General features: G+C 65.2%; 57 protein-coding genes (1 of these 57 only partly in view). 30 read left to right on the top strand and 27 right to left on the bottom strand.

What is annotated here, in order from left to right:
- Positions 1–21: 21 nt before the first annotated feature.
- Entirely contained in the window at positions 22–411 is a 390-nt protein-coding gene (locus IEX78_RS00395) for a DUF4822 domain-containing protein (protein ID WP_188826700.1), read from the bottom strand.
- On the opposite strand from IEX78_RS00395, the gene IEX78_RS00400 reads away from it, so the two are divergent.
- Complete coding sequence (locus tag IEX78_RS00400) at positions 410–655, top strand: hypothetical protein (protein WP_188826701.1); 246 nt, start codon at positions 410–412, stop codon at positions 653–655. The genes IEX78_RS00395 and IEX78_RS00400 overlap by 2 nt on opposite strands.
- Positions 656–703: 48 nt before the next feature.
- Here the strand turns inward: IEX78_RS00400 and IEX78_RS00405 are convergent, their stop codons facing one another.
- The 8 genes from IEX78_RS00405 to IEX78_RS00440 all read right to left on the bottom strand — a co-directional run bounded on the left by IEX78_RS00405 (position 704) and on the right by IEX78_RS00440 (position 8,791).
- Positions 704–1,471 (bottom strand): enoyl-CoA hydratase, encoded by a 768-nt coding sequence (locus IEX78_RS00405; RefSeq protein WP_188826702.1) that lies wholly within the window; start codon positions 1,469–1,471, stop codon positions 704–706.
- Between the two features lie 300 nt (positions 1,472–1,771).
- Positions 1,772–2,956, bottom strand: coding sequence for a peptide synthetase (locus IEX78_RS00410; RefSeq protein WP_188826703.1), 1,185 nt, complete (start codon positions 2,954–2,956; stop codon positions 1,772–1,774).
- A 147-nt stretch (positions 2,957–3,103) separates the two neighbouring features.
- Positions 3,104–4,144: an NAD-dependent epimerase/dehydratase family protein gene (locus IEX78_RS00415; protein WP_188826704.1), complete on the bottom strand. Its 1,041-nt coding sequence runs from the start codon at positions 4,142–4,144 to the stop codon at positions 3,104–3,106.
- Entirely contained in the window at positions 4,141–5,784 is a 1,644-nt protein-coding gene (locus IEX78_RS00420) for a fatty acid CoA ligase family protein (protein WP_188826705.1), read from the bottom strand. The genes IEX78_RS00415 and IEX78_RS00420 overlap by 4 nt, the downstream gene beginning before the upstream one ends.
- A complete protein-coding gene (locus IEX78_RS00425) occupies positions 5,781–6,671 on the bottom strand; it encodes a beta-ketoacyl-[acyl-carrier-protein] synthase family protein (RefSeq protein ID WP_188826706.1) in 891 nt (296 codons plus the stop codon). Before IEX78_RS00425 ends, IEX78_RS00420 begins: the two co-directional genes overlap by 4 nt.
- Before the next feature lie 5 nt (positions 6,672–6,676).
- Positions 6,677–7,729: a 3-oxoacyl-ACP synthase III family protein gene (locus tag IEX78_RS00430; protein WP_188826707.1), complete on the bottom strand. Its 1,053-nt coding sequence runs from the start codon at positions 7,727–7,729 to the stop codon at positions 6,677–6,679.
- 217 nt (positions 7,730–7,946) lie between these two features.
- Positions 7,947–8,309 carry a DUF7882 family protein gene (locus IEX78_RS00435; RefSeq protein WP_188826708.1) on the bottom strand — a complete coding sequence of 121 codons (363 nt, stop codon included), beginning with the start codon at positions 8,307–8,309 and terminating at the stop codon, positions 7,947–7,949.
- A gap of 125 nt (positions 8,310–8,434) precedes the next feature.
- Positions 8,435–8,791 carry a hypothetical protein gene (locus IEX78_RS00440; RefSeq protein ID WP_188826709.1) on the bottom strand — a complete coding sequence of 119 codons (357 nt, stop codon included), beginning with the start codon at positions 8,789–8,791 and terminating at the stop codon, positions 8,435–8,437.
- Positions 8,792–8,989: 198 nt separating this feature from the next.
- Here IEX78_RS00440 and IEX78_RS00445 point away from each other — a divergent pair, with 198 nt between their 5' ends.
- Complete coding sequence (locus IEX78_RS00445; RefSeq protein ID WP_229683608.1) at positions 8,990–11,383, top strand: ATP-binding cassette domain-containing protein; 2,394 nt, start codon at positions 8,990–8,992, stop codon at positions 11,381–11,383.
- A 23-nt stretch (positions 11,384–11,406) separates the two neighbouring features.
- Entirely contained in the window at positions 11,407–12,117 is a 711-nt protein-coding gene (locus IEX78_RS00450) for a hypothetical protein (protein WP_188826710.1), read from the top strand.
- 22 nt (positions 12,118–12,139) lie between these two features.
- Here IEX78_RS00450 and IEX78_RS00455 read toward each other — a convergent pair whose 3' ends face one another.
- Positions 12,140–13,072, bottom strand: a complete 933-nt coding sequence (locus IEX78_RS00455) for a LysR family transcriptional regulator (RefSeq protein WP_188826711.1) — start codon at positions 13,070–13,072, stop codon at positions 12,140–12,142.
- Positions 13,073–13,143: 71 nt separating this feature from the next.
- Here IEX78_RS00455 and dapA point away from each other — a divergent pair, with 71 nt between their 5' ends.
- Positions 13,144–14,013 carry a 4-hydroxy-tetrahydrodipicolinate synthase gene (dapA, locus tag IEX78_RS00460; protein WP_188826712.1) on the top strand — a complete coding sequence of 290 codons (870 nt, stop codon included), beginning with the start codon at positions 13,144–13,146 and terminating at the stop codon, positions 14,011–14,013.
- A 69-nt stretch (positions 14,014–14,082) separates the two neighbouring features.
- On the top strand, positions 14,083–15,615 hold the full coding sequence (locus tag IEX78_RS00465; protein WP_188826713.1) for a DHA2 family efflux MFS transporter permease subunit: 1,533 nt from the start codon (positions 14,083–14,085) through the stop codon (positions 15,613–15,615).
- Positions 15,616–15,672: 57 nt separating this feature from the next.
- Here IEX78_RS00465 and IEX78_RS00470 read toward each other — a convergent pair whose 3' ends face one another.
- Positions 15,673–16,104 (bottom strand): type II toxin-antitoxin system Rv0910 family toxin, encoded by a 432-nt coding sequence (locus IEX78_RS00470; RefSeq protein WP_188826714.1) that lies wholly within the window; start codon positions 16,102–16,104, stop codon positions 15,673–15,675.
- Positions 16,105–16,324: 220 nt separating this feature from the next.
- On the opposite strand from IEX78_RS00470, the gene IEX78_RS24030 reads away from it, so the two are divergent.
- The 7 genes from IEX78_RS24030 (at position 16,325) to IEX78_RS00500 (ending at position 20,890) form a co-directional block, all read left to right on the top strand.
- Positions 16,325–17,281: a hypothetical protein gene (locus IEX78_RS24030; protein WP_229683610.1), complete on the top strand. Its 957-nt coding sequence runs from the start codon at positions 16,325–16,327 to the stop codon at positions 17,279–17,281.
- Complete coding sequence (locus tag IEX78_RS24035) at positions 17,278–17,817, top strand: hypothetical protein (protein ID WP_229683611.1); 540 nt, start codon at positions 17,278–17,280, stop codon at positions 17,815–17,817. Before IEX78_RS24030 ends, IEX78_RS24035 begins: the two co-directional genes overlap by 4 nt.
- Positions 17,814–18,224 (top strand): roadblock/LC7 domain-containing protein, encoded by a 411-nt coding sequence (locus tag IEX78_RS00480; protein WP_188826715.1) that lies wholly within the window; start codon positions 17,814–17,816, stop codon positions 18,222–18,224. The genes IEX78_RS24035 and IEX78_RS00480 overlap by 4 nt, the downstream gene beginning before the upstream one ends.
- Positions 18,224–18,568, top strand: a complete 345-nt coding sequence (locus tag IEX78_RS00485; RefSeq protein ID WP_188826716.1) for a DUF742 domain-containing protein — start codon at positions 18,224–18,226, stop codon at positions 18,566–18,568. Before IEX78_RS00480 ends, IEX78_RS00485 begins: the two co-directional genes overlap by 1 nt.
- Positions 18,543–19,145 carry a GTP-binding protein gene (locus IEX78_RS00490; protein WP_188826717.1) on the top strand — a complete coding sequence of 201 codons (603 nt, stop codon included), beginning with the start codon at positions 18,543–18,545 and terminating at the stop codon, positions 19,143–19,145. Before IEX78_RS00485 ends, IEX78_RS00490 begins: the two co-directional genes overlap by 26 nt.
- Positions 19,146–19,174: 29 nt before the next feature.
- Entirely contained in the window at positions 19,175–20,353 is a 1,179-nt protein-coding gene (locus IEX78_RS00495; protein WP_188828140.1) for a cytochrome P450, read from the top strand.
- 153 nt (positions 20,354–20,506) lie between these two features.
- The gene (locus IEX78_RS00500; RefSeq protein WP_188826718.1) at positions 20,507–20,890 is read left to right on the top strand and encodes a hypothetical protein; all 384 of its coding nucleotides are present in this window, start codon (positions 20,507–20,509) and stop codon (positions 20,888–20,890) included.
- Positions 20,891–20,944: 54 nt separating this feature from the next.
- On the opposite strand, the gene IEX78_RS00505 is transcribed toward IEX78_RS00500, so the two are convergent.
- Positions 20,945–23,599 (bottom strand): ATP-dependent Clp protease ATP-binding subunit, encoded by a 2,655-nt coding sequence (locus tag IEX78_RS00505; protein ID WP_188826719.1) that lies wholly within the window; start codon positions 23,597–23,599, stop codon positions 20,945–20,947.
- A gap of 234 nt (positions 23,600–23,833) precedes the next feature.
- Between IEX78_RS00505 and IEX78_RS00510 the strand changes: the two genes are divergently transcribed.
- Complete coding sequence (locus tag IEX78_RS00510) at positions 23,834–25,897, top strand: AMP-binding protein (RefSeq protein WP_188826720.1); 2,064 nt, start codon at positions 23,834–23,836, stop codon at positions 25,895–25,897.
- Here IEX78_RS00510 and IEX78_RS00515 read toward each other — a convergent pair.
- Positions 25,860–26,849: a proline dehydrogenase family protein gene (locus IEX78_RS00515; protein ID WP_188826721.1), complete on the bottom strand. Its 990-nt coding sequence runs from the start codon at positions 26,847–26,849 to the stop codon at positions 25,860–25,862. The two genes, IEX78_RS00510 and IEX78_RS00515, sit on opposite strands and share 38 nt — an antisense overlap.
- A complete protein-coding gene (gene pruA / locus IEX78_RS00520) occupies positions 26,849–28,486 on the bottom strand; it encodes an L-glutamate gamma-semialdehyde dehydrogenase (RefSeq protein ID WP_188826722.1) in 1,638 nt (545 codons plus the stop codon). The genes IEX78_RS00515 and pruA overlap by 1 nt, the downstream gene beginning before the upstream one ends.
- Before the next feature lie 112 nt (positions 28,487–28,598).
- On the opposite strand from pruA, the gene IEX78_RS00525 reads away from it, so the two are divergent.
- The 6 genes from IEX78_RS00525 (at position 28,599) to IEX78_RS00545 (ending at position 32,466) form a co-directional block, all read left to right on the top strand.
- Complete coding sequence (locus IEX78_RS00525) at positions 28,599–29,894, top strand: PucR family transcriptional regulator (protein ID WP_188826723.1); 1,296 nt, start codon at positions 28,599–28,601, stop codon at positions 29,892–29,894.
- Positions 29,895–29,964: 70 nt separating this feature from the next.
- The gene (locus tag IEX78_RS00530) at positions 29,965–30,771 is read left to right on the top strand and encodes an SDR family NAD(P)-dependent oxidoreductase (protein WP_188826724.1); all 807 of its coding nucleotides are present in this window, start codon (positions 29,965–29,967) and stop codon (positions 30,769–30,771) included.
- A 77-nt stretch (positions 30,772–30,848) separates the two neighbouring features.
- The gene (locus tag IEX78_RS00535) at positions 30,849–31,328 is read left to right on the top strand and encodes a helix-turn-helix domain-containing protein (RefSeq protein ID WP_188826725.1); all 480 of its coding nucleotides are present in this window, start codon (positions 30,849–30,851) and stop codon (positions 31,326–31,328) included.
- 22 nt (positions 31,329–31,350) lie between these two features.
- Positions 31,351–31,665 carry a PIN domain-containing protein gene (locus IEX78_RS24675; RefSeq protein ID WP_373291507.1) on the top strand — a complete coding sequence of 105 codons (315 nt, stop codon included), beginning with the start codon at positions 31,351–31,353 and terminating at the stop codon, positions 31,663–31,665.
- Positions 31,574–31,852: a VapC50 family PIN domain-containing toxin gene (locus tag IEX78_RS24040; protein ID WP_229683612.1), complete on the top strand. Its 279-nt coding sequence runs from the start codon at positions 31,574–31,576 to the stop codon at positions 31,850–31,852. The genes IEX78_RS24675 and IEX78_RS24040 overlap by 92 nt, the downstream gene beginning before the upstream one ends.
- 125 nt (positions 31,853–31,977) lie before the next feature.
- A complete protein-coding gene (locus IEX78_RS00545; RefSeq protein ID WP_188828141.1) occupies positions 31,978–32,466 on the top strand; it encodes a gluconokinase in 489 nt (162 codons plus the stop codon).
- Here IEX78_RS00545 and IEX78_RS00550 read toward each other — a convergent pair.
- The 3 genes from IEX78_RS00550 to IEX78_RS00560 form a co-directional block, all read right to left on the bottom strand.
- The gene (locus tag IEX78_RS00550; RefSeq protein ID WP_188826726.1) at positions 32,451–33,197 is read right to left on the bottom strand and encodes a M50 family metallopeptidase; all 747 of its coding nucleotides are present in this window, start codon (positions 33,195–33,197) and stop codon (positions 32,451–32,453) included. The genes IEX78_RS00545 and IEX78_RS00550 overlap by 16 nt on opposite strands.
- Before the next feature lie 9 nt (positions 33,198–33,206).
- Positions 33,207–33,803 carry a pyridoxamine 5'-phosphate oxidase family protein gene (locus tag IEX78_RS00555; protein WP_188826727.1) on the bottom strand — a complete coding sequence of 199 codons (597 nt, stop codon included), beginning with the start codon at positions 33,801–33,803 and terminating at the stop codon, positions 33,207–33,209.
- A gap of 74 nt (positions 33,804–33,877) precedes the next feature.
- Positions 33,878–34,882: an LLM class flavin-dependent oxidoreductase gene (locus IEX78_RS00560; protein ID WP_188826728.1), complete on the bottom strand. Its 1,005-nt coding sequence runs from the start codon at positions 34,880–34,882 to the stop codon at positions 33,878–33,880.
- A gap of 103 nt (positions 34,883–34,985) precedes the next feature.
- Here IEX78_RS00560 and IEX78_RS00565 point away from each other — a divergent pair, with 103 nt between their 5' ends.
- The gene (locus IEX78_RS00565) at positions 34,986–35,981 is read left to right on the top strand and encodes a hypothetical protein (RefSeq protein ID WP_188826729.1); all 996 of its coding nucleotides are present in this window, start codon (positions 34,986–34,988) and stop codon (positions 35,979–35,981) included.
- On the opposite strand, the gene IEX78_RS00570 is transcribed toward IEX78_RS00565, so the two are convergent.
- Both IEX78_RS00570 and IEX78_RS00575 read right to left on the bottom strand, forming a co-directional pair.
- Positions 35,963–37,399, bottom strand: coding sequence for an MFS transporter (locus IEX78_RS00570; protein ID WP_229683613.1), 1,437 nt, complete (start codon positions 37,397–37,399; stop codon positions 35,963–35,965). The genes IEX78_RS00565 and IEX78_RS00570 overlap by 19 nt on opposite strands.
- An 86-nt stretch (positions 37,400–37,485) precedes the next feature.
- Positions 37,486–38,232, bottom strand: coding sequence for an IclR family transcriptional regulator (locus IEX78_RS00575; RefSeq protein ID WP_188826730.1), 747 nt, complete (start codon positions 38,230–38,232; stop codon positions 37,486–37,488).
- Between the two features lie 199 nt (positions 38,233–38,431).
- Between IEX78_RS00575 and IEX78_RS00580 the strand changes: the two genes are divergently transcribed.
- The 8 genes from IEX78_RS00580 (at position 38,432) to IEX78_RS00615 (ending at position 46,079) form a co-directional block, all read left to right on the top strand.
- A complete protein-coding gene (locus IEX78_RS00580) occupies positions 38,432–39,472 on the top strand; it encodes an NrtA/SsuA/CpmA family ABC transporter substrate-binding protein (protein ID WP_188826731.1) in 1,041 nt (346 codons plus the stop codon).
- 1 nt (position 39,473) lies between these two features.
- Positions 39,474–40,289 carry an ABC transporter permease gene (locus IEX78_RS00585; protein ID WP_188826732.1) on the top strand — a complete coding sequence of 272 codons (816 nt, stop codon included), beginning with the start codon at positions 39,474–39,476 and terminating at the stop codon, positions 40,287–40,289.
- Entirely contained in the window at positions 40,286–41,023 is a 738-nt protein-coding gene (locus IEX78_RS00590; RefSeq protein ID WP_188826733.1) for an ABC transporter ATP-binding protein, read from the top strand. The genes IEX78_RS00585 and IEX78_RS00590 overlap by 4 nt, the downstream gene beginning before the upstream one ends.
- On the top strand, positions 41,020–42,045 hold the full coding sequence (locus IEX78_RS00595) for an ABC transporter substrate-binding protein (protein ID WP_188826734.1): 1,026 nt from the start codon (positions 41,020–41,022) through the stop codon (positions 42,043–42,045). The genes IEX78_RS00590 and IEX78_RS00595 overlap by 4 nt, the downstream gene beginning before the upstream one ends.
- A 109-nt stretch (positions 42,046–42,154) precedes the next feature.
- Positions 42,155–43,249: an LLM class flavin-dependent oxidoreductase gene (locus IEX78_RS00600; protein ID WP_188826735.1), complete on the top strand. Its 1,095-nt coding sequence runs from the start codon at positions 42,155–42,157 to the stop codon at positions 43,247–43,249.
- The gene (locus tag IEX78_RS00605; RefSeq protein WP_188826736.1) at positions 43,246–44,418 is read left to right on the top strand and encodes an LLM class flavin-dependent oxidoreductase; all 1,173 of its coding nucleotides are present in this window, start codon (positions 43,246–43,248) and stop codon (positions 44,416–44,418) included. The genes IEX78_RS00600 and IEX78_RS00605 overlap by 4 nt, the downstream gene beginning before the upstream one ends.
- A 15-nt stretch (positions 44,419–44,433) precedes the next feature.
- Positions 44,434–45,162: a class II aldolase/adducin family protein gene (locus tag IEX78_RS00610; protein WP_188826737.1), complete on the top strand. Its 729-nt coding sequence runs from the start codon at positions 44,434–44,436 to the stop codon at positions 45,160–45,162.
- Positions 45,159–46,079 (top strand): ABC transporter substrate-binding protein, encoded by a 921-nt coding sequence (locus tag IEX78_RS00615; RefSeq protein WP_188826738.1) that lies wholly within the window; start codon positions 45,159–45,161, stop codon positions 46,077–46,079. Before IEX78_RS00610 ends, IEX78_RS00615 begins: the two co-directional genes overlap by 4 nt.
- A gap of 69 nt (positions 46,080–46,148) precedes the next feature.
- Here the strand turns inward: IEX78_RS00615 and IEX78_RS00620 are convergent, their stop codons facing one another.
- Positions 46,149–46,304 carry a hypothetical protein gene (locus IEX78_RS00620; protein WP_188826739.1) on the bottom strand — a complete coding sequence of 52 codons (156 nt, stop codon included), beginning with the start codon at positions 46,302–46,304 and terminating at the stop codon, positions 46,149–46,151.
- Between the two features lie 281 nt (positions 46,305–46,585).
- On the opposite strand from IEX78_RS00620, the gene IEX78_RS00625 reads away from it, so the two are divergent.
- Both IEX78_RS00625 and IEX78_RS00630 read left to right on the top strand, forming a co-directional pair.
- On the top strand, positions 46,586–46,873 hold the full coding sequence (locus tag IEX78_RS00625) for a hypothetical protein (RefSeq protein WP_188828143.1): 288 nt from the start codon (positions 46,586–46,588) through the stop codon (positions 46,871–46,873).
- A 14-nt stretch (positions 46,874–46,887) separates the two neighbouring features.
- Positions 46,888–48,087, top strand: a complete 1,200-nt coding sequence (locus IEX78_RS00630; RefSeq protein ID WP_229683614.1) for a GNAT family N-acetyltransferase — start codon at positions 46,888–46,890, stop codon at positions 48,085–48,087.
- A gap of 49 nt (positions 48,088–48,136) precedes the next feature.
- Here IEX78_RS00630 and IEX78_RS00635 read toward each other — a convergent pair whose 3' ends face one another.
- The 7 genes from IEX78_RS00635 to IEX78_RS00665 all read right to left on the bottom strand — a co-directional run.
- Complete coding sequence (locus tag IEX78_RS00635; protein WP_188826740.1) at positions 48,137–49,393, bottom strand: serine hydrolase domain-containing protein; 1,257 nt, start codon at positions 49,391–49,393, stop codon at positions 48,137–48,139.
- Positions 49,394–49,747: 354 nt separating this feature from the next.
- On the bottom strand, positions 49,748–52,471 hold the full coding sequence (locus IEX78_RS00640) for a fumarate reductase/succinate dehydrogenase flavoprotein subunit (RefSeq protein WP_188826741.1): 2,724 nt from the start codon (positions 52,469–52,471) through the stop codon (positions 49,748–49,750).
- Positions 52,468–53,208 carry an ABC transporter ATP-binding protein gene (locus IEX78_RS00645; RefSeq protein ID WP_188826742.1) on the bottom strand — a complete coding sequence of 247 codons (741 nt, stop codon included), beginning with the start codon at positions 53,206–53,208 and terminating at the stop codon, positions 52,468–52,470. Before IEX78_RS00645 ends, IEX78_RS00640 begins: the two co-directional genes overlap by 4 nt.
- Positions 53,205–54,035, bottom strand: a complete 831-nt coding sequence (locus IEX78_RS00650; RefSeq protein ID WP_188826743.1) for an ABC transporter permease — start codon at positions 54,033–54,035, stop codon at positions 53,205–53,207. Before IEX78_RS00650 ends, IEX78_RS00645 begins: the two co-directional genes overlap by 4 nt.
- Positions 54,032–55,453, bottom strand: a complete 1,422-nt coding sequence (locus IEX78_RS00655) for an ABC transporter substrate-binding protein (RefSeq protein WP_188826744.1) — start codon at positions 55,451–55,453, stop codon at positions 54,032–54,034. Before IEX78_RS00655 ends, IEX78_RS00650 begins: the two co-directional genes overlap by 4 nt.
- A gap of 30 nt (positions 55,454–55,483) precedes the next feature.
- Positions 55,484–55,711, bottom strand: coding sequence for a 4Fe-4S dicluster domain-containing protein (locus tag IEX78_RS00660; protein WP_188826745.1), 228 nt, complete (start codon positions 55,709–55,711; stop codon positions 55,484–55,486).
- Positions 55,711–56,211 carry the 3' portion of a GntR family transcriptional regulator gene (locus IEX78_RS00665; protein ID WP_188826746.1) on the bottom strand. Its footprint extends 276 nt past the window's final position, so 501 of the gene's 777 nt are visible here — the last part of the coding sequence; the start codon falls outside the window, past its right edge — the gene reads right to left on this strand; it ends in the stop codon at positions 55,711–55,713. The genes IEX78_RS00660 and IEX78_RS00665 overlap by 1 nt, the downstream gene beginning before the upstream one ends.

Here is a 56,211-nt window from a genome sequence, read left to right on the forward strand (position 1 = left end):
GCGGCGAAACTTTCGAGCCTGTTAGTTGTTGGGTTCGGGGTGCGTTGTTGGCGTGTGAATAATGTCGAAGTACACCGCTTTGTCGTCGGCCTTCGGGAAAACGCGGTAGGTGAATTTTTGGTCGGTCAGCGTCACAATATCGACCGTACGGGTGAACTGGTCTTGTCCCGCATCATTTTTCGCGGTGATGGTGCGCGTTTTGCCGTCGGGTGACACCGTCCAGTTGCCGTGCATTTTCGGGCTGTCGTCGGGGTTGTAGATGGTGAACGTGCCGTCGGATTTGTAGTACGCCCAACCGACGTAGGCCTTGACGTTCGAGTCGTCGAGCGACACCGTCTTGCCTGCGGCGTCGGTCGCGCCGGTGGTCTCCCACGGGGTCGACGCGAGGATGGCGGCCGGGGTGCCCTGCATGACCGGCGACGTGGTGACCGGCGGAATCGCCGATGTCGATGTCGCCGAGGCTGAGCCCGACGTTGTGGTGCCCTCGGCTGAGGTCGTCGCGCTGGCGCTCACGCTCGCGCTTGTTGTCGAACTCGCGCTCGCGTCCGAACTGTCGTCATTGCTGCTGCACGCGCCGATAAGGCCCGCCGCGGCAATGGCGATGAATACGGGCGCAATCGGCTTGGTGAACTTTCGCTGCTCCGTCATGGGCTGAGTTTAAGTGCGCAAACGCGTTAAACCCGGCAACCTGGTCGGGGCGAATTCAGCTAAATCGAGGTTTGCGATGTTGCAGCATCGCCGACATTCCCTCGGCGAAGTCCGCGCCGATGAGCAGTTCGCTTTGTCCGACGCTTTCGCGTTCGAGCGCGTTATCGAGTTCACCTAGCGTGGCGTCATTAATGGCTCTTTTGGTCAATTCGAGCGCGCGTCGGGGGCGAGCGACGATGCGGCTGGCTGCGGCGTCGACGGCGGCGCTTAGCTCCGCGTCGGGAACGCAGGCGGTCACGAGGCCGGTCGCTTGGGCCTCAGTGGCCGTGATGCGCTTGCCGAGCAGCGACATTTCCATCGCCCGCGTGCGACCGACCGATGCAGCGGCAACGGCCGTTGAGCCGCCGTCCGGCATAAGGCCGATGCCGGTGAAGGGCAGCAGGAAGTAGGCGCTTTCGGCCGCGTAGATGAGGTCGGCGATGAGCGCGAGCGAGGCACCGACGCCTGCGGCGACGCCGTTGACCTGGGCGATCACCGGCAGTGGCGAGTCGATAATCGCGCGAATGCCGCGTGCCGCGGTGGACATGACCAACTGCGGCGGAATTGCGGTGTCTGCCGTTGACATCGCGGCGAGGTCGGCACCGGTGCAAAACGCGGGGCCCGCGCCGGTGATGACGATCGCGCGCAGCGACGGGTCGGTGGGCGCGCCGATGATCGCGTCGGTGAGCGCGTTCATCGCGGTGTGGTCGAGGGCGTTGAGCCGGTCCGGGCGGTTGATACACAGCCGCAGCACGCCGTCGCGGCGCTCGATGTCGAGACTCATTGCTGCCTCCGGGTCCTGGTCCGCGAGAACCGCCATTAACTTAGTGGGTTCACTGTAAGGGGGAGTGGGAGCGCGGCGGGGCCAAATAGAGCTACCGAGTTCGCGGGGTTGCACGCGCGGAGGTCGAAGGGAGGGGCGGGTGGCGTGTATCCGTGCGTGCGTGCGTCTGAAGGCGCTTGGTCGGCAAAGCGCAGGTCATGTGGGGCGCGTTGGCAGTGCGTGGGGCGGCGGAGTTGGGCGTTTGGGTCTCGACGAAGCGCCGGTCACGTGCGGCGCTGGGGCTGCGGTGAGCGCGGCGGTTTAGGTGGTGAAGGCGGCGGTGAGGGTGGTGGTGATGCGGTCGATGAGGGCTTCCAGGCGCTCTTCGATGCCGTCGCCGTTACGGGCCGAGACGGTGAGTTCGGTGCGGCCGTCGAATTCCGTGATGCCGAACAGCAGCGGCATCGCCACGCTGTGCTGCGGCAGGACGTACAGGCCTGTTGGGGTGAAGCCGGGGACCGCGAGTTCGGCGCTGGTGAAGCGGCCCATGTGCGACACGGTGGCCGACGCCAAGTTGCGGCCCATGCGTGAGCCAAGCCAGTTGGTGGTGTGGAGGACGCCGCGATTGATCGCGTCGGGGACCAACGTGACGCGGGTGTTGGCGAGCTGGTTGAGTTCGCGACGTTCGGTGAGGCCGGTTTTCAGCTGGTCGGTGACCGCGCGCCAGTCTTCGCCGGGCGTGATGTCGAGGAAGAGGGGAAGCGCGAGGTTGGCGGTGGAGCGCAGCGCTGGGTCATGGCGGCGCAGGTCGGTCGGCATCATGATGCGCGACGGGCCGCGCGTTTCTGCCGCGAGGAGTGCGCAGATCCGGGCGAGCGCGCCCGGGCCGGCGGTGGGAATTGTGCGGTGGCGCAACAGGTGTCGCGCTTCGCCCCGACGTTGCCTGCCTTTGCCGACGGCGCTGCGGTAGCGCGGGACAAGGGGCGTTGGCTTGCCCGGCGCGCCGATGCGGGTGACTAGCTCGTGGTCGGCGATCGGATCGGGGAAAGGTTGGGGTTCGTCGCCGCGTAGGGCAGCCAGGACGTTGCGAGCCCAGTCGATCATGCCAACCCCGTCCATGACGCCGTGGAAGACGCGGAAAACAAGTGTGGGGTTCTCGCCCGTGAGCAGGACAACTTCGCAGGTGCGCTCGGGGGTCGGGCCGATCGGACTGCTGAGTACCGGATCGGATTCCAATGCGGGAGTGTGGAATTGGTGACCAGCGATCACGCGAACGGCGGGAGCGACACCGCTGTCGACCCAGAGCTTCCCGTCGCGGACAAGTCGCGCGCCGGGGGTGGCTTCGGCCGCGACCTTCACCGCGCGGTCAAGTTCGGCAGGTTCGATCGTGCCCGTGCCGGGGATCACGAGTTGCATGAGGAAGGGCGGTGCGAGGTCGCGCATCGGGAAGTACATGCGCTCGGTGGTGGAGATGGGGCGTGTGAACGTCTTTGTGGTACGGGGCATTTGAGAGTTCCTAGCGGTGCAAGGCTTGATCGTGCGAGACGGTCACCCGATGATGTGGACTGCGGTGCGGTGCCGACGGTCGCGATCCTCGGGGAGTCGTTCGGCCTTCGTTTGCGTGCGATGCGCGGCAGTTGGCGGCCCGTTTCACTACAAGTTCCGGGTCAATTTCTCGATCCCACCCTGCTCGGCAATCCACGCGAGCAAACCTGCCAGCCCGGTTGCACGGTCGATGACAGGTACGTAGCCGAGGTCGGTGAGCGCGGCGGTGGTGTCGTAGGTGGCCGTGCGCGTCATCAACGCCACCACGTAGCGCGACAACGGCGGCGACCACCGTTCGGCGATAAACGGTGCGCGCCAGACAGTTTCGACGGCCGCGACGATCGCCGCCAGGACCCGCGGGTTCGGCTGACGAGACGGCGGCGCGTACCCGAGCATTCCGGCGACGTCGCCGAGAAAGCCCCACACGTCGGTCTTCTCGGCGTCGGCAATGAAGTACGCGCGACCCCCCACATCAGGCGCGGTGAGGGCAAGTCGGCAGGCGACGACAACATTGTCGACGTGACACAGCGACGCCTCAACCGTGCGTCCATACGACAGATCGGGCAAGCTCCCGGCAGCAGTGCGGCCAAGCAGACGGACAATGGGCCCCGACCGGTCGCCCGCACCCCAAATCGCTCGAGGCCGCAGCGCGGTAGTCGCGAATTCTGTTGTGTTAGCGGCTAATACGGCCCGTTCCGCCGCCGCTTTCGTCTCGGAGTAAAAGTTCAAATATCGTGTCGGGTAGGGCAGCGACTCATCGACGTCGCACTGGTCGCCACCGTCGCGATCCATGAGCGCGCTTGGGCTGGAAATGAAGACGAACCGCCGTGCCCCATTTGCCCGCGCTCCCTCGAGCAAATGCTCAGTGGCCGTGAGGTTCTCAGCGATGAACCGCTGACGCCGCCCGCGCTCATCCACTCGCGCGGCGCTGTGAATCACCGCGTCGACGCCGCTTGTCGCGGCAACGAGAGACGCTGGATCGGTGAGGTCGCCGTAAACGACCCGCACCTGCTCGACCGCATCGCCGAGGTCAGCGAGATTGCTCGTCGGCCGCACGAGAATGGTGACGTCATGCTCGCCGCGCGCGACAAGGTCACGCACGAGCGCCCCGCCGAGAAACCCCGACGCCCCGGTGACGAGAACCCTCACGCCCCCAACTCCTTTCGCGCCCACACGGCCAACTGCTCGCGGCCGATCTTCGCGTTGTGGCGGATGTCGACCGGGAATCCCGGATGAACCAGGAACTCCTCGATCGGTGCCGTCAGGTCGAATTCCCGTGCGCGCGTTCGCAATTCGGCCAATACGGAGGCTGCCGTGGCGTCCGGCTCCAGTTCCACACACAGCACCGGGCGCAATCCAACCCCAACCAGCGCCGTCCGCGCAACACCGGTAACCACGTTGCACACCTGCTCGACCTGTACCGTGAACATGTCCCCTTGAGCAGTGCGCACCCGCTGACTCTTGCGCCCGCAGAACCAGATTCGACCTTGCTCGTCGATCCAGCCGAGGTCGCCGGTGCGATGCCACACCCGGTCGCCATCAACGACCTTGCCGAGCGCGTTCGCCGAATCCGGCCAGTAATAGTGCGTGCTCACGTTCGGGCCAGCGACAACTATCTCGCCGACTTGCCTTGTGCCACTGACGGTCTCAGCCGACGACCACGTCGGCACCGGCGCGTCGGTGATCGCGAGCAACCGCACTTCGATTCGGTCGGCGGGTCGGCCAATGCACGTCCCGTCACCGGATCGCGCCCGCTCGACCAGCCCACCGAGCAACTCGCGCGACTCAATCGTCGACATCGGCAACGCCTCGGTCGACCCGTATCCCGCGTAAATCTCGACATCCGGGCGCAATTGCTCACGCAACCCGGCGATGCACCAGTCCGGCACCGGTGCGCCACCGGAGAAAATGCTGGTCAGCGAGTCAAGCGAAGCTGGGTTGGTCCGCAAATGCGCGAGCAGCGGGATCAGCAACGCGGGCGACGCGAACATCGTCGTGACCCCGAATCGGGTGATCGCGTCAACTACGTGGGCGGGATCGGTCGATCCCACCTTCGACGGAATCAGCGGCGGCAAAACGCACCGCGACCCCAACAGCAAATCAAGCACGCCAACCAGCGGCAGCGTGATCAGCGACGTCTCCGGCGCAACACCACCCCGCGCGGAATGCACCTGCTCCACCATCGCGGCCAAGTTCCCGTGCGTGAGCTCAACAGCCTTCGCCGGGCCGGTACTGCCGGTCGTGAACGCGATAATCAGCACGTCATCGGGGTTGGCCGGCAACCGGTCGGGCGCGGGCCGCGACGGCGTCCGCCCCACCTCAGCCAGCCGCGCACCACGCCAAAACCACCGTCGCCCGACCGTGAGCGTCGTCCGCACACCACGGAAACTGCGCGCGAAAATCACCCGCGCTGCGTGCGCGGCGGGGATCCCGATGAACGCCTCGGCCTCAACGGCACGCAAACAATGCACCATGCGACGGATACCCATGCCGGGGTCGATGACCACTGGCACGGCACCAATCTTCAACAGCGCGAACAGAATCGCGTACAACTCCGCGCTTGGCAGCACGAGCACGATCGTGCGCGTGCCGCTCCCCACGCCGGACGCGCTCAAGTGCTCGGCAATCGCATCCGACCACGCGTCGAGCTCGCCGTAGGTCAGACACTGGTATTCCGGCAGGTCAGTGGCCGGGGTGCCGTCGGGGGAGAAGACGGCGGGCCGGTCGGGATGCGCGGCCGCGAAAGCGCGGAAGGAGTCGACGGTCTGCCAGTACGTCCCCGTTGTCACGCGGTCGGCTCGGGTAGGCGGTACAGGCTCGCGGCCGCCGACGGGCCAGCGCCCGCGGCGACGAACAGCACGTGGGTGAACCCGTCGAGGGTGCCGTCGACGAGCGCGCGGTCGTAGGCGAGCGGCAGCGCGGCCGTGTGCGGGTCACCCGCGCCGAGATCAGGCAAGCGAACATCGCCAAGGTTGAGCGACTTGGCAACGCGCGCAGGGAATTCCGCCGACGGCGTCGACGCGATCACCGCCACCCGCGCGTCTGGCTCAGCGTCGGCCAATGCCAGTCGGCCCACCTCAACCGCGACGTCGAGGATGCGGTCCTCGTAGTCGGCGTCGCGCTCAACGGTCATCATCGAGCGGCCGGTTGTGCCCATTTTCGCGGTGTCAACGTACGCGGATTCGGCAGGCGACCCAGGCGCGGTCGCGAAGTGCACCGGGCCGAAACCGATTGCGTCGTCGGATGATTCAAGCAACAGCGCCGCGCCCGACGTCGCGAACGGGAACGCCGCATCGGCGGCCGAACGCGTCAACGACGGGTGCGTGTCGCCCGCGACAATCAGCACGTGCTCGGTGCCGGTCGCGACGATCGCCGACGCGACCTGCACGGCGTTCAGCACGCCCGTCGCACCATTCATCAGGTCGAAACCGAAAGTGTGGGAATCGTTTTTGACGTAATCGAGCCCGATCCCCGCTTCCTTCTGGATGAGCGCGGCGACGGCAGGTTCGACCGTATTGCTATCTCGGAAGATGCCCGTGTTGATGAAGACGCCAACCTGGTCGGGGCGAATCCCGGCGCGCGCCACCGCTTCTCGCGCGGCGCGACCACTGTGCTCAACAACGCTGTGCGAATCGCCACCAACGCTGGCACCGGTGGAACGAATGCGAATTCCCATGTGACTCAGACCTTTAGCGACGAGATGGTGGTGGAAAGGTAGCCCGCGACGACACCGGAAGCAGCGGGGACCATCAGCACTTTCGCGCCCGCTTCGATGCGGTCTTGTGACAGCTGATCGTGCAGCACGATGAAATGCGAAGTGGTTGACGTGTTTCCGTACTTCTCGATCACGTTGAGGTCCGGCGGCATCGGCGCACCAAATTCCCGCTCGGCAACCGCGTTGATGAACGGCACTGCGGCGGCACCGAATTGGTGATGAATGAGGTAATCGAAACGCTCATCGGCGAAGGAGGAACCACGGTCGGCGAGGAACGCGCCTTGCGCGTCCGGCCACAGCAGGAACCGTGCTTCGTTGTGCATCTTGCGGTTGTCGGTGTAGAGCGCGACCCCCGACGACTTGTCGCTCGGCATGCCAAGGCAAAGACCGGAATGCTCACTGGCCGTGAACAATTCGACGTAATGAATCATGTCGGCGCTGTCGACCGCCTGGTCGAGCACCACCGCGCAACCGGAATCGCCAACCGAAAGCGACGCGAATTGCAGGTCGTACTTCGCCGAAATCTCGTTGACCGCGGTGTCGGCGATGGGCGTGATGGCCTCGCCGGAGACCACCATGCCGGTGCGAACGATGCCAGCGCGAATCATCCGGTCAAGCAGATAGGTGCCGGTGAGCATGCCAGCGCACGCGTTGGACACATCGAAGGTGATCGCGCGCGTCGCGCCAAGCTCTTTGGCGATCGTCGACGCGAACGCGGGCTCCATGTACATCTTGGTGACGTCGTTGCTGCGGGTGATCGAACAGGAAATGATCACGTCGAGCTCGGCGGGGGCGTAGCGCGAGCGGGAAAGGCAGTCGCGTGCGGCGTTGATGGCCAGGGTGAACGAGTCTTCTTCGTGGCCGGGTCGTGTATCGCGCACTCGCCGTTCGCGGACGCCGGTGATCTTCTCCAGATCGAAGGCAGGCGGCGCTTGTAAGCGCGAAATCAATTCTTCGGTCGAAACGGAATTCGACGGAAGATACGCGCCGATGGACTCGAAACGTGAGTGTTGCGACACCGGGTGCTCCTGGAAAGCTCGAACGAGGCGCCGTTGGCGAGCGGTGACTGGCCCGTGGCGTGTCCGCACAGTACCGGACCCGCAGTGAGGAATCACAAGGTGAAAGCACGCAGGGTGAGCCAACTCACGACGCCACCTTCAATGGTACGCGGACGCCGCTCAGCGCTTTGTTTTCCGAGCTGAAAACCGGTGCGGAAGCTTGTTACGCGGACGCTTGCTACTCCGACGGCGCGGGTGCTTCTTCCTCGATCTGCGGGAAGCGCAGCGGCAGATCGCGCACCTCGCCGAGGAACACCCCGAACGGGCCCTGCGCCATTTCGAGCATGGTGTCGTAGTAGTCCTGGTCGAAGTCGATCTGACCGGGCTCGTCGTAGAAGAATTTGAGCGGAATGCTGGGATGAAACCAGTAGAAGTTGCGCAGCGAGCCACCCGCGCCGTCGCTGCCGATGAGGCCCACCTGAAAGCCAAGATCAGCTTGGAACCGCACTTCGGTGACCAACTGCAAATGCGTAAGGAATTTCGCATCGCCGCCGTCGATGGTGAGTTTGACTACCTCGTCGTTGTAAACGAATCCCGACATTGGCGAACCTACTTTCGTAGTCGTCGCAACCAGAGTGTGTACCGAGCAAGTAGCCAAATCTTAGCTGGCCGGACCGCGGAGGCGAAGGGCCAGCGCGTGTCCGGCGGGAGCGGATAACAGTGCGGCTACACGGCGGGAACGCCCGGGTTGCGACTCGGACGCGGTGCCCTGCCGTGCTCGGCGGGAATCGCGTACGGGCCGCTGTCGCGAATACCGAATTCGATGCGGCACGGGAAAATCGACGGCAACCCGGTGGCGCGAAGATCGAAATTCACGGCCAGAGTTTCGCTTGCCCATTCGTCGAGCGAATGCGGAAGGCGAACGGTTGTGCCGTCGACGCAGCAGACGTAGGCGTAACGCTCGTCGCCTTCGGGTGCGCCATCGGTAAGCGGATGATGTAAACACACAGCGTCAATATCGAGAACCCGACCGGTCGTTTCCGGTGGCGTGACGCTCGGCAAATCCAACTCGAAGTCGTCCATGCGGCAAACCGTAGCGCAGCAATCATTCAGGGAACGGAAATTCGCGCGTCCTTCACGAACTTCGCAATCGGGCGAAGTTCATGTTGTGTACTGCTTGCCGGTGAGCGGCCCTAACAGTGAGCGTTTCCTTGTGGTGTCTAGAAGTTTGCTCACCTGCGATGGCACACTGGTCAAAAGCCTCGTGGAAGGACGTATTCCGTGACCGAAACGGAGGCTAGGCCGCTCGACATCCCCGCCGACGACGGGCTCGTTCGGGTCGAAGGCGCGCGCGTCCATAACTTGCGTGACGTTGACGTCGCTGTTCCGCGCAACGGGCTTGTCGCGTTCACTGGGGTTTCCGGTTCGGGGAAGTCATCGCTTGCCTTCGGCACCATCTTCGCTGAATCGCAGCGCCGGTATCTTGAATCGGTCGCCCCGTATGCCAGAAGGTTGCTGCCGCATACCGATTTGCCGGAAGTCGACCACATCAGCGGCTTGCCGCCCGCTGTCGCGCTCGGTCAGCGTCGTGGAGTGCCTTCGTCGCGTTCCTCGGTTGGCACAATTACGTCAATTTCGAATTCGCTGCGTTTGCTATTCGCGCGTGCGGGCGACAATCCGCCCGACCAGGTGCCGCTTCGCCATTCCGACGATTTCTCGCCCAACACCGTGCGTGGCGCGTGCCCGGACTGCCAGGGACTTGGCCAGCGGCATTACGCGACTGAACAGTCGATGGTGCCCGATCCGAGTTTGAGCATTCGAGACGGGGCGATCGCGTCATGGCCGGGGGCGTGGCATGGCAAGAATCAGCGCGACATTCTCGTCACGCTCGGCTACGACATCGACACCCCGTGGAAAGATCTGCCGCTTGAGCAGCGGGAATGGATTCTGTTCACTGAAGACCAGCCGGTGGTCACCGTGCATCCCGAGCGGGCGGCGCATCAGGTGCAGCGCACGTATCAGGGCACGTTCAGCAGTGCGGAGCGCATCGCGCTCAAGGCTTACGCCGACGCCAGCGGGCCAGCTCGGCGCGAACGGGCGGGGCGGTGGTTGGTCACCGAGGACTGTCCGACATGCGAAGGGCATCGGCTGCGGCCGGACGCGCTCGCGGTGCGTTTCGCCGGGTTGGGCATCGCGGATATGGCGACGATGCCGATGAGTGAGCTCTCAGAGACCTTGCGGCCGTTCACAATTGGCGACTCCGCTGTCGCGTTGCTCACCAAGGATGTGGTTGGGCGGATCGACGTGGTCGATGAGCTGGGGCTTGGGTATCTGTCGCTGCATCGAGAGTCGCCGTCGCTGTCGAGTGGGGAATTGCAGCGGTTGCGGCTGGCTAGCCAGTTGCGGTCCGGGTTGTTCGGGGTGGTTTATGTGCTTGATGAGCCGTCGGCGGGGTTGCATCCTGCCGACACGGTGTCGCTCACGTCGGTGTTGAGCAGGCTCACACAGTCGGGCAACAGTGTGTTTCTGGTCGAGCACGATCTTGATGTGGTGCGCAGGGCCGACTGGGTGGTCGACGTTGGGCCGCACGCGGGGACGGCGGGCGGGCGGGTGCTGTATAGCGGTGCGGTGGATGGTCTTGCCGCCGTTGATGATTCGGTCACCGCGCGCTACCTTTTCGACACTCCGCCCGTTCCCTCGCTCGGTCCGCGCAGTCCGTCCGGCCAGCTCAAGTTGCGTGGGCTCGCCGAACACAACCTGCATGACGTGAATGTCGATGTGCCGCTGGGGGTTACGACGGCGATAACCGGAGTTTCCGGGTCGGGCAAGTCCACGCTGTTGCAGGCGATTAGTGCTGAGGCGGAACGGGATTCGTCGATTAGTCGGGTTGTCACGGTGAACCAGGCGCCGATCGGCCGTACGCCGCGCTCGAATCTGGCGACATACACGGGGATGTTCGACGTGGTCCGAAAGCTGTTCGCGGGCACCGACATTGCGCGCGAACGTGGTTACGACGTTGGCAGATTCTCGTTCAACGTGGCGGGCGGGCGGTGTCCGACGTGTCAGGGCGACGGGCAGGTCATGGTCGAACTGGTTTTCCTGCCGAGTACGTATTCGCCATGCCCCACCTGCCACGGGGCGCGCTACAACCCGGAGACGCTGGAGGTGACGTACCTCGGCAAGACCATCGCCGACGTGCTGGCGATGACAGTGGACGAGGCTAGCGCTTTCCTCGCCGACACCCCCGCCGCCGTCCGCCCGCTACAGACCTTGCAGGACGTCGGCCTTGGCTATTTGCGTCTGGGCCAGCCCGCGACGGAACTGTCCGGCGGCGAGGCCCAACGCATCAAGCTGGCCGCCGAACTGAGCCGCGCCCGCCGAGGAAAGACCCTGTACCTGCTGGACGAACCAACAACGGGCCTCCACCCAGCCGACGCGGACGTCCTGTTACGCCAGTTGCAGCACTTGGTTGAAGCGGGCGGAACGGTCGTGATGGCCGAACACGACATGCGCATAGTGTCGGCGGCCGACCACGTGATCGACATGGGCCCAGGCGGGGGAGCGGCAGGCGGTCGCGTAGTAGCGGAGGGAACACCGCGCGAAGTAGCGGACAACCCGGCGGCGGGAAAAACAGCAAAGTTCCTCGCGGCAGCTTTAGCGGACCAAATCCCTTGATGAGCCGCGAGCATAATCGCGTCATGCGGTGGCGCGACCAGGACATCATCGACAGTGGGTTTGAGTGGGTTGCAGGCGGGATGCGTGCTGAGTTTCCCGCTCAGGTGAGCAGTTTCGTTCCGCTGGGCTTCGCTGCCTATGCCCGACTGTTGCACCCATTGTCGTGCACGGATTCCGCAGGCGACGAAGTGTGGCTTCGGTGGGCGGATGCCGCGCGGGCGCTCGGAGCTGATGTGCACCGTCAGATGCAACTCGTTGCCATCCTTTCGCGGCCATCGGGACAAGATCTGCGGACTAGTCCGCCCGAGCGGCGAGTTCCAGCAGGATCGTGGGAGAGCCAGATACCTGAGCTCGCTTCCATCCTGGGACGCCACACGAGCACGCCCGACGACTGCTACTTCGCGTTCTGGGAGGGCAACAGCGCTTTCGACGACATCGCCCCCGAAACGCCGAAGTTGACCATCCAGGGGATGCGATTTTTCGTCGTGAAGGGCCCTGTTGTTAACGCTAGCAGCCCTTTCCACGGACTTTCACCGACGCTGTGGTGGCCACAAGATCGCGCATGGCTCGTCGCGACCCCAGACGACTTCCCATGCACTTACGTTGGCGGCGACGCGAAGTGCATTGCCGACATTTCGCGATCCCGTATTTTCGAAGCCCTGCCAGCGTTGCCGTCGGACCCGGTGTCCGCGCAAAGCGACACCCGAAATTGGATTGTTGACCGGCCAGGATGAGCGAAGTCTGGTGCCATTCAACCTAATTCGGGATCGCTGCCGCGGACAGGTGTAGGGACGCCGTTGTTGCGGCCAGGACGGGGTGGGACTCGCTGCCGTCTCGGTACGCCAAGCGGGTGTAGCGGCGGGTTGGTAGTGGCGTCAATGTCACCGTTGCGGGTGGGGTCGACACGGCAAGGGACGGGACGATTGCCACGCCCGCGCCTGCCGCTACCAGGGCGAGTACCGTGGCGAAGTCGTCGGTGTGGTGGCGGATGCGCGGGACGAAACCCGCTGCCGCGCAAGCACGTAGCGTCGCGGTGTGGCAGAGCGTTCCTGGTGTCGCCGCGATCCACGGGGTATTGCGCAGGGCGGCAACGGGATTCGTCGTCGCAAACTCCGCAGCCGCCCGATCGTCGCCAAATGCCAGCGACATCCTCGCCCCGCCCGTCGTCGCCAAATACACCGTCTCCGTATGCAACGGTTCCGTGCGGATCGCCGGGTCGTCCACTGTCGGGATCAGGTCGTAATCGTGGGTCAATGCCACGTCGACCGCGCCCGCGCGCACCGCCTCAACCACGTCAGCCGGGTCGATTTCCAGCACCCGCACCTCAATCCCCGGATGCTCCGCGCACAATCGCGCCAATGCGGGCGCGACCAACGTCGGCAATGCCGTCTGGAAAGCGCCGATGCGAACCACGCCAAGTAGCTCCGTGCGCGCCCGTGCAAGCTCGGCTTCGGCACGCTCTAACGCGACAAGCACCGCCTCGGTGTGGTCAACCAAAAGGCGACCGGCAGCGGTCAACTCCACCCGTCGACCCGTCCGCGACAACAGCGCGACCCCGGCTTCGCGCTCCAACGCCGACAGTTGCTGCGAGACCGCTGACGGGGTGTACGTGAGCGCGTCGGCCACCGCCGCGATCGTCCCGCGATGGGCCAGTTCGCGCAGCAACCGCAGCTTTCGCACATCGAGCATCAGTTCAGCTTACGTTCAGCATCATCAACGTGAACTAGACCTAACGCATCAACGAGGCCAAGCTCCAAGACATGACCACGTTGCGCGGCCTCTATGTCCCACTGATCACCCCCTTCACCGAAACGGGCGCGCTCGACACCGCGTCCCTCGAAGCCCACGCACGCCGCATGCTCGACAGCGGCGCGGCAGGTCTCGTCGCCCTCGGCACCACCGGCGAACCGGCAACGCTCACCGCTGCCGAACGCGCCGAAGTCCGCACGATCTGCGCTGAAATCTGCGCCGAACGCCATGCGCAGCTGATCGTCGGCGCGGGCGGCAACGCGACCGCGCAGTCCATCAGCGACATCGCCGCGCTCAGCCCGTCGGTCAGCGCGGTGCTCGCGGTGGTCCCGTATTACACCCGACCAAGCGAAGAAGGCGTCATCGCCCACTTCGAAAACCTCGCCACCGCAAGCGAATTCCCGCTAATCGTCTACCACGTCCCGCATCGCACCGGCCTGACGCTGAGCGGAACCACCCTGCGCACCATCGCCGAAATTCCCAACGTCGTCGGGTTCAAGCACGCGGTGGGCGGCATCGACAACGCGACGGTCGAACTGATGGCGGCGCAAACGTCAGCCCAGGTCCTCTCCGGCGACGACCGCTTCATCGCGCCCCTGCTCGCGCTCGGCGCGCAAGGCGCTATCGCCGCTGTCGCCAACCTCGCGCCCGCCACCTACGCGACGATGATCAACGCGTGGCTCACCGGCGACTTCGCCACCGGTCGCGCCCTGCATCACCAACTCGACCCGCTGGCAAAGGCCGCCTTCGCCGAACCCAACCCGACGGTCATCAAAGCGGTCCTCGCCGCGCGCAACGAGATCGCGACACCGCATGTCCGGCTTCCGCTGCTGCCCGCATCGGCGGAAGCAGCCCGGACCGCCCGGTTAGCCATCAAGTAACTACCTCTAGATCGTCACGAACGGTGAACACCTCTGGTCTTTCGCAACCGAAAGTGCTTGGCTTAACCGGTGACTAATCCTCCGGATAGTGGGACAGCTGTGTCCGATCCAAGTACCGACAAACTCGACGCCGCCGTCTTCAAGGTCGCTGGCGTTGTCGTGCTCGGCGCGGTGATGTCGATCCTCGACATCACCGTCGTCACCGTCGCGATCCCGACCTTTATGGAGGTTTTCCACTCCTCGGTCGAAGTCGTCGCCTGGACGATGACCGGCTACACGCTCGCGCTGGCGTCGGTGATCCCGCTGACCGGCTGGGCCGCCGACCGTTTCGGCACCAAACGCCTCTACATCATGGCGCTCGTGCTGTTCGTGCTCGGCTCGGCGCTCTGTTCGACCGCATGGAACATCGAGTCGCTCATCGCCTTCCGCGTAATCCAGGGGCTCGGCGGTGGCATGCTCATGCCGCTCGGCATGACGATCATGACCCACGCGGCAGGCCCGCAGCGCATCGGTCGCGTGATGGCCGTGCTCGGCGTCCCGATGCTGCTCGGTCCGATCTGCGGGCCAATCCTCGGCGGCTGGCTCATCGACGCGTTCAGCTGGCACTGGATCTTCCTTATCAACGTGCCGCTCGGCATTCTCGCCGTCGCGCTCGCCTGGATCGTTTTCCCCTCCGACAAGCCGAAACCGTCGGAATCCTTCGATTTCCTCGGCATGCTGCTCGCTTCGCCCGGCCTCGCCCTTTTCCTCTTCGGTGTCTCGTCCATCCCCGAAATGGGCACGGTGAAGTCGGCGCGCGTGCTCGTGCCCGCCGCGATCGGCATCATCTTGCTCACCGCGTTCGTCCTGCACGCGCTGCGGACCAAGCACCCGCTTATCGACCTGCACCTGTTCCGCAACCCGTCGCTGCGCTGGGCCGTGATCACGATGTCGCTGTTCGCGACCGCGTTCTTCGGCGCTGGCTTCCTGTTGCCCAACTACCTGCAGCAAGTGCGTGGCGAGACCGCGCTCGAAGCAGGTCTGTTGATGGCCCCGCAGGGTATTGGCGCGATGCTGACGATGCCAGTCGCGGGCTTCCTCGTCGACAAGATCGGCCCCGGCAAGATCGTGCTGTTTGGCGTCAGCTTCATCACCCTTGGTCTCGCCGGGTTCACGGTGCTGGAAGCCGACACGTCGTACTGGTGGATCGCGGGCGCGCTGTTCGTGATGGGCCTCGGCATGGGATGCACGATGATGCCGGTGATGACCGCCGCGATCCAAACCCTCACGCACGGCCAGGTGGCGCGTGGTTCCACGCTGATGAACATCATCAACCAGACGGCAGCGTCGATCGGCACCGCGACGATGTCGGTTGTGTTGGCCCACCAGCTCAAGGAGCACCCGGAAACCGAGGTTGGTATCGCGTCGAACTTCAATCCTGAAGTGGCACAGAAGGTTCCGCCGTCCGTGATCAGTCAGGGTCTCGACTACGCCGCCGAAGCATTCAGCCACACCTATTGGGTAGCACTGGCATTGGCGGCACTCACGCTCATTCCGGCGCTCTTCCTGCCACGCAGCAAGCCGAAGGCGCCGGTCGACGCGGCGGTGTCGGTCCACGCCTAAGCAACACAAAAGGCCCCGGGTGCGAATGTCCTTCGCGCCCGGGCCTTTTCGATATCCCTATCCGTACAGCTTGACGAAGTTCTCCAACGACCGCTCGATATCCCCACGCAACGTCTTCGCGACAGCCGACCCGATCGGCCCGAACAGCGGAGCGCCGCCCAGATCCATGTCAACGGTCACCTTCGAACCGGTGCCGCTGGGTTCAACCAGCATGCTGAGCCCGAACTTCGTGCCGCCGATGCCAGCGCCGGTGAGCGTCAACTTGCGCGGCGGTTCCGCCGTGCGGACCGTCCAGGTGACCTTGTTGCGGAAGCCCTTCACCCGCGCGATGCCAACCAAAACCGTGCCCGGGGTAAGCCCGTCGGGCAGCGTGCCGCGCCACGCCTCATGAATGGTGAGCCACTCGCCCAGCTGAGGCAGATCGGACGCGTGCGCCCACGCCACGTCAGGAGCGACGGGGACATTGACGGAGAGCTTGAGTTTCGCCACGGTCGCGATCGTAACGCCATCGGGGAATCCACCATCACATGAGCTACGGAAAATAGCGCGGCAGTATAATTCGGCCTCAGTTGGCCGTGGCTCAAACAGGCCGGAATTAGGTGGATTACCTGCCAGATCCACTTCGCTAGTTCGCAAGGTGCTGTTAATCTTGCCGGGTCACTGGGACCGAAGGTTCCAGCAGTCCGGCGAAACAACGACGAAAGATCCGATGAACGCAGGAATCGCGGTGCTGTTGCTCATCATCGGTGCGCCACTGCTTGTACTCGCCATGGGTGTCGCGGTTTTCGCGATGCGCAATGAGCGCCAACAGCGGATGCGCGCCGAGCTCGCGGTGCGCGAACGCGCCACCTACGAGCAGGTGGTCACCGCGTTGGCGCAGACCACGCTGCCCAACATCACCGAAGCGGTTCGCCAACACGAGGTTCCGTCGGTCCTCATCGACCTGCCCGGCGAGCTCGCCCAAACCGCGTTTGGTCAGTCGGTGCGGTGGATCGCGTCGACTTATGCTGAAGATTTGCGGGCCATCGCCGACGACACCCGCGCGACCGTCGAACGCTACGCCGAACAACGCAGACAAGCCGATGTCGCGGCGGCGGTGGAAAGCGTGCGCGCCGAATTGGCCGCCTCCACACAGCAGGCGCGCGCCGAAGTCGCCGCCACCGCCGAACAGGCACGCATCGACGCCGCGACCGCCGCCGAAGGAGCCCGCGCTGAACTGTCGGCCGCGTCTCGCGCTGCGACAAGCGCGGCGGTTCGCTCGTTCGGCACCTCGCTCGTCAGCCTGGGCACTGACCTCGGCCAGACACTCAGCTCGGCCCTGCGCGAGCACCGCGACGACGCCGTCTACGAAACGCTCAGTCGCCTCGACCACACCGTCCAGCAGATGATCCGCCAAGCCCAGTCGTATGTGATCGTCTCGGGCGGTCTGCCCGGTCGACGTTGGCCGCAGCAGTCGCTCACCGACGTGGTCGGCGGCGCGACGGGCCGCGTGCGCGACTTCGTGCGGGTCCGGTCAGCGCAATGCGACCGCGTCGTCATCAGCCGCGCGCGGTCGAACCGCTCGTGCACACCATCGCTACCCTGCTCGACAACGCGCTGCGCTACTCGCCGCCGTCGTCGTTCGTGGAAGTTGGTTTCCAAGAAGGCCATCACGGCGTCACGGTGATCGTCGACGACGCTGGCATGCGGATGAGTCCCGAACAACTCGACGACGCCCGCGCCATCCTCACCGGCGGCCGCGCGGTCGACATTCACGACCTCGGCCCAGCACCCAAGGTCGGTTTCCCCGGCATCGCGGCGCTGGCCAAGCGATACGGCTTCTCCGTCCACATCGACGGGCCCAACATCTACGGCGGCATGCGCGCGATGGTGTACGTGCCGTCGGCGCTGCTCGTCAGCGGTGCCGCGCCTCGCCTACCCGAACCCGAGCTCACCGCCCCAGCGCATCACCCCGTTCCCGTTCGGGTCGCCCCCGACGACAACGAAGGTGCCGAAGTACACGAGATCACCAGCGGTGGCCTGCCGAAACGGCGTCGCCGCGCCGTCGCGCCAGCAACCGCGCACGTCAGCACCGCCTCCGACGACCGTTCGCCAAGCGAAACCGCGTCTGGGCGGCCCGAACTCGCCGCTGCCTGGTACAGCGGCTCGCGTAGCGGACGAGCGGCCGCCGCGCAGGCAAGCACGGAAGGGAACAGTCGATGAGCACACCGGTGGCCGACAGCACCAACCGATTGGCGTGGTTACTGGAGGATCTCGCGCTCCCCGGCGTCCGATTCGCGGTGTTGTTATCCGAGGACGGCCTGCGGATCGCGCACTCCCACGACATCAGCAAAGACGACGCTGAACGCTTCGCGGCCGCCGCGTCGGGGCTGCGTTCGCTAGGCAAAGCCCTCGCCGAATTCTGCGGGGGACCGGCAAACGCGGTGCGGCAGAACATCACTGAGTATGACGAGGGCATGCTGATGATCACCGCCGCCGGTCAAGGCGCACTGCTCGGCGTCGCGACAACGATGGAGGTCGACGTCGCGCTCGTCGCGCATCGGATGAACGAACTCGCTGGCCGCGTCGGCCACGAACTCGGTGCCGCCCCACGCCGCGGTGGCAACTGATGAGCCGTCGCGATCCCGACCTCGTCCGGTCGTACGTGCGCGCGGGTGGCCGCACCCGCGCGTCGCGCGACCTTGACTTAGTCACCCTGGTGCGCGCGGTCGCCGAACCGCGCCCCGACCATCGACCCGACGAACGACGACTGCTGCTGCTTTCCAGCAAGCGCGGCGCGCTGTCGATCGCGGAGTTATCCGCTTACTTAGATCTGCCCGCGTCGGTGTGCAAGATCATCGTCGCTGATCTGCTTGACAGTGGTCATCTCCAGTGCCGCAACACCATTGAGGTGAAGCCGGAACTGGCGTTGATCAAGGAGGTTCTGCATGGGCTTCGCGCCATCGCCGGCTGATATCGACTACGTCCCCGAGTCGGTGACGCGATCGGTCAAAATTTTGGTCGCGGGCAATTTCGGGGTTGGCAAGACCACGTTCGTCTCTAGCGTTTCCGAGATCAAACCCCTGCGCACCGAGGAAACCATCACCGAGGCCAGCATCGGGGTTGATGATTTGGCCGGCCTCGGCACGAAATCGTCGACCACGGTCGCGATGGATTTTGGGCGGCTCACGCTCAATCCGGAACTGGCCCTTTACCTTTTCGGCACTCCGGGCCAGCAGCGGTTCGCGCCGCTGTGGAGCGAACTAGCGCGGGGTGCGCTCGGCGCGCTCGTTCTCGTCGATACCCGGCGCATCGAAGCCGCCGATGAAATCCTGTCCGCGCTGGAAGAGCGCGGCGTTGGTTATGCGGTGGCGGTCAACGAGTTTGAAGGATTTCGCCGCTACCCGCTCGACGAAGTCCGGGAAGCACTCGACCTCGCGCCGGGCACGCCGGTGATCGCCGTCGACGCGCGCCGCCGCGAACATGGCCTGCGTGCGCTGATCACGTTGGCGGAGTTTCTGTTTCGTCGTCAGGAAGCGGTTCTTCGGTGAGTACGCACGTCCTCGGTGATCGCGTTTCGATGTATTCGGCCGAGTTCGCCGCCGACCCGCAGTCGGCCTACCGCGACATGCGCAAACGCTTCGGTTCCGTTGTGCCGGTTGAACTTTCGCCTGGCATCAACGCGACATTGGTGATCGGTTACGCGACCGCGGTGCGGATTCTCAACGATCCCGAGCACTTTCCCGCCGACCCGCGCGAATGGGAACGCAACATCCCCGCCGACTGCCCCGTCCTGCCGATGTTGCAATTCCGGCCTGCCGCGCTGCGGACAACCGGGGCCGAACACACGCGGTATCGGCAGGCGAATGTCGCTGGCATCGCGGGCGTTGATCTATATGCGATGCACGGCATCGTCGAGCAATACGCCATCGGGCTCATCAACACCTTCTGCGCGACCGGCTCGGCAGATCTGTTGAGCCAGTACGCTTTTCCGCTCGTCTTCCAGACGCTCAACCGCATGCTCGGTTGCACGCCCGAGATCGGCGCGCAGGTCGCCCAGGGCATGGCGCAAATCTTTGAAGGCAACGACGCCGAAGCGGGCAACAACCTGCTCGCGAGCGCGCTGCACGCCCTGGTGATGCTGCGTCAAGCCGAGCCCGGCGACGACGTCGCGACCCGCCTGCTACATCACCCGGCCGCGCTGTCGGATGAGGAGATGGTGCATCAACTGCTCGTGCTCTACGGCGCGGGCATCGAACCGATGCTCAACCTCGTCGTCAACACGCTGCGACTGATGCTCACCGACGACCGCTTCGCCGGAAATCTGTTGGGCGGCAGCCTTTCTACCCGCGACGCGCTCGACGAAGTGCTCTTCACCGACCCGCCCTTGGCGAATTTCTGCATGACGTATCCGATTCGACCCATGCTCATCGACGGCATGTGGTTGCCCGCTAACGAACCTGTCGTCATCAGCATGTCGGCGTGCAACAACGACCCGGCGATCGCTGGGCGCGACATGCTCGACAACCGTGCGCACCTGGCGTGGAGCGCGGGCCCGCATGGGTGTCCCGCGCGTTCGGTCGCGTATCTGATCGTCCAAGACGCGATCGACCAGCTGCTCGACGCGTTGCCGGAACTGCGCCTCGCCGTGCCTGCCGAGGAATTGGTGTGGCGGCCCGGCCCGTTCCATCGCTCGCTTGCCGCGTTGCCGGTGGAATTCCCGCGCACCCCGCCCTTGCCGGTGCCGGAGAGTTTCTAGTAGCGCGATTCCCGCGCGCTGAGCGGCGGGTCCGTGCCGATCCCGGGACACTCGGCCGATTTCGAGTGCGTCCCGTGCTCGGCGTGTGACGATGGGGACCCATTCGCCGACCTCGCGCGTTCGGTCGGCCCGTGCTGCTCGAGGACGTGAGAGATGAGTTATTCCAGATTCGCGCTAGCCGTTGCCGCCGGTTGCGCCACGGTCGCGGCGTTCGCACCGCCCGCATCGGCAGGCGTTTCGCAGTTGACCGTGCAGGCCAACATCAGCGTCGGCTCGTCGACGAACTACGGCGTCGGCTGCTTCCACCAACTGCTCGCCCGGTTGAGCGTCGGCATCGACCCGGTCGCGTTCTACGACAACGGAACGCTGCTCGCGGTGGTCGCCCCGACCGACGGCATCGCGCGCCTGGGGTGGGTGCCCAGCTACGAGGGCTCCCACACCATGACCGCCGTGCAAGACGGCGTCGCCGCTAGCCAAACCGTGCAGGTGGGTCGCGGATTCCTATTCGGTTACTCCTGCGTGGTCACCGGCGGCTAAGCCGCGCGAAGGCCCGGCCGCTCACCAGCGACCGGGCCTTGAGTTCACGCGAAACTACTTGTCGGCCAGCTTCTTTCCGCTGCCCGGCTTCTTCGTCGCCTTCTTGGTTGTGTCGGTCTTCTTCGCCGACGCCCCATTCGACTCCGCCTTCTCTGAGGTGGCGGGTTCGGCGATCGTGTCGGTGATCTTGGTCGTGCCGTTGTCGGCGGTGAAGACCAGATCGTCGTCATGCACGTCGACCTTGACCGTCTCGCCCGGCGTCAACGCGCCATCGAGCAACATCCGCGACAGGCGGTTGTCGAGCTCCTTCTGCACGGTCCTGCGCAGCGGGCGCGCACCCCACTCGGGCTGGAAACCGCGCTCGCCGATCCAGTCGATGGCCGCCTTCGAGATGTCCATCTCGATGTCCTGGCCGCCCAACATGCGCTTAGTGCGGTCGAGGATGAGCGTGACGATCTGCTCAAGCTGTTCCTTGTCGAGGCGATGGAACACGATCTGCTCATCGATACGGTTAAGGAATTCGGGCCGGAAGTGCGCACGCAGCCGCTCTTCGAGCTGCGGGATGATGCCGTCGAGGTCGCCGGGAGGGGCCGCGAGGATGATGTCGGAGCCGATGTTCGACGTCATGATCACGATGGTGTTCTTGAAGTCGACCGTGCGGCCCTTCGAATCGGTGACGCGACCGTCATCGAGCAGCTGCAACAAGACGTTGAACACGTCCGGGTGCGCCTTTTCGACCTCGTCAAACAAGATCACCGAGTACGGCTGACGGCGTACCTTGTCGGTGAGCTGCGCGGCGTCGTCGTAGCCGACGTATCCGGGAGGCGCACCAACGAGACGCGACACGGTGTGCTTCTCCTGGAACTCGCTCATGTCGAAGCGAATGAGTCGGTCCTCGTCACCAAAGACGGCTTCCGCCAACGCTTTTGCGAGCTCGGTCTTACCAACACCGGTGGGCCCGAGGAACAGGAACGACCCGATCGGCCGGTTGGGATCCTTGAGCCCGGCGCGAGCACGCCGAACCGCTTCCGCCACCGCGATAATCGCCTCGTTTTGCCCGACGACCCGCTTGTGCAGCACCTCTTCAAGCTTGAGCAGGCGCTTCTTTTCCTCAGCGGTCAGGTCGGCGACGGGGATGCCGGTCTGGCGCGAAACGACCTCGGCGATGTCGACAACCTCGACCTCGGGTTCGCTGCGCGCGAGGCCCGACTCTTCGAATTCCTTTTCCGCCTTAGCGATTTCGGCCTTGAGCGCCTTGGCCTTTTCGAAATCGTCACGGTCGACGGCGGCGTCCTTTTCGCGATGCAGCGCGGCAAGGGCTTCTTCCTTGGCCTTGACGTCCGGCGACGGCGTGCCCGAGCGCAGCCGCACCCGCGCGCCCGCCTGGTCGACCAGGTCGATGGCCTTGTCGGGCATAAACCGGTCGGTGATGTAGCGATCCGACAGCTGCGCGGCCGCGACCAGCGAGTCGTCGGAGTAGCGCACCTGGTGATGCTCCTCGTATACGTCGACCAGGCCGCGCAGGATTTCGATGGTGTCGAGCACCGACGGCTCGTCGACCATCACCGGCTGGAAACGACGCTCAAGCGCGGCGTCCTTTTCGATGTACTTGCGGTATTCGTCGATGGTCGTCGCACCAACGGTGTGCAGTTCGCCGCGCGCGAGTGCGGGCTTGAGCAGCTGACCGGCGTCCATCGAACCCTCACCGCCACCGCCAGCGCCGACGATGGTGTGCAGCTCGTCGATGAAGAGCACGATCTCGTCCTTGTGCGCCTTGACCTCGTCAAGGATCTTGGTGACGCGCTCTTCGAACTCACCGCGGTACTTGCTGCCCGCGACGAGCGAACCGACGTCGAGGGCGATCACGCGACGGTCAGTGAGCGTGGACGGCACGTCGCCGTTGACGATGCGCTGCGCGAGCCCTTCGACAATCGCGGTCTTACCGACGCCGGGGTCGCCGATGAGGACCGGGTTGTTCTTGCGGCGACGCGACAGAATTTCGATGGTCTGCTCGATTTCGGGCGCGCGCCCAACAACCGGGTCGACGAGCCCTTCGCGCGCTTCGGCGGTGAGGTCGCGACCGTATTCGTCGAGCGTGGGCGTTTCGGACTTGCCGCCGCCCTTGGTCTTCTGGCCACGCGACTGCTGCGGCGCGCCGCCACCCTGCGGTGCCGACGGCGCGCTGGCGCCGCCCCCCGCGCGCGAGCTCTGCTGCCGTCGGTCGATGCCGGAAACGAGGGTCTGCGCGGCGACGCTGTCGGGCAGCGAGGCGATGCCGAGCAAAATGTGTTCCGGGCCGATGTAGCTGCTTCCTTGCTGGGCGGCCTGACGCTGGGCCGCGCGTAGCGCCAATTTCGTTGCCGGACTGAGCGTGATGTCGGCCAAATCCTCATCGCTGGGGTGACCGGTGTCGAGGTAATCCTGCATCTGCTCGGCGACCATCTCCGGGTCGAGGCCGAGCTCTTCCAAGATGCTCTGGCCCGGCTCGCTCTCGGCGGCGGCGTAGAGCAAATGCTCGGGCGTGATTTCCGGATTACCCCATTCTTGGGCGGCTTGGCGCGCGTCGGCGACGAGTTCCTTGGCGCTCTCGGTCATCAGCCTGCCGAGGTCGATCCGTTGTACCGGTGGTTTCGCGGACATTCCCGAGCCAAAAAAGCGGTTGAAGATGTCGTCGAAGGAATCCATCGAACCTGGCCAGCTGGCTGTCATTGTTGTCCACACCTCTCGCTCGTCGTCGCCGCGACGAGGCGGCAACCGTGGGATCCGGTCGGTACTGCTTAGCAATCTTTCGGCATACCTGGCCTCGAAGCAAGGAGTTGGAGAGTTTCACATTCGCAACGGACAGCCCTGGGCCAACAAAACAAAGTTCCGCGAAACGGCGACAAAACCGCCCGTCTTGTCCGATTCTTAGCGTGAACTCACCGACGAGAAGAGCAACACACCTTGGTCACCGACGTCATCGATGTCACCGCGGAATTCACGATCGCGCGGCAAGCCCTCTGGGACGTGCTGCTCGATCCGGAAAGTTATCCGCGCATGTTCACCGGTATTGGCAGCTGCACCCGTGTCGAGGGTACCGACGGCACGGTGATGTGGCAGGTCAGAGCTGGGTCGCCCGCCACCGGCGTCCGCGATATCGAACTTACCCTCAGCGTTGGACGCTGGTATGAAAGTTTCGAACTGCGCTGCTCAGAGCTAGGTTCCTACGTTGCCGTGCGGCTGCGCGGCGATCAGGACCGCACGCGACTCGACATCACCCTCTTCGGCGTGGCGCGCATCCATCCCGCACTCGACGGTCGTCCCGACGCGACAGCGACCGACTGGGTCAAGGCTGGCTTGCGACGCACCGCCGACGTGCTTTCGGGCACGCGGTCCTCGGTGGTCGTGAATGCCGAACGGTCGCCGCTGCGGCGCAACGCGGCCGTCGCGCGCAGCATCGCCGCGACCGGACTGGTTCGCGCCGACCCGTTCGCGATGATGCGTCAGGTCCGCACGCTGCAAAAGTGGGGCTTCAACCTCGCCGGGGGCTATGCGGCGAGCGCGGTGCTCACGCCCGACGCGCCCGCGGTGATCGATTTGGGCGGTGGCGTGCGCACCTTCGCCGAGATCGACACCCGATCCAGCGCACTCGCCGCCGCGATGCACGCCAGCGGGCTGCGCGCGGGCGACGCGATCGGGCTGCTCGCCCGTAATCACGTCGGCATGGTCGAGACGATGGTCGCGGCAGGCAAGCTCGGCGTCGACGTCGCACTGCTCAACGCGGGATTGTCGGGCAGACGCATCGAGGAAATCGTGCAGCGACACCGGCTCGCCGCGGTGTATGTCGACGGTGAGCTTGAGGTGCTGATTCGCTACCTGCATGCCAGCATCCCGCGCGTCAACACCGACGGGCGACCACCGGTTCCTGAACGCCCAACTATTAACGACTGCATCGCCGCCGCGCCCGCCGAGTTCCCGATCGCGACCCATCCCGGTCGCCTGATCGTGCTCACCTCGGGTACGAGCGGTTCGCCGAAGGGCGCGCGTCGTCCGCACGCGCGCGGATTCGCGACCATCGCGGCGCTGCTGTCGCGTATCCCGCTCCGGGTAGAGGAGATCGCGCTCATTCCCGCGCCGCTTTTTCACACGTGGGGACTGGCCGCGCTGCAGTTGTGCACCGCGCTGCGGGCGACGGTCGTGCTCGGCGACGGGTTCGACGCGGTCGCGTGCCTTGGTCGCATCGCCGAGCATCGCATCACCACGCTGTTTGTTGTCCCGACGATGGTCGAACGGCTACTTGACGTGCCCGACGAGGTGCGCGCGCAATACGACTTGAGCAGCCTGCGCTTCGTAATCAGTTGTGGCGCACCACTTTCCGGTGCGACGGTGCTGCGCTTCCTTGAGGTGTTCGGGGACACCCTCTACAACGTTTACGGGTCAACCGAGGTGTCGTGGGCGAGCGTCGCCACTCCCGACGAACTGCGTGTCGCCCCGACCACGGCAGGTCGCCCACCGCTCGGGACACGTGTCGCGGTGCTCGGTCCTGATCTGCGGCCGGTTCCGGTTGGCACGGTCGGCCATATTTTCGTCGCCAACCACATGCTCTTCGACGGGTACGTGAACTCCGCGCCGCCCGAGGAAGCCGACGGCATGCTCGACACCGGCGACCTCGGTTATCTCGACGCGGGCGGGCAGTTGTTTGTCGAAGGCCGCGACGACGAGATGATTATTTCCGGCGGCGAGAACGTCTTCCCTCGCCCGGTCGAGGAAGCACTCGCGCACCTACCGCAGGTCAGCGAGGTTGCCGTGGTTGGCGTGCCCGATCGCGAATTCGGCCAGCGCTTAGCGGCTTTCGTCGTTCGACGCGACGACGCTGGTCTGGATTCGGACATGGTGCGCACCTACATCCGCCATCGCCTGAGCCGGTTTTCGGTGCCGCGCGACGTGACCTTCCTGCCGTCGTTGCCGCGCGGCGAGACCGGCAAGATTCTCAAACGAGTGCTGGTTCGGCCCGATGCGACGATCTAGTCGGCTTCAACGCTCGTAAAAAGAAGGCAAGGTTGGCTGGGCGTTCGGCCAACCTGCGCATGAAGTACCCGTACCACTGCGTGCCGTACGGCAGGTAGACGCGCACGGGGTTGCCTTCGTCGACTAGGCGGCGCTGTTCGTCGGCGCGGATGCCGTAGAGCATTTGGTATTCGAATTCGGTCGACTTGCGGTGTGCGGCGGTCATCGCGACGGCGGCGGTGGCGATGATGGCCGGGTCGTGCGAAGCGACCATCGGGTAGCCAGCGCCTGCCGCGAGGATACCGAGGCAGCGCAGGTAAGAAGCGTCGACTTCGGCGCGTGTTTGGAAGGCGTGGTCTTCGGGCTCGGCGTAGGCACCTTTGCACAGCCGGATACGCGAGCCGGGGCTGGCGAAGGCGTGGCAGTCGTCTTCGGTCCTGCGGAGATAGGCCTGCAAAACCGTGCCCAGCCAAGGGAATTCGGCTCTCACCTCGCCCACGATGTGGAGCGTGGAATCGGTTGTTGTGTGGTTTTCGGCGTCGACAGTCACCCAGATGCCCGCCGCTTCGGCTTCGCGGCACAGTTCGGTGAGGTTTGCTTGCGCTAGCGCGTTGCCGTGCCCGGGGATGGCTTGACCGAGCGCGGACAATTTCACCGAAACCTCAACGGGGCGAACGGCTCCCGTGCCGTGCTGGGCCCAGGGGAGTGCGGCGAGGGCGTGGATGAGCTCGCGATAGTGGTCGACGGTGGTGCGTGCGGTGGCTTCGTCGGTCACGTCTTCGCCGAGAAAGTCGATGCTGACGAAATGTCCTGTGCTGAGCAGGGTTTCGGCTGTGGTTAGCGCGTCGGTCGTTGTTGTTCCCGCGACGAACCGGTCGACGACACCTCGGGTGAATCGTTGTTTCGTGATCGCTTCGCGCATGCGGTCCGACCGTGCGGCGGCCAGCAGCGACGTGCGCAGCAGTGTGGTCATCACGCCTCCTGATGCGGGTAGCGGTGATCCGTTGGGGGAGTGAAGGTTTCCTTGATCGTGCGCGCTGAGGTCCAGCGCAGGAGGTTTTGTGGGGAGCCCGCTTTGTCGTTGGTGCCGGACGCGCGACCGCCGCCGAAGGGCTGTTGCCCGACCACCGCGCCCGACGGTTTGTCGTTGATGTAGAAATTGCCCGCGGTGAAGGAGAGTCGCTCGGTCGCGGTGGCGATCGCGGTGCGATCGTCGGCGATGAACGAACCGGTGAGCGCGTACGGCGCGCCGTTGTCGATGGTGTCCATGATGTCGGCGAACGCGGTCGGGGTCGCGTCGTCGTAGACGTGCACGGCCAGGATCGGGCCGAAGTATTCGGTGCTGAACGCTTCGTCGGTCGGATCGTCACTGACGATGACGGTGGGTTCAATGAACCACCCTTGCGAATCGTCACTGTGACCGCCCGCGACGACCGTCAAAGCCGGTGTGGCCTTTGCCCGTTCGAGCGCGGCGACGTTGCGATCGAAGGCGCGTTGGTCGATGAGCGCGCCACCAAAATTGGTGAAGTCGGTGACGTCGCCGTAACGCAATTGCGTTGTCTTCTCGATGAAGTCGTCAGACATGTGCTGCCACACCGACTTTGGAATGAACGCGCGCGAGGCCGCCGAACACTTCTGCCCCTGGTAGTCGAACGCGCCGCGCAGCAGAGCGGTAGTGAGTACGTCGGGATTGGCCGACGGGTGAGCGAGCACGAAATCCTTGCCGCCGGTCTCGCCGACAAGGCGTGGGTACGTGCGATAGCGGTCGAGGCGTTGGGCGACCGACTGCCAGAGGTGGCGGAACGTGGCGGTCGAACCGGTGAAGTGGATGCCCGCCAGGCGCGGGTCGTTGAGAACCACGTCCGAAATCGCCGGGCCAGGGCCGTTGACCAGGTTGATCACCCCCGGCGGCAGACCAGCGGCTTCGAGCAATTGCATGGTGAGGTAGGCCGCGACGGCCTGGGTTGGCGACGGTTTCCAGACGACGGTGTTGCCCATGAGCGCGGGCGCGGTCGGGAGATTGCCCGCGATGGCGGTGAAATTGAACGGCGTGATCGCGTAAACGAACCCTTCGAGTGAACGGTATTCCATCCGATTCCACACGCCGCGCGTGGAGATGGGTTGTTCGGCCATGAGCTGGCGGGCGAAGGCCACGTTGAATCGCCAGAAGTCGACGAGTTCGCATGGCGCGTCGATTTCGGCCTGGTAGGCGGTTTTGGATTGGCCGAGCATGGTTGCGGCGGCGATGCGTTCGCGCCAGGGTCCGGCAAGGAGGTCGGCGGCGCGGAGAAAGATCGCGGCGCGGTCGTCGAAGGACATCGCGCGCCAGGCGGGGGCAGCTGCGTTCGCGGCGTCGACGGCTTGCTGCGCCTCCGCGTGCGTCGCCTCGGTGAACGTACCGAGGGTGGCGGCGTGGCGATGGGGTTGGACGACGGTGGTCAGCGCGCCCTGGCCTCGGGTGTGTTGTCCGCCGATCACGTTGTGGATGTCGACGGGATTGGCCGCTAGGTCGGCGAGGGCGGCATGGAGGCGTGCGCGTTCCGGTGTGCCAGCGGCGAAGGTGCCGACAGGTTCGTTGACCGGAAGTGGGGGTCCGGTGATGGCATCCATGTGACGTAGTCAACTCCGTTTATCAGGGCGCATAATCGGAGGATCGGACAAAGCTAGGGTTCGCGCTTGGTTCGATCGGCCAAAGGGTTCCGTTTCGGAAGGGTTGGGCGTGATGGGTAGTGGGTTCGACGGGCTGGGCGCGACCAGGGGTTTCGCGATGACGGGTGGGTTCGGCGGCATGGGTGTTCAGGTGCCGGGTGCTGGATCGGCTGAGTGGGGTGCCGACATCGCCGACACCGGCCTGTTCGACCTCGCCCAAGAACTCGCGCGCGAAACGGGTGGGCTTGTTTCGATCGAGGACCCGACGTCGCGGGTGCTCGCGTACTCCGCGTCGGCGGGCGCGGCCGACGACTTGCGGGTGCGGTCGATCCTCGGCCGCCAGGGTCCGCGCGACTACCTGCGCGTGTTGCGCGAGTGGGGAGTGTTCGACCAGCTCGCGCGCGAGCCAGACAAGGTGGTCGACATCGCGCCGCACCCGGAGATGGACATGCGGCGCCGCCTCGTTGTTGGCATCCGCCGCGATTTCGTCGCTAACCGAACTGCCGACGCCCTCGGCACGATCTGGCTGCAGGAAGCCGAGACTCCGTTGCGCGCCGACGCCCAGGATATTCTCCGTGGCGCGGCCTCGGTCGCCGCTCGCATCATCGCGTGCCGCCGGGAGGCGTTGTCGACGGAATCGCTGCTCGCCCGCCGTCTCTTCGGTCTCGATGGCGACAGCGTGGATGTGCCGTCGATCGCGGCGGCGATGAAACTGCCTCGGGTCGGTCCGGCGGCCGTGATCGGGTTCGCGCCGCCAGCTGATGCGTCGTTGGCTGCGACAATTCGCTTGCACGCGAGCGCTTTTCGCGCTGATTCGCTCACCGAGTCCGAAGGCGACCGCGTCTACGTCCTGCTGCCCGGCTACCGGAGCGAGCAGAGCGTCACGTCCTGGCTTCGCCGTCTGGTCACCCAGTTCGACACCACCCGCTCGATCCCGATGAGTGCGGTAATCGCCTGTCCCGTCCCAGGTTTGGCGGACGTGGCGGCCGCGCGTGCCGAAGTCGACCGAGTGCTCGCCACGTTGCCGCCAGGCGCGGGTGTCACCACGTTGGCCGACGCACGCACCGCGGTGCTGCTGCGCGAAATAGTCGCGTCCATACGCAACGACCCGTCGTTACGCGACCCGCGAGTACGTACGTTAGACACCCACGACCGAACGCACCACACTGAATTCCGCACGACCGCAACCCAATTCATCGCGGCATGCGGCGACATCCGCACCGCGGCAGCGGCCTTGGCGATCCACCCCAACACCTTGCGCTACCGCTTACGCCGAATCGAGTCGATCACGGGATTGTCCTTCTCGTCGGCAGCCGACCGCGCCCTCCTCCACCTCCAACTGGCGGCTTTCGGACCTGACGATACGTAGCCGCCGAGGTCAGGCAGCGGTGGCTGAAACCCGCCAGCCGTGCTGCTTGAACCGCAGCAGGCTGTTCGTCATGGACCTTCAATTGCAGAACAAAATCGCGATCGTCACCGGTGGGTCGAAGGGCATTGGGCTCGCAACCGCGCGCACGTTGCACGCGGAAGGTGCTCTCGTAGCGGTGGTTTCACGCAAACCGTCGCCCGAGGTCACCGACCTCATGAGTGACCGATTCCTCCACATCCCCACCGATCTCACGACCCCGGACGGGCCAGCTCAAGCGGTGGAAGCGGTCGAACGCAGCTTCGGCGGCGTCGACATTTTGGTCAACAACGCAGGCGGCCCGCCGCCGGGCGCTGTCCTGCCGCGCTTCTCGTTCAACGCGCTTACCGACGCTGACTGGCTCGCCATGCTGGACTTCAACATCATGGCGACGGTCCGCGCGATCCGCGCGGTAATCCCGGCGATGCTGGCGCGCGGCGGCGGTTCGATCGTCAACATCTCGTCGACGATGGCCCACGTGCCGAGCAACATCAACGTCGACTATGGGGTCGCGAAAGCGGGCATCGGCAACCTCACGAAGGCGCTCTCCGAAGAATTCGGGCCGCAGGGCATCCGGGTCAACGCGGTGTCGCCGGGCCCGGTGATGACCCCGTGGTGGACCGAGGAAGGCGGCGCGGCCGACGTGATCGCCGCCGCGTCCGGCACCGACCGCGACACCGTCCTCAACGGCGGCGCGGCCGAGATGATGAACCTGACCACCGGCCGCCTCATCACCCCGCAAGAAATCGCCGACGTTGTCGTCCTACTGTCGTCCCCGCGCTCAGCAAGCACAACAGGAACCGACGTCTTGGTAGACGCGGGCCTCCGCAAGGCGGTGTGAGCGGGTTCCAAAACGTTCGTCGCATACTTTCGAATAATTCGAAAGTATGCGACGCTTGTGGTGACTGAGGAGGCATCGTGACTAAAGCCTTACCGGAACGCACCCTGCTGCCCGAGCATCCGGACCAACTCGCTGAGGTCCGCGCGTTTCTCGACACTCGATTTGGTCGGAGCGAGTCAGCCACGTTGGCGTCGCCCGATGGGGAGCTGATAACACTCCCTGCCGAATTGCTTGCGGGTTTGCGTCTAGTCGCTATTGCACTCGCCGAGGGCAAAGCTGTCACCGTCGCGCCGCTGCACACCACCCTGACCACCCAGGAGGCGGCGGAGTTGCTGGGGATGAGCAGACCGACCTTTGTGAAGCTATTGGATGACGGCGCGATCCCCTACACGCGCCCTGGCCGCCATCGCCGGGTTCGACTGGCCGACGTCTTGGCCTACCGAGAGTACCGACGTGCCGAACGAACCTTGGGTTTGGCCGAGCTGACCAAGATCTCCGAGGATCTAGGTCTGTACGACGTTGACAACTACGACGAAAACCCTGGGCGGCAGAGCTGATGCAGCGAGTGTTGCTCGACACATGTGTGCTCTGGCTGAAGCTGACCTGATCCAACCTCTGTGGTCGACCCACATCCTCGAAGAGTCAAGGCGCAACCTGTGCAGGCGCCACGTTGACGAACGAGCAACGGCCAGCGTCGACCGCCTGATCACGACCCTGCAAACCTTCTTTCCCGATTCCATGGTCGATGGCTATTCGCAGTTAATCGACCGCATGGAGAACGATCCCAAGGACCGTCACGTTCTTGCGGCAGCGCTCCAAGGAAACGCCGACGTACTACATAACCTTCAATGTCAAGGATTTTCGTGTTCGGCCCATTGGCGAGGGCTTTCCTGAGCCGATGCACCCGGACGCCTTTCTACTGGACATGCTGGATCTGGCACCGGGGCAGATTTATCGGTTGCTGCATCGACAGGTCGCCCAGCATAAGCGTCCTCCGAAGCACATCCAGGGACTGCTCGACGTGCTGGAGCGGACGGGAGTGCCCACGTTCTCGGCTGAGGTTCGGCGACGCCTCGACTGACGCGAAGACTTCCCCGCGATTGCGGGCCGGTATCTGGAATGCTGGACAGCGGCGTGGTCATTTGTGTGCCCAAGGGTCGTTCAGGATTGAGGAGAGTTGGCGTGGCGAAGCCCGTAATCGTAGTGATGGGTGTGTCCGGGTGCGGGAAGTCGACGGTGGGCGCGATCATCGCTGAACGGCTCGGGCTGCCCTATGCCGACGGCGACGACTTCCATCCCACCGCCAACATCGAGAAGATGGCGGCGGGGATTCCGCTCACCGATGAGGACCGCTATCCGTGGCTGGTGATCGTCGCTGAATGGCTCGCCGAGCACGACCACACCGGCGGCGTTGCCGCCTGTTCGGCCCTGCGACGCGACTACCGCGAGCGCGTGCTCGCCATCGCGCCCGACGTGTTCTTCGTGCATCTCGCCGCCACCCGCGAGGAACTGCTGCGCCGCATGACCAGCCGCATGGGCCACTTCATGCCCGCACTGCTGCTCGATTCGCAACTCGAAGCGCTGCAACCACTGTCACCCGACGAGCCCGGCGTGACCCTCGACGCGATGGTTTCGCCCAACGAACTCGCCAACCAAGCCATCGACGCGTGGAAGCTCGCTCATCCCCAATCCTGACCCAGCGGATGCAGCTCTGCAACGGGCGTGACCAGTAAAAACGCACCGACAACGGCAGCGACGAGGCACCCAAGCGCGAACACCGTGACCCACAACAGCGCCGGTAAGTGGGTCAACCGCGCGAGCTGATCAGCATCGGAATCGCCGCGCCCACGCTTGCGCCCGCGCTGCAGTTCGATCACCGGGCGCACCGCGGCCGCCAGCAAGAACCAGGCGGTCAAGTACGCGAACGCGCCCTGCAAAATCGGCCCACCGAACCACGAAACGCCGAAAACCAACCCGCCGAGCACAACAACGGTCAGCAGCGCGTAAAAATTGCGCACCTTGATCAACACCGCGGCGAGCATCGCCAACGTGGCCCACAGCATCAGCGTGACGTGCCCGGTGCTCAGCAACCACGCGTACGCGAGGCCAAGCAACGCGGGCGCGGGATACCCGGCTGCCGCCGTCAAAATCATGCCAAGACCAGTGGGTTTGCCGCTCGACACCGTGAGTCCTGAGGTGTCGGTGTGCAGGGTGATCGAATGCAGCCGCCGTCCACTGAGTAACGCGACGAACGCGTGCCCGCCCTCGTGCACCACCGTGACGGCCGCGCGTGTGAGCCGCCACAGCGGGCGATAAGCGACAAGGACAATCGCGCCGAACGCGGTGGCAAGCAGCAACGGCCAGCCGGGCGCGGGTTGGACAGCGAGGAGATGGTCGAAAAACGAGCTGGCGGATCCGGTGTTCACCGCCGCACCCTACCGGGCTGGCGACGGCTCCGGGGCGGGGAGCGAAGGCACCGGGTGGTCAGGCTCAAGCGCGGGCAGCCCGTCGATGCTCTCGGCGTTCGACCCGGCGACCATCCGCGCGTAGTCGCTTTCCTTGCGCGTGCGATGCACATCGTCGAGCGTTGAGCGTTCCTCAACCAATTCCATCGACGGCACCGACCACCCGCACGAATCCGAAATCCGTTCCACCTCGACAACGACGATCGCGCGCGTGCCGGGATGGTCGTCGCCGAAAGTCTCACGCAGAGAAGCGAATCCGTTGTCGTCGGGCCGGACGATCCGCCCCGAGCCATGCAACCGCAGGATGCGCGGCTTGCGGTCGAAGGAACAGAACATAATGGTGATGCGGCCGTTGTCACGTAAGTGCGCGATGGTTTCGGCGCCGCTGCCGTAGAGGTCGAGATAGGCGACGGTGGTGTCGTCAACGACGGCGAACGTGTCGCGATACCCCTTCGGCGAAACGTTTACGTGCCCACCGGTCGACGGTGCTGTCCCGACGAAGAACATTGCTTGCTCGCTGATGAATTCACGCAGTTTGTCGTCAATGCGCTCGAAAACCTTAGCCACGACGTGCCTTTCGTCTCGCCGCACGGCGAGCCCTACCCCAAGTCTAGGCGAGTCGAATACTGGTCAGCGGGCGGTTAGGCTGTGGGGTCGGCGGCGGCGAGCACCGCGTCGCGGGTGAGTTCGAGTGAATGTATGCGGTCGTCGATGTTGTAAATCATCGTGTTGATCATGAGTTCGTTGGCTTTGGTCGTCGCGAGCAAGTCGGCGGCTTGCGCCCTTACCGTCTGCGGCGAGCCCTGCAACTGCCCGGCTTTGCGATGCGCGGAAAACGCGCGTTCCTCGGGTGTCGCGCCGAAACTGGCGGCTTGGGCTGGCGTGGCAAGCGCTTGCGGACGGCCCGAGCGCAAGTTCGCCATCGCCAGGTCACGCGGTTTCGCGAGTTCGTCTGCGGCAGCATCGGTTTCGGCGGTAATCGCCGACACAGCGACGATCACGTAAGGCTCAGACAACTCGGCCGATGGCCGGAAATTGTCGCGATAGAGCTTGAGTGCCGCGTGAGTGTTGTCGGGGGAGAAGTGGTGGGCGAAGGCGAACCCGAGCCCAAGAATCGCGGCCACCTGCGCGCTGTACCCGCTCGAACCGAGCAGGAAAATCTCGGGCTCAGCGCCGTAACCCGGGCTCGCGACGGTGTCGGCTGTCCCGCGAAAATAGCTGATCAACTCGGTGAGTTCCTGCGGGAATTCGTCGCCGCCAGCCCCGCGCGCCCCGCGTCGCAACGCCCGCGCGGTCACCGGGTCGGTGCCGGGCGCGCGCCCAAGTCCGAGGTCGATGCGTCCCGGATACAGCGATTCCAGCGTCCCGAACTGCTCGGCGACGACCAACGGCGCGTGATTGGGCAACATCACCCCGCCCGACCCGACCCGAATCTTCTTCGTCGCCGATGCGAGATGCGCGAGCACGACCGGCGGTGACGACGACGCGATGCCCGGCATGTTGTGATGCTCGGCCACCCAAAACCGCAGGAAATCGAACCGTTCGACGGTTTGCGCGAACCGGGTTGTCGCGGCGAGCGCCTCGGTTGCGGTGGCGTCGGCCTGCACGGGTGCGAGATCGAGGACCGAGAGGGCGAGTGCGCTCATCGACGGAGCCTCCTGAAGTTGCGTTGGCGGAGAAGCAATTTCGTGTCATACCCCAGGGCTATCGTTGAAGGTGTTGAACACTCTTGAATAAGCGGGGCACGTTATGAGCGACAACATCGGCTACGGCGAATTACTTCCACCGCGCAACCACGGCACCACGTGGCGCGAATCCGAATACCGGCTTTTGGTCGACCATCTGCGCGCCGGGGTCGAACTTGCCGAAACCGCGCGGCGGGTGGGCCGCACCGAATCGGCCGTGCGGGCGGCGTTGCGCAACCTCGTGCCGCCCGAAGAAAGCGTACCGGCCGGTTCGCGCGAGCGGTCCCTTCGTGCTCGGCTGGTGGCCGAACCGGAATGGGATTGGTTCGCCGTTGTCGTGGAGCGGCACGCCAATTCCGGTTCCGGGTTGTGGCGCACTACCGACGAGCACATTGTGCGCATCGGGTGGCGTCGTCGCACTCCGATGGCGGTGCTCGCGCCGCAGGTCGGTACGTCGGAGTTGGCTGTGGCTGAACTGCTGCGGTCGCTCGGCTATGTCGACTCGATCGCCGAAGTGGTCGACGCCCTTGGCGCCACGCCCGGTCAGGCGCTCGCCAAGCGCGTTGCCGCCGCCCGCGACAGCTCGGCGACAGCCCGCTGGGTGCTCGTTGTCGACGGTGCGTCGGGGGTGTCGAAACCGCGAAACGCGCCGGTCGCGCGGCATATTTCGGTGCACGATTCCCGTCGGGCCGCCGAAGCGGAACGCGACCGGGTGCTCGCGTGGCACGCCCGCGTGTCCTCGCCCAGTACCGACGCGACGCCGTGGTGGACCATCGCGGAACGGTCGCTCGGCGCGCGGGGTGGCACCACGGTCGCGGGCGTGCTCACCGAGCGCGAAGGTGGCATCCGCGCGTCGGCGCTCGCGGTGGGCGACGTCATCCGCGTTCCGGGGCCCGACGGCCTGCAAGATCGCATCATCGCGATCGCGCCGTCGGCACCCGGCGGGCCGGTGCTGGTCGACCTGGCACCGGTCGCCCACTCGCGCGTGCGTCGCGTTGTTGAATTCGCGGCCGATGAGGTGGTTGAGGTGGTCGGCCAGCGTCAGGAACGCGCGAGCTGAGCTTTCATCCCTGCCCTACCAGGCAACGTGACCGTGGCGAGCATCGTCAGTACTGCCGCCCCGGTCATCGCCAAGAAAACGGTGGTGATCCCTGACGACAGTTCCGCGGGCTGCGGATGGTCAGGGTCGGTCAGGTGGGCGTTCACCATCGCGCCGAAGACCGCCGCACCGATCGCGCTACCGACGGACCGCGCGAACATGTTCGACGACGTCACCACGCCGCGCTCGTCCCATTCGCAGCTGGTCTGGGCGGCGATGAGACTGGGCGTCGAAACAAGCCCAAGTCCGAGGCCAATAATCAAGCACGCCAAAGCGATTCGCCACGGCGCGCCCACGCTGTCGCTCATCGCCCAGAGCAGGACACACCCGGCGACGTTGACCACGCCGCCGATCAGCGTGCACGCGCGAAAACCGATGCGCAGGTAGATCTTTCCCGACTGCGACGACGTCAACGGCCAGCCGATGCTCACCGCGCCGATGGTGAGTCCAGCCACCATCGCGCTAGCGCCAAGTACGCCCTGGGTGAAGGTGGGCACGTACGCGGTTATTCCGGTGATGAGCGCGCCGACCATCATCGAGACCGCGCACCCGGTCGCGACGACCGTTCGTGACAAAAGATGCAGCGGCAGAAGGGGATTCACGGCGCGCAGTTCAGTAAGAAGGAACGCGCAGATCATCGCGAAACTGAGAACGAACAGCCATACCGATGTTGCTGAGGTCCACGCCCACGCGTGCCCGCCTTCGAGGAGCGCGAGCAGCAGTGCGCCCGCGCCCACAGTCAGCAATCCCGCGCCGAGGAAGTCGATTGGCCCGGTCCGCCTGGTCGGCGTGGTCTCGGTCAGATTGCGCGCAATCATCACCGCCGCGACCGCGCACAGCGGCACGTTGATGAGGAATATCGAACGCCACCCGACGAATTCGACCAGAATCCCACCGACTAGCGGCCCCAGCACCGCCGCGCCTGCCCAGACGCCCGCCATGTACCCCTGCACCCGCGCGCGTTCTTCAAGCGAATACACGTCGCCGGTGATCGTGACGGTCATCGGCAGCACCGCGCCCGCACCAATTCCCTGAATCGCGCGAAACACGATGAGTGCCACCATATTTGATGCCAACCCGCACAGGAGCGACCCGAGCGCGAAGACCGCGACCCCAAAGAGCATCACCGGTTTACGCCCAAACGTGTCGGCGAGTTTGCCGTAGATGGGCACCGTAACCGCTTGTACGAGAAGGTAAATCGAGAACACCCACGGGAAAAGGGCGAACCCGCCGAGGCGGTCGCTGATCGTGAGGATCGCGGTGTTGATAATCGTCGTGTCGAGCGCGATCAACCCGGTCGACAGCATCAGCGAGGCGAGTAAACGGCCCCGGTTCGATCGCAACCCGACGGCCTCGCGTCGCACAGCTGTTGTCGCCACCGCACCCCCTCTTCCGCAACCGGACCTCAACCGTAACCAGGTGGAAGTACCTTCCGCACCTGGTTTCTCGCACCGTGCGCGAAGCGTTAGTCGGCGGCGAACTTCGCGGCGATGTCGGCGGCGGTCACCTTCGCCAACTCAACGAAGAACGGCACTCGCTCGTCGATCATCAACGTCGCTGGCCCGCGCATGCCTAGCGCGAAGCGGCACGCACCTTGGGCGTCGAGGATCGGCACCCCGATTGTGCGGAAGCCCGGATCGAGTTCGCGGTCGTTAAACGCGTACCCCCGCTCGCGGGTGCGGGTGAGTTCGGCGCGCAGTTCCTCAGCCGACGACACCGAGCGTTCGGTGCCCTCTTCGTAAGGGAGCGAACGCAATTCGTCGTCATCGACGTCCGACCAGGCAAGCAGCGCCTTGCCGAGCGCGCTCGCGTGCAGGGGCAGGCGAACCCCTTGGAGCTCGTGCCCGTCGCTTTCGCGCCACCGACTCGTGCCGAGTAAGACCGCGTGAATGCCCTGGCGAATCGCGACCGACCCCGTTGCGCCGGTGGTGGCCGCCAACTGCTCAAGGAACGGTTCGGCGAGGTAAATCCGATGCTGGCGGTAAGCGATCTGCCCGTACTCGGCCAGCGCCCCGCCCATGCGATAGCGGCTCGACGTCGCGTCCTTCTCCAAAAAGCCAGCCTGCACGAGCGCGCCAAGCAAGCGGTGCGTTGTGCTCACGGCCAGTCCCTGCGCACGCGCGACCTCCGAAACGCCGCGTTCCTCGCCGCCGCGAAAGCAGTCGAGGACCGAAAGGGCGCGGGTGACGGTCTGCACGCTGGACGATTCCACCGTTTGAAATTAGCACAGGAAACGTCAGCGGCAGCCGCAAGCCTTTCCGATATGCGGAAAGCAATGCGCCGCAAGCGCGGTAGACCCCGCGCTACCGTCTTGTCAAGCTTTCCGATCCACGGAAAGGCATACCTCGTTTGTCACCGTCTTCGCTTCTACGGTGCTCCTAGTCGTAAACATCGTTCGAACAGGAGCATCCATGTCCCGCAGGTTGTCGACCTTCTCGCGAGTCGCGTTCGCACTCGCCCCTGTCGTCGCGCTTGTCGCGGCCTGTGGCTCCGGCTCGACGCCCGGCTCCAGCGCCAACGAGCCAACGATCGTGCTCAAGGTCGCCGACCCCGGCAACAGTGGCGCGCTCGCGGTCGGCAAACGGGATGGCACCTTTGATGCCGCGTTGAAGTCCCTCGGCGCGAAAGTGCAGTGGGTCAACATCACGCCCGGCTTCAGCTCGAACCTGAAGTTGTTCAACACCGGCGAACTCGACGTGTCCGGCGCGGCGTTCAGCCCTGTTGTTGGTGCGCTGTCGAAGGACGTCGGCGTCAAGATCGTCGCCGTCGCCGACCCCGCTGGTCTCGACCAGGCGGGCATCATCGTGAACCCGGATTCGGGAATCACGTCGGTCGCCGGGCTGGTAGGCAAGCGCGTCGCGGTGAACCCGGCGGGCAAGGGCGAATACATCACGCTCAAGGCGTTGCAGTCGGCCGGTGTTCCGGCAGACAAGGTCACGCGAGTTCCGTTGCAGCAGAAGGACGCCGCGTCGGCCTTCGCGACCGGCAAGGTCGACGCGTGGGCCTCGTTCCTCGTGCCGTACCAGGAGGCTAAAGCCGCTGGTGCCCGCGAGATCGTGACCGAGGGGTCGATCGGCTCCAAGGACAACACCGTCGTCGTTTTCCGTACCGAGGTACTTGACAAGCACCCCGCCGTCGCCGCGAAATACCTTGAGGTACTTCAGGGTTTGACCGCGAAGCAGAAGGCGTCGCCCGCTGATTTCGAGAATGTTTTCGACAAGACCGGCCCGCGCGCACTGTCCGGTGACCGCCTCGCCGACGCGATCAAGGTTGGCGGCCAGGTGACGATTCCCCGCCTGCCACGCGAAGCCGACTCCGTCGCGCTCGGTGACGTCGTGAACGTCTTCGCCGACAACGGCGTGATCAAGAATCGCATCACCGCGGCCGACATTTTCTACGACCTCAAAGCCAAGCTGAACGCCGAACAGCTTGCCGCAGTGAAGGAAAAGTAGCGTGACCACGCTGGAGTTAGCGCCGCCGCGTGCGCGGGTGGTGCGCGCGCGGCCCCGGTGGCTGTCACTGTCGTTGCGCGCACTACTGCCAGCGCTGCTCGTTGTCGGCTGGTGGGCGGGCACGGCGAGCGGCGCGATCTCGCCTCGCGTGATCGCTGGACCCAGCGCGGTGTGGTCGGCGTTTACCGAACTTGGTCGCAGCGGCCAACTGTGGGACTTCGCCACCGCCTCGTTCGGTCGCGCGGCGGCTGGCGTGGCGGTCGGGGTCGCGATCGGCCTCACGCTTGGTCTCGCGTCAGGTTTGTCGAGTCTCGGTGAGGAACTGCTTGATTCGACGTTGCAGATCGTGCGGGCGGTGCCGTTCCTCGCGCTGGTTCCGCTGTTCATCGCGTGGTTCGGCATCGATGAGGGCTACAAGATCGCGTTGATCGCGGTCGCGACCGTGGCCCCGATGTACGCCTACACCTACCTCGGCGTGCGCAACGTCGATCGCAAAATAGTCGAAGCCGCAAGGAGTTTCGGCCTCACCGGACCGCGACTTGTCGGCGAGGTTATCATCCCGTCGGCACTGCCCGGCATTCTAATGGCGCTGCGGGTGTGCTTGTCGATCAGCATCACCGCGCTCATCGCCGCCGAACAGGTCGGCACCCGCGAAGGCGTCGGCTACCTGGTCACCTTGGCCCAGGAATACAACCGCACCGACTACATGGTGTTGTGCGTTGTCCTTTACGCGCTGCTTGGTCTGGTGTTTGACGTACTCGTTCGGCTCGTTGAGCGATTCGCGATGCCGTGGCGGAAACAGGTGGCGATCCGATGACATCGGTATTGGTGAAAACAGACACACCCGTTGCGGTTTCGATTAACGGATTGCGAAAGTCCTTCGGCGAGAAGACTGTTCTCGCTGGCATCGACCTAGAAATCCGACGCGGCGAGTTCGTTGTCCTGCTCGGGCCGAGTGGCACCGGCAAGACCACACTGCTTCGACTGCTCACCGGACTCGAAATTCCGGATGGCGGTGAGGTTCTGGTGCCATCGCGCCGCACGACCGTCTACCAGGAACCGCGCCTGATCCCGTCGAAGCGCGTGCTGCCGAATGTGGTTGTCGGGTTGCGGCGCGGCAAAGTGACACAAGAAGCCGGGTTGCGTGCGCTCGCCGAAGTCCAGCTCGACGGCAAAGCGCGACAGTGGCCCGCGACGCTGTCGGGTGGCGAAGCGCAGCGGGCCGCGTTGGCACGTGCCCTGGTCCGCGAACCCGAATTGCTGCTGCTTGACGAGCCGTTCGCCGCGCTCGACGCCCTCACCCGGCTGCGAATGCAAGACCTCGTCGGCGACCTCGTCGCACGACATCAACCTGCCGTGCTCATGGTCACCCACGACGTCGACGAAGCCATTCGCCTCGCCGACCGGGTGATCATCCTCGACAACGGCCGCTTCGCCATCGACGAACCCATCGCGCTTCCGCGCCCCCGCGACCACGCCGATGCCGAAACCCTGCGCTACCGAACGCGTTTCCTCGCCCAGTTGGGCGTTGACACAAGGAGCAAGTCATGACTGAGACCCTCTGGTACACCCGCTGCCCCGTGCCGACCGCCAGCGGTCTCGCGCACAGCCTCGGCTGGCTTGGCGACACCGCCGACGACGCAGGCCTTGAGTTCGGCGTCTTGCAGGACGCGGGCCCCGAGCTGGCTGGGCACCACTTCCTGCACGACCTGTCGGGGTTGATTCGCGAAGGCGGCAACGTGCCCGCGATCGCGGCGCGCGCGCAGGGTTCGCCGACCCGCCTTATTGGCCTGACCTGGATCGATGAGGCGCAGGCGATTCTCGTCGGCCCCGATTCGACGGTCGACGGACCGGCTGCGCTGGAGGGGTTGCGGATCGGCGTGCCCGCGTGGGCCGACGATCAGGCGCGCAGCTTTCCCCGCGCGATGGCATTGCACGGTTTCGCGAACGCGCTGAAGCTGGCTGGCCTGACGCTCGCTGACGTGCGTGTCGTTGAGTTGGCGGTCGAGCGAAACCCGCAGGTGCGCACTGAGATTCAGGATCAGCGTCGCTCGACCACCTGGGGTGTTGACGAGCTGCTTGCCGGCAAGGTCGACGCGATTTATGTGAAGGGCGCGCGGGCGCGGGAGGTCGCGATCGAGCACGGGTTGCGGATCGCGGTCGATTTGGACACCGCGACAACCAAGCGCGGTCGCGTGAACAACGGAACGCCGCGCCCGATCACCGTGCACGCTGACCTGCTGGAATCGCGCCCCGAAGTGGTCGTGGGGTTCCTCGCGCAGAGCTTGCGTGCCGCCGATTGGGCGGCGGGCAACCTCGACGGCGTGCGGGAAGTGTTCGCCCGCGAAACCCTTTCCGGCCCAAGCGGAGTCATCGCGGCATACGGCGAGGATTTCCACCGTGGGCTGCACCCGTCGCTGTCAGAAGAGCGCGTCGAGCTGCTTGGCGTGCAGAAGCAGTTCCTCTACACCCACGGTTTCCTGGCCGCCGACTTCGACCTGGACGCGTGGGTCGCGGCCGAGCCGCTTGAGCGCGCACGGGAAATCGTTGCGGCAGAGAGGGTTTCGGCATGAGTGCGCTGCATCAGGGGCGTCGGCTCCTCGGACAGCGTCCCACGGCGCACATCGCCGCAGCCGCGCGCTCGGGCGTGAGCGTCCTCGGGCGGATCGAACGAGGTGTCGCATGACGACGTTTCACTGGCGACTCCCCACGCGCGGTGATGGTCGACGTGCCAACCCCGCCCTGCGCGGGCGCGGCGGGTTCGGGCCTGCTGCGCCCACCACTATCGCCACTGACCTGCGCCCCGGCGTGTTCGGCCCCTTCGATGACCTCGCGCAGGTCGTCAACGCCGCCGAACTCGGCGGCTTCGACGGCGTGCTCGCGCCCTACGATCCGCTCGGCGAAGAATCCTGGATTGTCGCCGGGGCCGCGCTGCGTGCCACCCGATACAGCCGCGTCACGGTCGAGTTCCAGCCCGCGTTCGGCACGCCCGTTTACGCGGCGAAGGTCTCGGCGACGCTGCAACGGCACTCGGCTGGTCGCCTGAACTGGCGCATCGCGGTCGAGACCGACGAAGCCGAAGCCCGCAATCGCGGCGACCGCGTCACCGGTGATGCCCGCTACGCGCGCGCCAAGGAATTCCTGACCGTCGCACGTGGCGTGTGGAACGAAACCGATGTTGCGGCAGCAGGTTTCGCGGGCACTGGATTCGATTACGCGGGCGAGTACTACAACGCGATCGACGGTGGATTCCGCGGCATCCTGTCGGGCATTCCGTTCCCAACGGTGTACCTGTCCGGCACCTCGTCAGCGGCACTCGACCTGTCAGCGCAGGCAGGCGACGTCCACGTCTTCACCGAGCAGCGCGACGGAATCGACTCGCTCGCAACAGATCTCACCGAGCGCGCGACCAAAGCAGGCCGCGACGTGAGGCTCGCACTCGAACTGCCCATCATCGCCCGCGAAACCGAAGCCGAAGCATGGGCGCGGGTGGAACGCCAGTGGGGCGAACTCGACCGCCCCGACGCGGCCAACGATCACCGGCTAGACAGCACCCGCTGGGCTGGCTTTGCCGCGCTCGGCTACGACCAGCCGATCGGCCTCGTCGGCAGTTACGAGCAAGTCGCGCAACAACTCTCGCAGTACCAAGCGCTTGGCATCGACGAGTTCATCCTCGCGGGCCACCCGAACATCGAGGAAGTTCATCGGGCAGCCGAGCACCTCCTGTTCCTTGTCGACTCGAATCGCACCCTCGCCCGAGAGGAACTCACCGCATGACCGTCGACGTCTACTGGCGCATCGGCATGGAAGGCGACCACGCCTCCCTGCGCACCCCGCGCCGCTACAACCGAGGCAACGCGGGCACCTACGGCCCCGGCAACATCGCCCCCGCGATTCGTGGTGGGGGACTGGATGATTACACCTACCTCGACCACGTCGCCGCCGTTGCGAAAGCATCGGAATCGGCCGGATTCCTCGGCGGGCTGCTCCCGTCGTTCCCGGTCACCGACGACCCGTGGGCGTTCGCCGCCGCACTCGCCGCCGAGACCAGCACCTACCGGTTCATGGTCGCCTTCCAGCCCGGCTTCCTGCACCCCGTGCAAGCCGCACGGATGTCGGCCAGTTTGCAACGCGCGACCAACGGTCGCCTGGTGTACAACATCATTTCCGGCGGTGGCGGCCCGGCCCAATTGTGGTGGGGCGACAAGGTTTCCCACGACGACCGGTACGCGCGGACCAGCGAATTCCTCGACGTGCTGCGTGGCGTGTGGGACGGTGAACCGTTCGATCACGCTGGCCGCTTCTATCAAACCGAAGGTGCCGCGTTGCCGCCCGGACTGGCCGGTCAACCCTTCCCCGAGGTGTATTTCAGCGGGTCGTCCGGTGCGGCGGTGGCCGCTGCTGGCCGCCACGCCGACTACTACCTGTCTTGGCTTGAGCCCTTCGCTGACCTGCGCGCCAAGTTCGACGGGGTGCGGCGCAACGCGGAAACCCTCGGCCGCACACCGAAATTCGCGGTCCGCATCGACATCGTCGCCCGCCACACCGAAGAAGCGGCATGGGCCGAGATCGAAAAGGGCTGGGCCTTCGTCGACCGCGATGCGGCTAATCGTGCGGCACAAGGGGATTCGGTCGGCGCGGCGCGTATTTCGGGCTGGGTGCCCGAAACCATCACCGGCTACCGCGACCTCGAAGTCCAACCCAACGTCTGGTGCGGCTTCAGCCTGATCCGTGGCGGCCCCGCCTTCGGCCTCGTCGGCAGCTACGAACAGGTCGCCCAACGTCTCGACGAACTGCTCGACCTCGGCGTCGACGCCTTCATCCTCGCGGGCAACCCGCACCTCGAAGAGGCCTACCGCGTCGGCGAGGAAGTCCTCCCGCTGCTTGGCCGTTCCCGCTTCACCCAACCTGACGCCCCCGCTTCCGTCCTCGCGACCGCACGTTAGAAAGAGCGAAAACCCATGACTACCACCGAAACTCGTCCCGTCGAGCTCGACGATGCGACAACCACCTTCATCGCCGACGCCACCCGCGCCGCCGAAACCGCCTTCCGCGTATTCCGCGAAACCGGCACCGTGACCGGAAACGGCACCGTCAATTTCGTCGAGCGTATCCCCGGCAAGGAACTCGCCATCGCGCTCAACGCGCCCGGCCCGTGGGCCGAGAACCAGGCCGTCGAACCCGTTGTCGCCACCTTCGACGGCGACGTCGTCTCCGGCACCGGCTCGGCAGGCTTCGTCACCGGCTACGCCAAGGTCTTCCGCGCGCACCCCGAGATCACCTCGGTCGTGCACGTGCACAGCCCGTGGCTCGGCGGCTGGGCGCAGACCCACCGCACGCTGCCCATCCGCTACGCCGCGTCGCAGCGCCTCACCCTGTCGCGCGAGATTCCGCCGCACATCGACCGCACCATCGGCGCTGGCGACTTCATCCTCGACCGCCTCGAATCCGACCCGCACCTGGTCGCGATTTTCGAAGCCAACGGTGGCGCCAACGTGATCGGCCGCGACGGGCTGCTTGAGCTGGCGAAGTTCGTCGTGCTCCTCGAAGAGGGCGCGCAGTACCAGGCGATCGCCGAAACACTTGGTGGCTCAGTCGAATTCGATCCGTCGAACCTGGCGGTGCAGTGGAAGCGCAGCGGGCTCGCTGACGAAGCGCGTCGCCTCGGCCTGATCGGGGACGCCCGATGAGCCTGCGCGTCGGATACTTCCCGCACAACAACTCACTTTTCGTCCTGCGTCACCTCGGCATCCTCGAACGGGCACTGCCCGACGTCGAGTGGGTCGACCTGCGCGAGTTGCCCGCGCCGCCGGACGTCGACGTGAAAACCGCACTGCCAAGCGAGCATTCGGACTGGTTGTTCACCGATGGCGGCTATGACGTGATCGGCACCGGCTTCACTCCGCCGCTCACCGCGCTCGCCAACAACCGCGACATCGTGTACCTCGGCATCTCGGGCCCGCGCGTGGAAAACGGTCGCCTCGTCGCTACGGCGGCGAGCGGCATCACCTCCGCCGCTGACCTCAGGGGCAAGCGCGTCGGCATCGCGCACGGGTCGTGGCAGACCACCCTGCTGTTGCTCGCGCTCGATCGAGTTGGGCTGGGCTGGAACGACATTGAACCCGTCGACGTCGACGTGCGCGGCGGCGGCAACGCGCTGCTCAGCGGCGACCTCGATGCCTGGGTCGGCACCTACCCCGGCCTGCGCGACGTCGAAGCGGCGACCGAGTTGGTGACCCTTGTCGACACCGCGTCGCTGTTTAGTCACCCGTCGCTGTGGTTCACCCGCCGCGACCTCGTCGATGACAACCCCGACGCCGTGAGCGCGGTCCTTTCGGCACTCGCCGAGGCCGACGCGTGGATCATCGCCAACCCACGCGAAGCGGCGAAGTTCTTCGTCGACGACGCCAACGCGCACGGGCTGCCCGCCGACCTGGACGCATGGGAAGCCGCGCTGCGCGGCCGCCCGTTCGGCATCAACCCGGTGACCGAGGAGTTCCTCGACGAACAGCAGGCAGCGGCTGACCTCCTGTTCGCCAACGGACTGCTGCCCAAGACCGTCGACGTGCGATCGGCCGCGCTGCCCTGGTTGGGTGCCGCGGTTTAGGTAAAGACACGAACAACGATGCCCGATACCTAATTGGTACCGGGCATCGTTGGCGTTTGCTGGCGGGGTCTAACGAACCAGTTGGGGCAGGTGCGGGTCGGTGGAAACTGGACGGATACGGCGAGATTCAAACCAATAGGTCAGCGAAACCGTGGCGTACGAAGCGAGCACCACGGCCGCGGTCATCAACAGAAACGCGACGATCAACCCGAGTACAAAACTCATGTGCCCTCCTCGCGATAGGGTGGATCTGCGATAAAGGTGGTGGTCAGCGCCTCGTCGCGCCGAGAATGAACGAGCCCCGCGTAATCGATCCTAGGTCCGTGCGCCGCGTTGGGCACGGTCTGACAGGTGTGACGCCGCCCATTTTATTAGCGGAGTGTCTGCTGGATCACAGTTGGGCCCTGAGGTTGAATGTTCAATGGTTTGGGTTTCACCGCGTCACGAAGTTCTCGTCAACGGCTTTTACTCCACGAGCAACCGACGAAGGAGCACCGATCGTGAGCATGATCCTGGCTGTGTCGGACAGCGTCAGCGCCGTTTTCGCGCAGGTGGGCAATCCAACCCCGGAGGCACCGCCGATGGCGGAGAAGGTCTTGCAGTTGGGTCGTTACTTCACCTGGATGGTGCTGCTTTCCGGCGTTACCGCGATTACGTATGGCGGCGGCCGGTTCGCCTGGGAGAAGTGGAGTGGTGGCGGGTTGCAGTCGCCGAAGATGATCGCGAGCGCGATGGCGGGCGGCGCGGTCGCCACTAGCGCCGGGACCATCATGAACGCCGTGATCGGCGGCTAAATAGAGTTGGTCGCGTGAGCCAGATCCACGTGACCACCCTCGACCTCGACGACGACATCCGCGCCGCCAACCGGCTCTTTCGCACAGCGATGGTCGGGTTGCCGCCCATTCCCGCAGATCAGGACCACCTGTGCGAGGTCGGCCGCACGCTTGGCGCGCATCTCGATGGACAGCTGGTTGGCACGGTCGACTCCTACACGAGTTGGATGGCCGTCCCCGGCGGTACGCGGGTGCCGCACGCGGCGGTCACGCATGTGGGTGTGCTGCCGACGCATACGCGTCGCGGGGTGATCAGCACGTTGATGCGGGCACAGTTGGCCGACATCGCCGCGCGCGGTGAGGTTGTCGCGAGTTTGCGTGCGTCGGAGGGCGTGATCTACGAACGTTTCGGTTACGGGATAGCGAGTTCCTATGCGCGACTTCGGCTTCGGAAGGTCTCCGCTGCTGTGCGTGAATCGGTTGCCGCCGCTGGACCGGTGCGCTTTGTTGATCCGGTCGAGGCATGGAAAACCTTCCCCGCGCTGTACGAGCGGCTCACGCCCAGTCGCGCGGGTGCGATAGCGCGGCCGCACTATTGGTGGGCCGGGCAGGAGCGATCGGCGCAGGGCGCGGTCTACACGATGGTGCACGGGGAGCCCGGTGCCGCGGACGGGTTCCTGCGCTACCACGCCGCGCATTCGGCGAATTGGTTTGCCGAGCCCGATAAGACCGTCGTTGTCGACGACCTGGTTGCGTCGACTCCTGCCGCGTTTGTCGCGTTCGTGCGACACCTGCTGTCACTCGATCTCGTTCAGACGATCGTTTTCGCTGGTCTCCCCGTGGATACGCCATTGCGGCAGTTGTTGGTAAATGAGCGGGCCCTCGAGGTTGAGCGGGTGCGGGACGAAACGTGGCTACGGCTCATTGACGTCGAGTCCGCGCTGTCGGCTCGGGGGTACCGCAACGCCGCACCGGTGGTTGTCGAGGTTCGCGATGCGTTGCTGCCCCACAATTCCGGGCGGTACCTGATTACGCCGGACAAGGTGGTGCGAACCGACGACGCCGCTGACTTATCGGTGGAGGTGGCGGCACTATCGGCCACCTATCTCGGGGCGACGTCGTGGGCCGACCTCGTTTTCGCTGGACGTGCTGTCGAGGTCACTGCGGGCGCTGCGTTGGCGGCGGACGCGCTGTTTACCACTGATCGACTGCCCTTCAGCGGGACACACTTCTGAGAAAGGTGTTTGGCTCAACGCCAACGGGTGACGCTGCGATGCGTGGCAGTCAGCGTGGGTTTTTGGCGTCGAACGGCGGGCTGGTGATCGGCGGAAGCGCGTTCGAGATCTGCGCCACGAGTTTCCACGGTCGGTCGGTGTCTGCCGTTGACTTTCCTGAGGTGAGGATCGCGCCCGACAGGGCGCGCGCGGGGTCGGCCCAGCCATACTGGGTTGTCAATCCGCTTCTGCCGAAATGGGTTTCGGTGTTGCGGCCGAATTTGCTGCGTTGGCCGCCGATTTCGAATCCGCCTCGGCTCACCCGGCCGCCGACGCGGGGGAGTGGGGCGTCGGGGGCGATGGCGGTGCGCAGCGTGTCGGGGTTGAGGATGCGTACTCCGTCGAGTTCGCCGCCGCGCGTGAGGATTTCGTAGAAGCGGGACAGTTCGTTGGCGGTGGTGACGAGGTTGCCGGAGGGGAGTTCGGCGGTCAGGAACGCGCCGGTGGTTGCCTTGTCGGTCTTGCTGAAGCCGTTGCCGACGGCTTTGCCGGTGAGGTAGGTCTGGACTCGCGACGGCGGCGGACCGGTTTTCACGCTCTGGACCACCTGCGCGACGTCTTCGGCGTTGACGCCAAATCTGTTCCAGCGGAACCCAAGTGGGTTGAGTACTTGCTCGGTGAGGTGGTCGTTCATTCGTTTGCCGGTGACGCGGTGCACGAGCAGTCGTTGGACGAGCCCGGCGGTGAGCGCGTGGTAGATGCGGAAGCGGCGGCGCGGCCAGCTCGGCTTGAGGTCGGCGAGGGCGGCGGCGGCGAGGTCTTCGTCGAACACGACCGCTGAGCCGGAATACCCTGCGGGCAGGAACGGGATGCCAGCGGTGTGGGCGAGGATGTCGCCAATGGTGATGTGCTGCTTGCCGTTTCGCTGGAACTCGGTGAGGTAGTTGGCGACCGGATCGTCGAGCTGGAAGAACCCTTGCTCGATCAGCATGAACATCACCGTCGCCGCGACCCCTTTCGCCGTGGAGAACCCGCAGAAGGGTGAGTCGACCGTGAGCGCTTCGGTAGGAGCGTCGGCAGCGGCCCCGGGCACGTTTCCTTTCGCGTGCCCAATGCTGCGATTAAGCAGCACGGCCCCTTCGCGCCTGACACAGACCTGAATGGCGGGCGTAGTCCCGAGCCGATACCACTCGAGAACCGCCGCCCAGATCCAGTCAACAACGAGCGGATCGACGCCGACCCCGAGCGGGTCATCCTCTTTCCCGACGTCAATGACACTGTCGAGGTCGGCAGGAACCGCAACGAGATTGTCTACGCCGAAACTCATGCCCCCACTGTAGGCGCGGATTGGCCACCGCCAATCAAGATCACCACGCTACTGCGGCGGCATCGCCTGAGTGGCTTTCGCCACCAGAGCGTGGTGATCTTGGTGTTGGTGGTCGACCAAGATCACCAGGCTCTCAGGGAGGCATCGGCCGAGTAGGTTTCTGCACCATTGCCTGGTGATCTTGGTCAGTGGGGGCGGTTGCGCGGGGAAGAGGCGCAATCTGGGCCGCATGGGGTCGGTGGAGTGCTGAGCTGGTTCGGTTCTTGGGGTGCGCGGAGGCGGGTCAATCGCGGGGACGCTGCCGACTGCGCACACCAAAGGTGACGGGGAGTCATAGCTAAACCTGGCGTTTCGTCATGGGGTGCTCAGTTCTACCGGGCGCGCATCCGGCGACAGGCCTGCGGCAGTCAAGGCTCGGCGGGCGTACGCGCGGACGTCGGCGTCGGGGTCGGTCACTGCCGAGGACAAAGCGGACAAAGCGGCAGCGTCGTCTTGCCACGTTGTCAACGTCAGTACTGCTGCCTTGCGGACGTCCAGGTGTTGGTCAGACAAAGCGCCGGCCAACACATCAACCGCGGTCGAAGACGGTGCCGCGGCCAAGCCCCGTGCCGCGCCTACGCGAACCTGCCATGCCGAATTGCGTAGAGCCGCAGATAAAGTGGTGATGTCTTCCGACTCCACGCCCACCGCCGCGTGCGCCGCCAAAGCTGCCGCGCGCACCAGGGGATCCGCGTCCGAGGTCAACGTGCGGATCACCTCGATTCCGCCCGAGCCGATCGACGCCAAACCGTGCGCGACGGTAATGCGGACCTCGCGGTTCGCATCGCCAGCGATCGACGCCACCGAAACCGCGTCGTCCAGCGAAACCAACGCACGCACCGCCTCGATCCGCACACGATGGTCCGAGTCGGCAAGTGCCGCACGGTAATCCGCCGCCGAACCCGCCTTCAACGCACGCAGCAAGTCGACCACCGTCGCACGCACTAGGGGGTCAACCGACGTCAAGTGGTCGGCAAGAGCGCCCGCACCCGGCAGCACCTCAACCAACTCACGCAAACTCTCCGTCGCCGCGCGACGCACCGATGCCGCGTCGTCGCCAAGCGCACGCACCAACTCCACCGCGAAACCCTCGGGCGTGTTCTCCGTCAACACCGACAGTGCCGCGACCCGAACCACCGGATCAGCGTCGGCCAGGAACACCGAAAGATCCGACACCGCAGGCGAATCCAACGCGAGCAACGTGACCAACTGCGGCGACGACGGCGCGCTAGGCGCGGCGGCGACACGCGGCGGCGCGGAGTTCGCTGGTGCCCGCGTCCCGACCAGCGACGGCTGCGGAATCACTTCTTCGATCGGCGACGCCGACGGCACCTCATCCAACCCGGGCACCGCAACCAAATACGGTGCGACAGAACGCTTCACGAATTCCATCTCGCCATCGGCGCGCTTGCGCAAGTTGAGGTGGAAGTTCCACGACTCATCGTCACGATCCGGAATATCGGCACGGTCGTGGTACAAACCCCACCGCGACTCCGTGCGCGTCAGCGAACTCCGCGACGCCATTTCCGCACAATCGCGAATGAACTGCACCTCGACCGCACGCATCAATTCGTGCGGCGTGACCGCGCCGATCCCGTCGACCTCAGCGCGCATCCGCTCAAAGGTTTCCACCGCGATCGACAACTTCGCCGCCGTCTTAGGCGGTGCCACATAGTCATTCACGAATCGACGCAACTTGTATTCAACCTGCGTCTGCGGCGGACCTTCCGGCTGGCGCAACGGCCGATAGATCAACTCGTGCGCCTCCGCCAACTGGTCAGCGGGCAACGAATCCGGCGCGTCAACGGAAGCAAGCGTCGACGCGGCGTGCGCACCGGCAAGGTCGCCGTACACAAACGCGCCAATCATGTAATTGTGCGGCACACACGCCAAGTCGCCCGCCGCGTAAAGCCCCGGTACCGTGGTGCGCGCGTTCTCGTCAACCCACACGCCCGACGCGGAATGGCCACTGCACAACCCGATTTCGGAGATGTGCATCTCGATATCGTGCGTGCGGTAATCGTGCCCGCGATTGGCGTGGAACGTGCCACGCGTCGGCCGTTCGGTGGTGTGGAGAATCGATTCAAGCGTCGAGAGCGTCTCCTCGGGCAGATGCGACACCTTCAAATAGATGGGCCCGCGCGCGGATTCGATCTCTTCCTTGACCTCGGCCATCATCTGACCCGACCAGTAATCCGAATCAACGAAGCGCTCGCCTTCGGCGTTAACCTGGTACCCCCCAAAGGGATTCGCGACATAAGCGCACGCGGGCCCGTTGTAATCCTTGATCAGCGGATTGATCTGGAAGCACTCAATCCCCGACAGTTCCGCACCAGCGTGATAGGCCATCGAATAGCCGTCGCCAGCGTTCGTCGGATTCTCGTACGTGCCATACAAATACCCCGAAGCGGGCAGTCCAAGTCGCCCACACGGCCCGGTCGCCAAAATCACCGCTTTCGCGGCCACCTCAACGAATTCGCCTGTGCGCGTGTTGAATGCGGCCGCACCAACCGCACGCCCGCCCGACGTGAGCACCCGCACCGGCATCAACCGGTTCTCAATCCGAATCCGCTCGCGCATCGTGCGCTGCCGCAACACGCGATACAGCGCCTTCTTCACATCTTTGCCCTCGGGCATCGGCAGCACATACGACCCCGACCGATGCACCCGTCGCACCGCGTACTCGCCGTACTCGTCCTTTTCGAACTTAACGCCATACCGCTCAAGCCGCTGCACCATCGCGAAACCCCGTGTGGCGGTTTGATATACCGTCTTCTGGTTCACGATGCCGTCGTTGGCGCGAGTAATTTCGGCGACGTAATCCTCGGGTTCGGCCTTGCCGGGAATGACCGCGTTATTCACGCCGTCCATCCCCATCGCGAGCGCACCCGAATGCCGCACATGCGCCTTCTCCATCAGCAGCACGTTCGCGCCCTGCTCGGCGGCCGTCAGCGCGGCCATCGTGCCCGCGGTGCCACCGCCGATGACGAGCACGTCGCAATCGAGACGCATACGGTCGGCCAGTTCGGGAATGTTCACAGCGACTCCATCAGGGTATTGCGCAGGTCAGCACGGTCGAGCGGCTCGCGCGGCGCGGGCACGGCGAAGACGCCGCGCAGCGCGCCATCACCGAGGACGGCGATGCGGTCGCCGAGCAGCAGCGCTTCATCGAGGTCGTGGGTGACGAAAACGACCGTGGTCGGGTGAGCCTGCCAGGTGGCGATCAGCAGGCGTTGCATCTCAGCACGGGTTTGACTGTCGAGGGCGCCGAACGGTTCGTCCATCAACAGGGCGCGCGGCGAGCCAGCGAGGCTGCGCGCCAACTGAACTCGCTGGCGCATGCCGCCGGAAAGGTCACGCGGCAGGTAGTCGGCGTAGTCGACGAGACCGACCTCGCCAAGCCAGCGCAGTGAAGCGGCACCGCGCTCAGCGCGGGGAACGCCCCGAAGACGAAGTGCCAGTTCGACATTCGCGCGTGCGGTCCGCCACGGCAGTAGCGCGTCGTCTTGGAAGACCAGCGCGCGGTCGGCCGACGGCCCACGCACCGGCGTGTCGTCAGCGAGAATCGTGCCGCCGCTCGGCTGGCGCAGGCCCGCGATCGCGCGCAGCAACGTCGACTTGCCGCACCCGGACTTGCCGACAAGGACGAGGATCTCGCCCGGGGTCACATCGAGATTGAGTTCGCGCACAACGGTTTTGGGACCGTAGTTCACGCGAAGCCCGTCCATGCGCAACCCCATCCCGGCGGTGTGCTCAACAAGAACCGAGGTCGTCATGCGGTCACCTCTCGCGGGAGCCAACGGGTAATGCGACGGCCAGCCAGCTCGACAATCCCCGACGTGGCGAAGCCGAGCACGCCGATGGTGATCATCCCGACGAACACCGCCGGGTAGTCAACAACGGTGTAGGACTGCCACGTCCGGTAGCCGATGCCAAGCCGACCCGAAATCATCTCGGCCGAAATCAAGCAAATCCATGCGACGCCCATCCCCACGGACAGGCCGCTGAACACGCCAGGCAGGATGCCCGGCACGACGACGCGGGTGATCACTTCCCGCCGCGACGCACCGAGGGTGCGAATGGCGTCTTCCCAGATCGTCGGCAATGCGCGGGTGGCGTGCCGGGTACTGACCAGGACGGGAAACAGCGACGCGGTGAAGGTGATGAACACGATCCCCGCCTCGTCGGTGGGGAACAGCAGAATCGCGACCGGCACCAACGCGATCGCCGGGATGGGCCGGATCAACTCGGCGAGCGGCCCGAACGTGTCGGCGAGTAGCCGCGACCGCCCAAGCCCGATGCCAGCGGCAACGCCGACAACGGCGGCGAGACCGAACCCGGTGACGATGCGAATGAGCGACTGCGCGACATCGAGAGAGAACTGACTCGTACCGAGGTGCTGACCGAACTCCGCGACGATCTCACTCACCGTCGGCAGGGTGTCAAAGCGCAACCCGAACCGAACATTGCCTGCCGTGAGCAGCTGCCACGCACCAAGCGCGACGAGCACCGACGCAACCCGCAGCGCACGCGATCGCCACACGGAAGCCGTTGGGCCAACGGCGTTTTCATTCGAGACGGGTTCGGCGACTACCGCGCTCATCCGCGCACCTCCGTAACCGCCTGCTCATAGCTCACCGCGACCGCACTCGGGTGCGCCGCCCGGTACCGATCGGCAGCAGCGGGGGTGGTGAAGGGCAGGTAGCGCGCGCCCTCGCGCAGCCAACTTGCCTTGTCAGCGAACCAGCGCGTGCCCAGCTCGGCGTCGGGCACGTACACCGCGCGCACGGTCTTGCCCGCGGCCTTCGCCGCCTGGACCCCACGCAGCAGGCACGTCGGGTCAGCGCTGGGCGTCGGCGCTGCCGCACCATCAAGCCAGATTTCACCCGCGAGCGCCGAATCCGTCACGGCGACACCACAAGTCGTGTCCTGCCCGGTGACCTTGCTCGGGTTGGTTCGCTCGGCCAACGCCGTGTCGTAGTTGCCGTGACCCGCGAACGCCTGCCGCAGCGGACCGTCCTGCACGAACTTGTCGATGTCGAGTTCGGCGAAGTCACCGATGCTCTTGAGGTAATTGACGTCGTCCTTCAACGCGGCGATCAAGCTCGGCTTGAGCGTGGTGTCGAAGCTGGTACCGCCGGGACCGTTGTAGAGGTACACCACCTCTTGCGGCAACCCGGACCCCTTCGCCACCAGATCCGCTGCCTCGAACGGCTTTTCGTTGAGGAACCGCGTCGCGTCGAGCTGTGCGGCAAGGAACGCTTGCAGCACCTCGGGATGTTCAGCGGCGTAAGCGCGACGCGCGACTACCCCGTGGAACGTCGGCACATTCAACTCGGCACCGTCGTAGAGCAGCTTCGCTTTGCCTTGTTGCACAAGCAAACCCGGCCATGCGACGAACTGCGAAAGCGCGCTCACCTGATGCGATTCCAGCGCCGTCGCACCCACCTGCGGCTGCTGGTTGAGCACCTCAACACCCTTGACCGGGTCGACACCGGCGCGGGTCAACGCCTGCACCAGCGTGCCGTGACCGGCGGACCCAACACTTGCCGAAATCTTCTGCCCAGCGAGGTCGGTGAGGCTGCGCGCTGGCGAATCAGTGGGGACAACAACCATATTCAGCGCGCCCTTGGGGTTGTACCCGGTGATCGAGACCAGTTCGGTGCGCGAACGCTCGTTGGCCTGGGTGCGTGAACCGTTGATCAGCAGCGGGTAGTCGCCCATCGAGCCAATGTCGATCTTTTCCGCGACCATCTGCGCGGTGATCGGCGCGCCGGTGTCGTAGTCCTGCCACTCCACCTGGTACTTCGCGCCGCCCCCTTTGGTGAGGTCGTTGAGGCGAGATTCCAAGTACCCCTTGGCTTTTAACAGCGTTCCTGCCGTGACGGTGTTGATGGTCTTGGACTGGTAACCAATGACGACCTTGACCGTGCCAGCCTCGGTGGAAGAGCTGGAGTCGAGTGAACAGGCCGACGCGGTGAGGGCAACAGCGAGCAAAGCGGGAAACAGCGAAAGCTTCATGCGAGCGATTCCTGAATTCTGGAAAAAGGGTCAGCGGAGCAAATAGGGCATGTTGACGGTCACGGCACCGGTGGGACAGCGCGCGGCGCAGGGCCCGCAGTACCAGCACTCGTCGACGTGCATGTACGCCTTGCCCGAATCTTCCTTAATGGCAAGGGAATCCAGCGGACACATGTCGACACACAGCGTGCAGCCGGTGATGCAAAGGGATTCGTCGATCGTCACGGGGACGTCGGCGCGTTGGGGAACGAGCGCCATCAGAGGACCTTCCATTCGGGGGTGCTGCGAGTGAGGCTGCCGCGCATCGTGATTCGGTCACCGCGCATGCGGATGTATTCCAAATCGACAGGGCGGTTGTCATCGAGGTGAGTGAGGCGTTCGAGCATCAGCAGGGGTGCGCTCGTCGGCACATCGAGGGTGGTCGCCGTATGTGGATCTGCCGCAACAGCTTCCAGTGCGATTTCGGCACCGCCGAGGGACTGACCGGTCACCTGTTCAAGGAGGACGAACACATCGGTCGTCGCGAGATCGTGCGCGAGCACTTCCGCGCCGACGTCGGGCGCGAGGTAGGTGAGGTCGAGGCTCAGCGGCAATTCCGCGAGGTAGCGCAGGCGCTCGATGTAGACCACCTGCGCGCCCGGGTCGAGGTCGAGTCGACGCGCCACCGCAGGGGGCGCGGTGATGAAGGTGGCCGCGCGCACCTCATTGCGGACAGTGCCGTGCTCACGCAAGGTTTCCTGCAAACCGAGCAGCGCGTC

Source organism: Nocardia camponoti (genome assembly GCF_014646135.1).
GTDB lineage: Bacteria > Actinomycetota > Actinomycetes > Mycobacteriales > Mycobacteriaceae > Nocardia > Nocardia camponoti.

Excerpts from the sequence above, each read along its gene's own strand:
- IEX78_RS00395 (WP_188826700.1), bottom strand. The coding sequence starts at position 411 with ATGCAGGGCACCCCGGCCGCCATCCTCGCGTCGACCCCGTGGGAGACC.
- IEX78_RS00440 (WP_188826709.1), bottom strand. The coding sequence starts at position 8,791 with ATGGACGACTTCGAGTTGGATTTGCCGAGCGTCACGCCACCGGAAACG.
- IEX78_RS00560 (WP_188826728.1), bottom strand. The coding sequence starts at position 34,882 with ATGAGCGCACTCGCCCTCTCGGTCCTCGATCTCGCACCCGTGCAGGCC.
- IEX78_RS00605 (WP_188826736.1), top strand. The coding sequence starts at position 43,246 with ATGACCGTCGACGTCTACTGGCGCATCGGCATGGAAGGCGACCACGCC.
- IEX78_RS00610 (WP_188826737.1), top strand. The coding sequence starts at position 44,434 with ATGACTACCACCGAAACTCGTCCCGTCGAGCTCGACGATGCGACAACC.
- IEX78_RS00525 (WP_188826723.1), top strand. The coding sequence starts at position 28,599 with ATGGGTAGTGGGTTCGACGGGCTGGGCGCGACCAGGGGTTTCGCGATG.
- IEX78_RS00635 (WP_188826740.1), bottom strand. The coding sequence starts at position 49,393 with ATGAGTTTCGGCGTAGACAATCTCGTTGCGGTTCCTGCCGACCTCGAC.
- IEX78_RS00645 (WP_188826742.1), bottom strand. The coding sequence starts at position 53,208 with ATGACGACCTCGGTTCTTGTTGAGCACACCGCCGGGATGGGGTTGCGC.
- IEX78_RS00615 (WP_188826738.1), top strand. The coding sequence starts at position 45,159 with ATGAGCCTGCGCGTCGGATACTTCCCGCACAACAACTCACTTTTCGTC.
- pruA (WP_188826722.1), bottom strand. The coding sequence starts at position 28,486 with ATGGATGCCATCACCGGACCCCCACTTCCGGTCAACGAACCTGTCGGC.
- IEX78_RS00490 (WP_188826717.1), top strand. The coding sequence starts at position 18,543 with ATGGGCTTCGCGCCATCGCCGGCTGATATCGACTACGTCCCCGAGTCG.
- IEX78_RS00410 (WP_188826703.1), bottom strand. The coding sequence starts at position 2,956 with ATGCCCCGTACCACAAAGACGTTCACACGCCCCATCTCCACCACCGAG.
- IEX78_RS24030 (WP_229683610.1), top strand. The coding sequence starts at position 16,325 with ATGAACGCAGGAATCGCGGTGCTGTTGCTCATCATCGGTGCGCCACTG.
- IEX78_RS00500 (WP_188826718.1), top strand. The coding sequence starts at position 20,507 with ATGAGTTATTCCAGATTCGCGCTAGCCGTTGCCGCCGGTTGCGCCACG.
- IEX78_RS00660 (WP_188826745.1), bottom strand. The coding sequence starts at position 55,711 with ATGGCGCTCGTTCCCCAACGCGCCGACGTCCCCGTGACGATCGACGAA.
- IEX78_RS00405 (WP_188826702.1), bottom strand. The coding sequence starts at position 1,471 with ATGAGTCTCGACATCGAGCGCCGCGACGGCGTGCTGCGGCTGTGTATC.
- dapA (WP_188826712.1), top strand. The coding sequence starts at position 13,144 with ATGACCACGTTGCGCGGCCTCTATGTCCCACTGATCACCCCCTTCACC.
- IEX78_RS00580 (WP_188826731.1), top strand. The coding sequence starts at position 38,432 with ATGTCCCGCAGGTTGTCGACCTTCTCGCGAGTCGCGTTCGCACTCGCC.
- IEX78_RS24675 (WP_373291507.1), top strand. The coding sequence starts at position 31,351 with ATGTGTGCTCTGGCTGAAGCTGACCTGATCCAACCTCTGTGGTCGACC.
- IEX78_RS00425 (WP_188826706.1), bottom strand. The coding sequence starts at position 6,671 with ATGGGAATTCGCATTCGTTCCACCGGTGCCAGCGTTGGTGGCGATTCG.
- IEX78_RS00590 (WP_188826733.1), top strand. The coding sequence starts at position 40,286 with ATGACATCGGTATTGGTGAAAACAGACACACCCGTTGCGGTTTCGATT.
- IEX78_RS00565 (WP_188826729.1), top strand. The coding sequence starts at position 34,986 with ATGAGCGACAACATCGGCTACGGCGAATTACTTCCACCGCGCAACCAC.
- IEX78_RS00600 (WP_188826735.1), top strand. The coding sequence starts at position 42,155 with ATGACGACGTTTCACTGGCGACTCCCCACGCGCGGTGATGGTCGACGT.
- IEX78_RS00625 (WP_188828143.1), top strand. The coding sequence starts at position 46,586 with ATGATCCTGGCTGTGTCGGACAGCGTCAGCGCCGTTTTCGCGCAGGTG.
- IEX78_RS00530 (WP_188826724.1), top strand. The coding sequence starts at position 29,965 with ATGGACCTTCAATTGCAGAACAAAATCGCGATCGTCACCGGTGGGTCG.
- IEX78_RS00495 (WP_188828140.1), top strand. The coding sequence starts at position 19,175 with ATGTATTCGGCCGAGTTCGCCGCCGACCCGCAGTCGGCCTACCGCGAC.
- IEX78_RS00650 (WP_188826743.1), bottom strand. The coding sequence starts at position 54,035 with ATGAGCGCGGTAGTCGCCGAACCCGTCTCGAATGAAAACGCCGTTGGC.
- IEX78_RS00655 (WP_188826744.1), bottom strand. The coding sequence starts at position 55,453 with ATGAAGCTTTCGCTGTTTCCCGCTTTGCTCGCTGTTGCCCTCACCGCG.
- IEX78_RS00480 (WP_188826715.1), top strand. The coding sequence starts at position 17,814 with ATGAGCACACCGGTGGCCGACAGCACCAACCGATTGGCGTGGTTACTG.
- IEX78_RS00485 (WP_188826716.1), top strand. The coding sequence starts at position 18,224 with ATGAGCCGTCGCGATCCCGACCTCGTCCGGTCGTACGTGCGCGCGGGT.
- IEX78_RS00515 (WP_188826721.1), bottom strand. The coding sequence starts at position 26,849 with ATGACCACACTGCTGCGCACGTCGCTGCTGGCCGCCGCACGGTCGGAC.
- IEX78_RS00455 (WP_188826711.1), bottom strand. The coding sequence starts at position 13,072 with ATGCTCGATGTGCGAAAGCTGCGGTTGCTGCGCGAACTGGCCCATCGC.
- IEX78_RS00450 (WP_188826710.1), top strand. The coding sequence starts at position 11,407 with ATGCGGTGGCGCGACCAGGACATCATCGACAGTGGGTTTGAGTGGGTT.
- IEX78_RS00620 (WP_188826739.1), bottom strand. The coding sequence starts at position 46,304 with ATGAGTTTTGTACTCGGGTTGATCGTCGCGTTTCTGTTGATGACCGCG.
- IEX78_RS00545 (WP_188828141.1), top strand. The coding sequence starts at position 31,978 with ATGGGTGTGTCCGGGTGCGGGAAGTCGACGGTGGGCGCGATCATCGCT.
- IEX78_RS00595 (WP_188826734.1), top strand. The coding sequence starts at position 41,020 with ATGACTGAGACCCTCTGGTACACCCGCTGCCCCGTGCCGACCGCCAGC.
- IEX78_RS00435 (WP_188826708.1), bottom strand. The coding sequence starts at position 8,309 with ATGTCGGGATTCGTTTACAACGACGAGGTAGTCAAACTCACCATCGAC.
- IEX78_RS00505 (WP_188826719.1), bottom strand. The coding sequence starts at position 23,599 with ATGACAGCCAGCTGGCCAGGTTCGATGGATTCCTTCGACGACATCTTC.
- IEX78_RS00400 (WP_188826701.1), top strand. The coding sequence starts at position 410 with ATGACCGGCGACGTGGTGACCGGCGGAATCGCCGATGTCGATGTCGCC.